Annotated in this window: 49 protein-coding genes and 4 pseudogenes; 23 read left to right on the forward strand and 30 right to left on the reverse strand. The window is 60.4% G+C overall.

Annotated elements, in window-relative coordinates; all coding sequences use genetic code 11:
* Positions 1–90: 90 nt before the first annotated feature.
* Positions 91–405 (forward strand): annotated as a pseudogene (locus tag ABTX60_RS37150) (integrase core domain-containing protein); the annotation flags it as partial.
* A 240-nt stretch (positions 406–645) separates the two neighbouring features.
* Here ABTX60_RS37150 and ABTX60_RS37155 read toward each other — a convergent pair.
* The 4 genes from ABTX60_RS37155 to ABTX60_RS37170 form a co-directional block, all read right to left on the reverse strand.
* Entirely contained in the window at positions 646–1,152 is a 507-nt protein-coding gene (locus ABTX60_RS37155) for a hypothetical protein (protein ID WP_003943781.1), read from the reverse strand.
* 1,988 nt (positions 1,153–3,140) lie between these two features.
* Entirely contained in the window at positions 3,141–3,890 is a 750-nt protein-coding gene (locus ABTX60_RS37160; protein WP_003943770.1) for a pyrimidine reductase family protein, read from the reverse strand.
* A complete protein-coding gene (locus ABTX60_RS37165; RefSeq protein ID WP_003943772.1) occupies positions 3,887–4,357 on the reverse strand; it encodes a flavin reductase family protein in 471 nt (156 codons plus the stop codon). Before ABTX60_RS37165 ends, ABTX60_RS37160 begins: the two co-directional genes overlap by 4 nt.
* A gap of 510 nt (positions 4,358–4,867) precedes the next feature.
* The gene (locus tag ABTX60_RS37170; protein WP_003943765.1) at positions 4,868–5,152 is read right to left on the reverse strand and encodes a DUF2089 family protein; all 285 of its coding nucleotides are present in this window, start codon (positions 5,150–5,152) and stop codon (positions 4,868–4,870) included.
* Between the two features lie 60 nt (positions 5,153–5,212).
* Between ABTX60_RS37170 and ABTX60_RS37175 the strand changes: the two genes are divergently transcribed.
* The 3 genes from ABTX60_RS37175 to ABTX60_RS37185 all read left to right on the forward strand — a co-directional run bounded on the left by ABTX60_RS37175 (position 5,213) and on the right by ABTX60_RS37185 (position 8,730).
* Complete coding sequence (locus ABTX60_RS37175) at positions 5,213–5,767, forward strand: GNAT family N-acetyltransferase (protein ID WP_157770421.1); 555 nt, start codon at positions 5,213–5,215, stop codon at positions 5,765–5,767.
* A 1,306-nt stretch (positions 5,768–7,073) separates the two neighbouring features.
* On the forward strand, positions 7,074–7,550 hold the full coding sequence (locus ABTX60_RS37180; protein ID WP_037131094.1) for a cation:proton antiporter regulatory subunit: 477 nt from the start codon (positions 7,074–7,076) through the stop codon (positions 7,548–7,550).
* 7 nt (positions 7,551–7,557) lie between these two features.
* The gene (locus ABTX60_RS37185; RefSeq protein WP_166502234.1) at positions 7,558–8,730 is read left to right on the forward strand and encodes a cation:proton antiporter; all 1,173 of its coding nucleotides are present in this window, start codon (positions 7,558–7,560) and stop codon (positions 8,728–8,730) included.
* 1,018 nt (positions 8,731–9,748) lie between these two features.
* Here the strand turns inward: ABTX60_RS37185 and ABTX60_RS43350 are convergent.
* Positions 9,749–10,153 (reverse strand): hypothetical protein, encoded by a 405-nt coding sequence (locus ABTX60_RS43350; protein WP_003943784.1) that lies wholly within the window; start codon positions 10,151–10,153, stop codon positions 9,749–9,751.
* A 981-nt stretch (positions 10,154–11,134) separates the two neighbouring features.
* Here ABTX60_RS43350 and ABTX60_RS37195 point away from each other — a divergent pair.
* The 3 genes and pseudogenes from ABTX60_RS37195 (at position 11,135) to ABTX60_RS37205 (ending at position 15,056) form a co-directional block, all read left to right on the forward strand.
* Complete coding sequence (locus ABTX60_RS37195) at positions 11,135–12,379, forward strand: thiolase family protein (RefSeq protein ID WP_003943767.1); 1,245 nt, start codon at positions 11,135–11,137, stop codon at positions 12,377–12,379.
* Between the two features lie 413 nt (positions 12,380–12,792).
* Positions 12,793–14,076: an ergothioneine biosynthesis protein EgtB gene (gene egtB / locus ABTX60_RS37200; protein ID WP_350835200.1), complete on the forward strand. Its 1,284-nt coding sequence runs from the start codon at positions 12,793–12,795 to the stop codon at positions 14,074–14,076.
* A gap of 168 nt (positions 14,077–14,244) precedes the next feature.
* Positions 14,245–15,056 (forward strand): annotated as a pseudogene (locus ABTX60_RS37205) (L-histidine N(alpha)-methyltransferase).
* Positions 15,057–15,734: 678 nt separating this feature from the next.
* Here the strand turns inward: ABTX60_RS37205 and cysS are convergent.
* From cysS to ABTX60_RS37230, 5 genes are all read right to left on the reverse strand, one after another.
* On the reverse strand, positions 15,735–17,135 hold the full coding sequence (cysS, locus tag ABTX60_RS37210) for a cysteine--tRNA ligase (RefSeq protein ID WP_298782163.1): 1,401 nt from the start codon (positions 17,133–17,135) through the stop codon (positions 15,735–15,737).
* 49 nt (positions 17,136–17,184) lie between these two features.
* Positions 17,185–17,505: a DUF6510 family protein gene (locus ABTX60_RS37215; RefSeq protein WP_352101408.1), complete on the reverse strand. Its 321-nt coding sequence runs from the start codon at positions 17,503–17,505 to the stop codon at positions 17,185–17,187.
* A complete protein-coding gene (locus tag ABTX60_RS37220) occupies positions 17,439–18,173 on the reverse strand; it encodes an FAD-binding oxidoreductase (RefSeq protein ID WP_003943782.1) in 735 nt (244 codons plus the stop codon). The genes ABTX60_RS37215 and ABTX60_RS37220 overlap by 67 nt, the downstream gene beginning before the upstream one ends.
* Positions 18,170–18,763: a molybdopterin-dependent oxidoreductase gene (locus ABTX60_RS37225; RefSeq protein WP_003943768.1), complete on the reverse strand. Its 594-nt coding sequence runs from the start codon at positions 18,761–18,763 to the stop codon at positions 18,170–18,172. The genes ABTX60_RS37220 and ABTX60_RS37225 overlap by 4 nt, the downstream gene beginning before the upstream one ends.
* Before the next feature lie 305 nt (positions 18,764–19,068).
* Positions 19,069–19,563, reverse strand: a complete 495-nt coding sequence (locus ABTX60_RS37230) for a carboxymuconolactone decarboxylase family protein (RefSeq protein ID WP_198402566.1) — start codon at positions 19,561–19,563, stop codon at positions 19,069–19,071.
* A 659-nt stretch (positions 19,564–20,222) separates the two neighbouring features.
* On the opposite strand from ABTX60_RS37230, the gene ABTX60_RS37235 reads away from it, so the two are divergent.
* The 4 genes from ABTX60_RS37235 (at position 20,223) to ABTX60_RS37250 (ending at position 23,439) form a co-directional block, all read left to right on the forward strand.
* Positions 20,223–21,254 carry a bifunctional methionine sulfoxide reductase B/A protein gene (locus tag ABTX60_RS37235; protein WP_003943754.1) on the forward strand — a complete coding sequence of 344 codons (1,032 nt, stop codon included), beginning with the start codon at positions 20,223–20,225 and terminating at the stop codon, positions 21,252–21,254.
* Between the two features lie 196 nt (positions 21,255–21,450).
* Positions 21,451–21,909, forward strand: a complete 459-nt coding sequence (locus ABTX60_RS37240; RefSeq protein ID WP_352101409.1) for a hypothetical protein — start codon at positions 21,451–21,453, stop codon at positions 21,907–21,909.
* A gap of 4 nt (positions 21,910–21,913) precedes the next feature.
* A complete protein-coding gene (locus tag ABTX60_RS37245; RefSeq protein WP_352101410.1) occupies positions 21,914–22,510 on the forward strand; it encodes a hypothetical protein in 597 nt (198 codons plus the stop codon).
* Positions 22,511–22,797: 287 nt separating this feature from the next.
* Positions 22,798–23,439, forward strand: a complete 642-nt coding sequence (locus tag ABTX60_RS37250; protein ID WP_037131084.1) for a TetR/AcrR family transcriptional regulator — start codon at positions 22,798–22,800, stop codon at positions 23,437–23,439.
* A 199-nt stretch (positions 23,440–23,638) separates the two neighbouring features.
* On the opposite strand, the gene ABTX60_RS37255 is transcribed toward ABTX60_RS37250, so the two are convergent.
* The 3 genes from ABTX60_RS37255 to ABTX60_RS37265 all read right to left on the reverse strand — a co-directional run bounded on the left by ABTX60_RS37255 (position 23,639) and on the right by ABTX60_RS37265 (position 27,364).
* On the reverse strand, positions 23,639–24,997 hold the full coding sequence (locus ABTX60_RS37255) for a mycothione reductase (protein WP_351646395.1): 1,359 nt from the start codon (positions 24,995–24,997) through the stop codon (positions 23,639–23,641).
* Entirely contained in the window at positions 24,981–25,535 is a 555-nt protein-coding gene (locus ABTX60_RS37260; RefSeq protein ID WP_352101411.1) for a DUF1003 domain-containing protein, read from the reverse strand. Before ABTX60_RS37260 ends, ABTX60_RS37255 begins: the two co-directional genes overlap by 17 nt.
* Positions 25,536–26,011: 476 nt before the next feature.
* Positions 26,012–27,364: an aldehyde dehydrogenase family protein gene (locus tag ABTX60_RS37265; RefSeq protein ID WP_003943779.1), complete on the reverse strand. Its 1,353-nt coding sequence runs from the start codon at positions 27,362–27,364 to the stop codon at positions 26,012–26,014.
* Between the two features lie 955 nt (positions 27,365–28,319).
* On the opposite strand from ABTX60_RS37265, the gene ABTX60_RS37270 reads away from it, so the two are divergent.
* A complete protein-coding gene (locus ABTX60_RS37270) occupies positions 28,320–29,009 on the forward strand; it encodes a hypothetical protein (RefSeq protein ID WP_157770418.1) in 690 nt (229 codons plus the stop codon).
* A 416-nt stretch (positions 29,010–29,425) separates the two neighbouring features.
* Here the strand turns inward: ABTX60_RS37270 and ABTX60_RS37275 are convergent, their stop codons facing one another.
* The gene (locus ABTX60_RS37275) at positions 29,426–30,454 is read right to left on the reverse strand and encodes a DUF4331 family protein (protein ID WP_218680901.1); all 1,029 of its coding nucleotides are present in this window, start codon (positions 30,452–30,454) and stop codon (positions 29,426–29,428) included.
* Between the two features lie 564 nt (positions 30,455–31,018).
* Between ABTX60_RS37275 and ABTX60_RS37280 the strand changes: the two genes are divergently transcribed.
* The 5 genes from ABTX60_RS37280 (at position 31,019) to metH (ending at position 38,291) form a co-directional block, all read left to right on the forward strand.
* Positions 31,019–31,621, forward strand: coding sequence for a molybdopterin-dependent oxidoreductase (locus tag ABTX60_RS37280; RefSeq protein ID WP_037129279.1), 603 nt, complete (start codon positions 31,019–31,021; stop codon positions 31,619–31,621).
* Positions 31,608–32,402 (forward strand): ferredoxin reductase, encoded by a 795-nt coding sequence (locus ABTX60_RS37285; RefSeq protein WP_003941068.1) that lies wholly within the window; start codon positions 31,608–31,610, stop codon positions 32,400–32,402. The genes ABTX60_RS37280 and ABTX60_RS37285 overlap by 14 nt, the downstream gene beginning before the upstream one ends.
* Before the next feature lie 325 nt (positions 32,403–32,727).
* Positions 32,728–33,225 (forward strand): peroxiredoxin family protein, encoded by a 498-nt coding sequence (locus ABTX60_RS37290; protein WP_003941067.1) that lies wholly within the window; start codon positions 32,728–32,730, stop codon positions 33,223–33,225.
* 146 nt (positions 33,226–33,371) lie between these two features.
* Complete coding sequence (locus ABTX60_RS37295; RefSeq protein WP_003941070.1) at positions 33,372–34,130, forward strand: ZIP family metal transporter; 759 nt, start codon at positions 33,372–33,374, stop codon at positions 34,128–34,130.
* A gap of 591 nt (positions 34,131–34,721) precedes the next feature.
* Positions 34,722–38,291: a methionine synthase gene (metH, locus tag ABTX60_RS37300; protein ID WP_020907816.1), complete on the forward strand. Its 3,570-nt coding sequence runs from the start codon at positions 34,722–34,724 to the stop codon at positions 38,289–38,291.
* Positions 38,292–38,321: 30 nt separating this feature from the next.
* Here the strand turns inward: metH and ABTX60_RS37305 are convergent.
* Positions 38,322–39,470: pseudogene (locus ABTX60_RS37305) on the reverse strand (PucR family transcriptional regulator); the annotation flags it as partial.
* Between the two features lie 164 nt (positions 39,471–39,634).
* Here ABTX60_RS37305 and ABTX60_RS37310 point away from each other — a divergent pair.
* Positions 39,635–40,570 carry a 5-oxoprolinase subunit B family protein gene (locus tag ABTX60_RS37310; RefSeq protein WP_050794075.1) on the forward strand — a complete coding sequence of 312 codons (936 nt, stop codon included), beginning with the start codon at positions 39,635–39,637 and terminating at the stop codon, positions 40,568–40,570.
* A 107-nt stretch (positions 40,571–40,677) separates the two neighbouring features.
* The gene (locus tag ABTX60_RS37315; protein WP_232509034.1) at positions 40,678–40,806 is read left to right on the forward strand and encodes a hypothetical protein; all 129 of its coding nucleotides are present in this window, start codon (positions 40,678–40,680) and stop codon (positions 40,804–40,806) included.
* Positions 40,807–41,447: 641 nt separating this feature from the next.
* Here ABTX60_RS37315 and ABTX60_RS43355 read toward each other — a convergent pair.
* Positions 41,448–41,879 (reverse strand): annotated as a pseudogene (locus ABTX60_RS43355) (NB-ARC domain-containing protein); the annotation flags it as partial.
* 1,190 nt (positions 41,880–43,069) lie between these two features.
* On the opposite strand from ABTX60_RS43355, the gene ABTX60_RS37325 reads away from it, so the two are divergent.
* The gene (locus ABTX60_RS37325; protein ID WP_080552827.1) at positions 43,070–43,354 is read left to right on the forward strand and encodes a DUF427 domain-containing protein; all 285 of its coding nucleotides are present in this window, start codon (positions 43,070–43,072) and stop codon (positions 43,352–43,354) included.
* A gap of 1,157 nt (positions 43,355–44,511) precedes the next feature.
* Entirely contained in the window at positions 44,512–45,399 is an 888-nt protein-coding gene (locus tag ABTX60_RS37330; protein ID WP_003945285.1) for a VPGUxxT family thioredoxin-like (seleno)protein, type 2, read from the forward strand.
* Between the two features lie 913 nt (positions 45,400–46,312).
* On the opposite strand, the gene ABTX60_RS37335 is transcribed toward ABTX60_RS37330, so the two are convergent.
* Positions 46,313–46,573, reverse strand: coding sequence for a WhiB family transcriptional regulator (locus ABTX60_RS37335; RefSeq protein WP_003945293.1), 261 nt, complete (start codon positions 46,571–46,573; stop codon positions 46,313–46,315).
* Between the two features lie 309 nt (positions 46,574–46,882).
* Here ABTX60_RS37335 and ABTX60_RS37340 point away from each other — a divergent pair, with 309 nt between their 5' ends.
* Entirely contained in the window at positions 46,883–47,524 is a 642-nt protein-coding gene (locus ABTX60_RS37340) for a DUF6615 family protein (RefSeq protein ID WP_003945292.1), read from the forward strand.
* 233 nt (positions 47,525–47,757) lie between these two features.
* Here the strand turns inward: ABTX60_RS37340 and ABTX60_RS37345 are convergent, their stop codons facing one another.
* The 5 genes from ABTX60_RS37345 to ABTX60_RS37365 all read right to left on the reverse strand — a co-directional run bounded on the left by ABTX60_RS37345 (position 47,758) and on the right by ABTX60_RS37365 (position 50,740).
* A complete protein-coding gene (locus ABTX60_RS37345) occupies positions 47,758–47,886 on the reverse strand; it encodes a hypothetical protein (protein ID WP_351640235.1) in 129 nt (42 codons plus the stop codon).
* 160 nt (positions 47,887–48,046) lie between these two features.
* A complete protein-coding gene (locus ABTX60_RS37350; RefSeq protein WP_298785391.1) occupies positions 48,047–48,775 on the reverse strand; it encodes a hypothetical protein in 729 nt (242 codons plus the stop codon).
* Positions 48,772–49,644 carry an RAMP superfamily CRISPR-associated protein gene (locus tag ABTX60_RS37355; RefSeq protein WP_298785399.1) on the reverse strand — a complete coding sequence of 291 codons (873 nt, stop codon included), beginning with the start codon at positions 49,642–49,644 and terminating at the stop codon, positions 48,772–48,774. The genes ABTX60_RS37350 and ABTX60_RS37355 overlap by 4 nt, the downstream gene beginning before the upstream one ends.
* The gene (locus tag ABTX60_RS37360; protein WP_298785405.1) at positions 49,644–50,057 is read right to left on the reverse strand and encodes a hypothetical protein; all 414 of its coding nucleotides are present in this window, start codon (positions 50,055–50,057) and stop codon (positions 49,644–49,646) included. Before ABTX60_RS37360 ends, ABTX60_RS37355 begins: the two co-directional genes overlap by 1 nt.
* The gene (locus tag ABTX60_RS37365) at positions 50,054–50,740 is read right to left on the reverse strand and encodes a hypothetical protein (RefSeq protein WP_351646039.1); all 687 of its coding nucleotides are present in this window, start codon (positions 50,738–50,740) and stop codon (positions 50,054–50,056) included. Before ABTX60_RS37365 ends, ABTX60_RS37360 begins: the two co-directional genes overlap by 4 nt.
* A gap of 135 nt (positions 50,741–50,875) precedes the next feature.
* Between ABTX60_RS37365 and ABTX60_RS37370 the strand changes: the two genes are divergently transcribed.
* Positions 50,876–51,730: a phosphoadenosine phosphosulfate reductase domain-containing protein gene (locus ABTX60_RS37370; RefSeq protein ID WP_003941564.1), complete on the forward strand. Its 855-nt coding sequence runs from the start codon at positions 50,876–50,878 to the stop codon at positions 51,728–51,730.
* Positions 51,731–51,836: 106 nt separating this feature from the next.
* Here ABTX60_RS37370 and ABTX60_RS37375 read toward each other — a convergent pair whose 3' ends face one another.
* The 8 genes from ABTX60_RS37375 to ABTX60_RS37410 all read right to left on the reverse strand — a co-directional run bounded on the left by ABTX60_RS37375 (position 51,837) and on the right by ABTX60_RS37410 (position 57,304).
* Positions 51,837–52,004, reverse strand: a complete 168-nt coding sequence (locus ABTX60_RS37375) for a hypothetical protein (RefSeq protein ID WP_003941561.1) — start codon at positions 52,002–52,004, stop codon at positions 51,837–51,839.
* Between the two features lie 363 nt (positions 52,005–52,367).
* A complete protein-coding gene (locus tag ABTX60_RS37380) occupies positions 52,368–52,739 on the reverse strand; it encodes a hypothetical protein (protein WP_229757323.1) in 372 nt (123 codons plus the stop codon).
* Positions 52,740–53,043: 304 nt separating this feature from the next.
* A complete protein-coding gene (locus ABTX60_RS37385) occupies positions 53,044–53,991 on the reverse strand; it encodes a C40 family peptidase (RefSeq protein WP_011331664.1) in 948 nt (315 codons plus the stop codon).
* A gap of 187 nt (positions 53,992–54,178) precedes the next feature.
* The gene (locus tag ABTX60_RS37390; protein ID WP_011331666.1) at positions 54,179–54,553 is read right to left on the reverse strand and encodes a hypothetical protein; all 375 of its coding nucleotides are present in this window, start codon (positions 54,551–54,553) and stop codon (positions 54,179–54,181) included.
* A 193-nt stretch (positions 54,554–54,746) separates the two neighbouring features.
* A complete protein-coding gene (locus ABTX60_RS37395; RefSeq protein WP_041814180.1) occupies positions 54,747–55,253 on the reverse strand; it encodes a hypothetical protein in 507 nt (168 codons plus the stop codon).
* On the reverse strand, positions 55,234–56,157 hold the full coding sequence (locus ABTX60_RS37400; protein ID WP_003941825.1) for a hypothetical protein: 924 nt from the start codon (positions 56,155–56,157) through the stop codon (positions 55,234–55,236). The genes ABTX60_RS37395 and ABTX60_RS37400 overlap by 20 nt, the downstream gene beginning before the upstream one ends.
* Positions 56,154–56,537 carry a hypothetical protein gene (locus ABTX60_RS37405; RefSeq protein ID WP_003941821.1) on the reverse strand — a complete coding sequence of 128 codons (384 nt, stop codon included), beginning with the start codon at positions 56,535–56,537 and terminating at the stop codon, positions 56,154–56,156. Before ABTX60_RS37405 ends, ABTX60_RS37400 begins: the two co-directional genes overlap by 4 nt.
* Before the next feature lie 455 nt (positions 56,538–56,992).
* Complete coding sequence (locus tag ABTX60_RS37410) at positions 56,993–57,304, reverse strand: hypothetical protein (RefSeq protein ID WP_003941809.1); 312 nt, start codon at positions 57,302–57,304, stop codon at positions 56,993–56,995.
* Positions 57,305–57,671: the final 367 nt, after the last annotated feature.

Here is a 57,671-nt window from a genome sequence, read left to right on the forward strand (position 1 = left end):
GGAGCCCTGCCCGTTACTTCCCGCACCCAATCCGATGGACGACCCACAACACCCTCCTGACCTCGAATGTTGCGTCCACCGATTGAGCCCAATCAATACACGTCAATTACGTTCACCGACAGACTCATTGAGGCTGGTATCGATACCTCGATCGGGGCCACCGGGTCGAGCTACGACAACGCTCTCGCCGAAACGATCAACGGTCTCTACAAAACCGAGTTGATCAAACCCCGCGGGCCATGGCGAACAGTCGAACATGTGGAAATCGCCACCTTGGAATGGGTGGACTGGTTCAACCACCGACGCCTCTACGAGCACTGCAGCGATGTTCCACCGGCCGAACTCGAGGCGTTCCACTACGGTGAACACAGAACTACGCGAATCGCGGAGTTCTCAAATCAGTAAGTCTCCCGACTCGCCGGAGCGATTCAGTCTTACCCCCGGCAGTACTCGATCGGGATAGCAACCAAGCACTCGAAATATTCGTCAGGCGCGCGAACCGGAACATGTTGCCGGAGAGGCAGACTCACCGTCGACGAATGCAATGCCATCGACGACGGTGCCAGTAGCTGCCGTAACCGCCGCGCCGTGCCTGCGGTGCGAGCGCCGAGGACCTCGATCATACGGGACTGAGTTTGAGAACTGCTACTTCGACTTCGTGTAACTGCCCTCAATATCTTCGAGGGCATCGACAAGGCGGTGAGGTAGATGGAACTCCATATGCCCTGTGCGGAGGTAGGATTCGGATGACAGCACTCCCTGCATGATTTCGTTACCAGGTCGCAATTCATGTGCTCGTTGCAGTTCCGTGACAGCTGTCTTTATTACCTGAATTTCGGATCCGTCACTCATCAGTAAAGTGATTCCGATCCACGAGGGGTTGATGCCGGTGAGCTTGAGTAGGGATACGGGAGTTCCGTTGACTTCGATGTACCTATAGTCCCCGGCTGCAAGCAAAGCTAACCTCACTGCATTGGCACTTTGCGTGTAAGTGTGGGAATCAGAGTCAGTTTGATTGATCTCGAACTGTTTCCGTGCCTCGACGAGTTGGATGGTCTTTGTATCGAGGTCTGCGATGTCGCCTGGGTTGAAATATCGGTCGAGGCAGCGAATGCGCTGGTTGAGATGAATCCGGGTGCGCTTGGTCGCCACAGGGGTAACTCCGTTCGTGTAGTCGTCAATTCCATTGTATTGCAATAATTCGGGAGCAGCGCGCCGTAGCAACGTCAACGTGACGCCCCGAGGACACGGAGTTGGAGCATTGTTAGAGCTTGTGGTCGACGGACGGATCGGCAAGCGGAAGGTCGCGGTTCCGCCAATGAACGTCGCGCCAGATCAGTCAGGGTGGGAGATACGCCGCTCAGCCGCGGTGAACCCTGCCCGCAGATTGCTCAGCCACGTTCGAATGTATAGGGCCTCGTTGGAGATTTCCGGTGTTTACGGCGCTGCCATAAAAGTTGTCTGATTCTTGCTTGTCGAAAGCTCGGAAACCGTTGCAAGCTCGACAACTGCTGCCAAGCGACTGAGCTCCAACTGTGTTGCGGTTTCTCGCCATGATTAGGAAATGTCGTGGTCATCGACCCATTCGAGTTGTTCGAAGTCACCAGTTTCGAGTTGAGCATAAGCACCCAGCCGAATTCTCGCGGTCTGCGTTCGAGTCACTATTGCAACTCAATTCTTCGCGCGAGCCGCTTAGGGCTGTTTTTCTACTTCTCGGCGCTGGCATTGGTGGTCGTAGAGGTCGGCGTACACCGACCCGAGTTCGGCGCTTCGGGGAAGTCCTCGCTTGGCTCTTCCGCAGTTCCTTCGAGTCGGGCGGTGGCCGTTTCGACTTGCCAGGCTCGCGTGTCAAGCACAGCGGACACTTCGTTGACCAGGCGTTCGACACCGCTCACGATGGCGCCGGTGAAATACCCGAACGCTCCCTCCCATCCTTGTTTCGCTTCGTCCCGCGCTGATGTACAAGTACTTTTGCGCAGTCATAGAGAAACCGGAATACTGCGGGCTCCATATCGAACCCTTACGTGGTTTGACCTCCTCGTAGTAGCTGGCGATCTCGAACGGGCGGCCCCAGTTTCGTGCCGTATTGCGCATTGCGGGTCCGACTTCCGCTTGTCCGGCATGTGATGATCTCTGCGAGTACATCGCCAGCGTGAGAGGGATTGCGATCAACGATCATCGTCCAGCATCTGCCGATGTCGCATTGACGGTCGCGTCGGCCACGGTTCTCGGTGTCACTGTCGGCGTTCTGCTTGCCGAGATGGTTGTCGGTGTCGTGGTCGGAGGCGGGTACCGCAGTGGTGTTCCGCTTCGTGCTGCGCTCGATCATCGCCCGGAAATGATCGACTGCGCTGATCAGGCGGTGCGGAATAGCTCTTATTATAGTGGCTGTCGGCGCTGACGTTCTTTGCCCCGGGTGCCGCCCGAAGAAATGCCGCTTCGACGGCCACATGCAGAGAGATACAAGGCTGGTACCGACCCTGTGAAATCGTTGAACATCCTCTTGGTGCCAGCAGCTTCGTCATGAAACGGAAAAGTTGGCAATGCCCGCCGGGCGGCTCTATGTCGCTTACCCTTCGGTGGTCTCGACTATTGCTTCGTGAGCGTCTCCACGGTTTCGACTCGCCGCTACTCCGCCCGGCGTGCGTTCCATACTGCACCCTCGATGCACCGACGAAGACTTGCAGCAACGCCTTGTCGAACTCGGTGAACCCGTGATCGTCTGGAGCTTCACCGCTCTTCAAGGCCCGCAGCGAACAACAACTGATCTCTCGATCCCAGCCTTCTGAATGTACCCATCCTCAATATTTGGCGTGCGTGATGGAATCTGTCAGGGCGTCCCGTACCCCGTGTTGACGCACGGAGAAGAATGGATGCGGTAGGACGAGAATGTCCCAGGCTAATTCTGCGAGTGCAATTCCGAACGTCGGGCTGGTCTCTCCAAGTCGCGCGTGTCGACGTTAGAAACCGATTTCGTCCTCGAGTGCCCCAGACCGGCCGATGGAAGACCAAAATTCTGCGCGTCGCACCATGTGGGCCCAACTCCGGTCCTCGAACCAGAACTTGTCGCAAACCACTCGCTCCGATGAATTCGTTCACAGCGATCTCGCAGTACACCAGGTAGACGCTGCTGACAGCGTTCAACCTGCCGGACGAATTCGTTGATAACGCATGTACAGGTATTCAGCTTCGAGCAGTACGTGCCGTAGCCGCAACGTCTGTGGAACCGCTAGTGCCGGAGCCGAAACCAGTCCAGAGGCCGGTTGTGGCCCAGCCAGTATGGGGGAAAGCGTGAAGCACATGTCATCGACTAGATCGTGGGCGACGAGCGTGGACAGAAGAGCGGGGCCTCCTTCGCAGAGCACTCTTTTCAGTCCTCGATCACGGAGTCCTTGGATCATCGCGATCGGGTCAACGTCGACGTCTCCAGCCACCATGATGTCGGCCCGACACTGCACGTCGGGTTGGCATCGAGTCGCTCCCAGTGCGCTGGTGACAATGATGGGGCGGGATCCTCCGGTGAACAGCGGGGAGTTCCAGGGAAGATTGCCGCTGTGCGTCACCACCGCCACGGAGGGCAACGCGGCTTGCCTGCCTTCGTCACGGCGGTATCGACGAAGCTCAGCATCGAGCATCGCCGGCCCATATCGTTCCGCGCGTATTGTGCCGGCACCGACGAGGAGCACGTCGCAGTACGCCCTTAGGGACCTCAATAACTGATGGTCGGCAGTATTGGAGATAGGGCGTACCCGTCCGCCGAATGCTGCGGCGCCGTCGAGGCTGGCGACCATGTTCACGCGAACCCCTTCGGGGGCATCGGCATAGAAGTCGTGAACGGTGTGACCTCGGGCACCGAATGGAAACAACGATCGCCACTGATGCGCCGTCATGCGTCATACCCGGGGTCGAGCCCCCGAACGTCGGCGAAGGTGACGATCTCACCTGGAGCACGACTGGTTTCGGGTTCGTGGAGAACGGCAACATGATCATCCATCTCCACCTTTTCGTCGAGCACGCGACCAACAAACCACGCTGCCGCGCCTTTGAGAATCGGAAGCCCGAAAAAGCCGAGCCTCCATTCACCGGGGAGGAACTTGTCGATGTCGTCACCTGTCGACTTCTCGGACGACCGGGCAGTGTATTCGTGTCTGCGAGGGACAAGACAGCTGCGATTCCTGCTCGAAAGCCCGACGAGAAAACATGGCGGCGAGATACTGATCTGCGGTGCGAACCCGACGAGGCGGCCGGCACGTTGGTTGCCTGCGTGAGCCGTCGCGACGCACATCGGGTAAGTGAGAAACCCCACGATCTCCTCGAAAGCTCTGTTTGATGGCGGGTTTTCGTTCGAGGCCCGCATAGTCGCTCCTCTGTTTCACTCAGTTTGTTTGACGCTCTCACCGGAGCGTCGCATGCCGATCCTCTATGTGCGGCAAGCTTTCACATCATCGGAAGCTGAGCTATTTTTCCTGCTTCTACTTCATTGAGGGCCATCGACGCAGGCAGATGCCGTCGCTACGATGCTCACGTTTCTGATCGTGGTTTGTTTCGGGAAACGCTCGAATGACGGTACGGAAAAGTTGAACGCCATCGCAGACGGAGTGGCAGATCGGATGAGTCCGCTGGTCGCTCCAGCGGACATATACTCAAGGTGGAGGCCAGGTTCCCACGGGTCCGCTTGCGGCGCGAAGCCAATATCGAGCATCGATTCTGGCGATGTACGAGTCCGTTGCTCGTCGCGTGCTGACATCGCCGGCACACGAGACCCGACCGGTACGAGCAAGCCCGCGACGCCGCGACTGGCCGGTAAGTCAGAGCTTCTCCCTCAGCACGAGGACCGCCCCGACGAGGATCGGCGGATGGAATGCGGTCATGTGATTTCAATTGGTCGGCTCTCCAGATAGAGTGCGGCAATCTGGGTCACTGCGTCAGCCGGGAGGTTCCGGTCTGATGCGAGAACGCGTAGAGCACGGAGGAAATGGTCGTCGTTGGATTCCAAAACCTGGACCTTCTCGATAATGCGGTCCAGCCGAGTTCGGATCGTCGGATAGCTGACCTGATATTCATGGGCGAGCGCCTTGAGACTGCCCGATTTCAACACGAAGAGCCGCACGAAGGTCAGATCTGCTCCCGTGAGCTCGTCCGTCCATGCCATGCTCGACCACTTTCACATAGTAAAGCAATTTCTCAATAATGTTGCACTAGGCTATCAGGCATGACCGCACCCAAAGTAACTATCACTCGGAAGTCTGAACTTACCTACCGTCGGATTACCGCACTCAACGTAGAGGATATCTGCGAGCTCAGCGAGACGCTGAGCGATGTTCAGCGGGAGATGGTCGCTGACAATGGAACCTCGATTGCCGAAGGCTTCTGTTCGGACGTGGCCTGGTTCCGCGGCGTATACGCAGGGGAAACCCCGATTGGCTTTGTGATGACTCATACCGGCTCCGACTGGGATGACGGCATCGAATGCCACGGCGAATTCCTCTGGCGACTCATGATCGCCAGCCCTTTCCAGAGCTTCGGATTCGGGCGACGCGTCGTTCAGGAAATCGCCCGAAGGGTCGTCGCCTCCGGGCGCACTCGGCTGTACACAAGCTACAGCCTTGGCTTCGGCAGCCCCGAAGGTTTCTATCGAAGACTCGGCTTCGAGCCCACCGGTGACAGCTTTGGCGAAGAACCCGAAGCGCTCCTCGACCTCAGCATGAGCAACATCCTCGGTGAGGACTTCACAAATTCGACATCCGGTGGACTTCTACGTGACTGATCCGCCGTACCTGATCAGCGTTACTGAAGTGCCGAACACGTCGGAGGTGTAGTTCGGCGCCCCAGTCGACGTCGGCTACCCCGCCCCGTCGACGTCGTAGGTGCGTGGGGCGTGCACATCTCAGTCGAGATCAACACGATCTTCTCGATCATCGCCGGAGTGTGCCGGAACCAATCGAGTACGACATGCGCCATGTGAGGAACTCGGGCAATCCATGGATGCCGCTGGCATCGTCGGTGCGGACCGACAGTTTCCGTTCGACTCCCGCTACTCGGGATCGGACGGAAACTGCGCCAGCGTGCCCCTCGACGACGGTGACGTGGTCGGTTGTAGTGCTGAAGTCGGCGTTACCCATTAGGAGCAGCAACGCGACGGGCGACCAGGGACATGCTCTCTTCAGTAAATGCAGCGCACACCGAAATGAAATGCGCTGTGGTAGTTCAGCGTTGCCTCTACTAGCCGGAGTACGCAGCGGTGAGCGACATCGAGATGCGTGGGACCGTGTTGTCGGCGTCTAAGTGGCGGCCGGGGGCGGCAGTACAGGTGCGCCTCAGTGGCACATAAGTGTTTCCTTCGTCACTGCCCCGGCGCCCGCCCAGTAACCGGCATAAATCCATGCGGTGACGCAATCATCCCACGCTTACCGCCTACGCTTTCGCTCCTGTCGCCATATCATCAACACCCACAACAGATGACTCGCGATAGCTATCGCAAACAATGTCAGGTGTATCCGATCGGCGGTTGGCTCCCGGAAAATGCGACGGCTCATGCGTTGGGCCTCAATCTCGGCGTGGACGAACGAAATGTGTGGGCCAGTTTAGCGTCCGGCCGTGAATAAGTATGTAGCTGAGCCATTTCGATGCGTTGACGGTGCATTCACCCCGATTTATCGAGCCCGCTATTTTGGATGGAGGTGCCTCTAAGTGCATCCAATTCGCCGCCAGCCAGGCGCTGGCCCATTCGGACGACTCCCACACCGAGACATCTTCGAGTTCGTCGTGAGGTCATTATTCTTCGACGCTCAACCGTCAGGGCAATCGGGATGAGCTGACGGTCGGCCATCTTCGGAGCGCGGTCAGGAGATGCCGATTGCTGTGCGATCGCCAACGGCGGTGCATCGGGTCTGGGCCGGGTGGCGACGTTCGACCCTGTCGGCCCGTTCTAGAGGCTGAACACCTTGAGTGTCAGGACTGCCTGTTGCCTGGCCGAATGGCTTCAGGTCCAAACTGTTCGGTGGATCGCTGGTTCGCCCGTCGTGAACTGCGTCCAGCGGATTACGCCCTCTCGCGATACCGTTGGTATATGAATAGAAGTCACCCCACTACCGGGGATCGGGACGCGCAAGGATTTTGTTCTGTCTTCCGGTCGTCGCGTGGGTGTCGTCACCCATCGGGACGGTCATACCGACCTCATCGTTTCCAAGGCAGACGACCCTGACGCGTGTGCTGCCTCGCTGCCTCTGACCACCGAGGAAGCGGCAGCGCTCAGCAATCTCCTGGGTGCCCCACAGCTCGTTGCTCAGCTCGAAGAAGAGCACCGTGACCTTCCGGGCATTCGAACCAAACAACTCTACATCAAGGACGGTTCTCGCTACGACGGACAGACCCTCGGGGACACCGGCATGCGCACGCGCACCGGAGTGTCCATCGTCGCCGTCATGCGCGCAGGACAGGTCAGCCCGTCCCCGAACCCCGACTTCACCTTCACCGGGGGAGACCTTCTCGTAGCAGTCGGAACGCCGGACGGTTTGGCCGCAGCGGCAAAAATCTTGGCCAACGGCTGACTGGCGCGTGGACACAACCACCCTCGCACTGATCGAACTCGGCGCGGTCTTCTTCGCGCTCGGACTGCTCGGACGACTCGCTGCTCGCGTCGGCATGTCGCCGATCCCGTTCTACCTGATCGGCGGCCTGTGCTTCGGACAGGGCGGTTTCATCCAACTCGGAGACATCGGCGAGTTCTCCCATCTGGCAAGTGAGATCGGGATCGTCCTGCTCTTGCTGCTCTTGGGGCTCGAATACACTGCCGCCGAGCTCGTCACCGGTCTCAAACGCTCGCGGGTAGCCGGCATCGTCGACATCGTCCTCAACGCCACCCCTGGCGCGGTGGTCGGCTTGATGCTCGGCTGGGGCGTCGTGGGGGCGACGGTCATGGCCGGCGTCACCTACATCTCGTCTTCGGGAATCATCGCCAAGGTGCTCAGCGACCTGGGGCGCCTCGGTAACCGCGAGACACCGGTCGTGCTGTCGATTCTGGTGTTCGAAGACCTGGCGATGGCGCTGTATCTGCCGATTCTGACCGCGATGCTTGCGGGCGTCAGCTTCATGGGCGGGCTCGAAGCGGTCGGGATCTCGTTGTTGGTCATCACCGTGGTTCTTGTTGTGGCCCTGCGATACGGGCGGTACGTCTCCGCGCTCCTCGACAGTCCCGACAGTGAGACGCTCCTGCTCAAGCTGCTCGGTGCCGCACTGCTGGTTGCCGGCATCAGTTCGGCGATGCAGGTGTCGGCGGCTGTGGGCGCGTTCCTCCTCGGGATCGCGATCTCGGGGTCGACGGCGCACAATGCCAGTCGCGTACTCGAGCCCCTTCGAGATCTGTTCGCTGCAATGTTCTTCGTGGTCTTCGGTCTAAACACCGATCCCAGTTCCATTCCGCCCGTCCTCGGGTGGGCTGCGATCCTGGCCGTCGTCACCGCGATCACGAAGCTGATCACCGGCGCCTGGGCGGCCAGACGTCAGGGTGTCGCGCGAATGGGTCAAGCGCGCGCCGGTGCCGCCCTGATCGCCCGCGGTGAGTTCTCCATCATCATCGCCGGGCTGGCGGTGTCCGCGGGTGCGGTCGACGCCGAACTGGCGGCATTGGCAACGGCTTACGTGCTCCTGATGGCGGTCATCGGTCCAGTGGCGGCAAGAGTTATCGAACCGGTTGCCTCGTTGTACATCAAGGTTCGTACGAAGTCCTGATTGCGGCCCTATTCTGTCCGGATGTCGAACAGAATCGCCCGTCCCGCCGCGACTCGGTATCGGTCAAACGTTGAACCTGTTGAAGGGCAAGCCAACTACCCGAAACGCTCACAAATGCTTTCAGCGCCTCGGAAATTTCGGTTCCGCTGAACCAGCTCTTTAGCGAATCTCCAAGTGCACCTTCACACAATTGGGCGTGGCAGGGGCAAGTCGGGTCCGCAAGGGTAGGTCGATGACCACTTTGCCCACAGCCCCGACGATCGAACCGACTACCGGATCGTGATCAGCCGCGCCTAACCCCGACCGCATTGCTCGATCACAGACACGGCCATGACCTCATCCCGTACTGGTACGAACCATCCCCCCTGATTTTCCTCACGTTCGTAACGGATGCCACCATCGCCGGTTTCTGCTGCTGTCAGGAGTTTCCACGACCTCGGCCGCGATCGAAGCAACTCGATGTTGCGGCGCGGTGCACAGTTTCGTCGCGAGTCATGATGGCCCCGTCCCGCAGGCACCATCCTGCGCGCACTCGAAGGTGGCGGCGCCGGCTTCAAACACGCCACCGATGGAGACATGCACGAGGACGTGTGCAGTGGTGACGGATTTCGTATGTGCCAACGAACTGCTCGGTTCGGAACCGACCAGCTGCGCCTCTCGAACTGCCAACACTCCACCCCACTGGACGCCTCACGCGGCAATGATCGTCAGTCGCACTCGACTTTGACACGACAACAGTGTGATGGCTCGTCGGACTCAATCCCAGCGGATCGATCAACGTACGCACCTCACTGTGTGGGCCGGGTTGCCGATCGTCGCCAGCCATGCGACGCAACGGATCTCCATCTGAGATCGATTTCTTGGGACCACGTAGGGGCGGAGATTAGCTTCGGCCAGCTCACCTGCGAGGCCAGTGACGAACTAGTGGGAGATATCTGTCCGGCGTGAGTCTTCGTCCTGTCACCTGAGCGGGTGAGTCCTCGCTCTTCATCTGTTCCGCTTGACGCTGGTGACATGATCACACAAGGAGCACTGGAGACTCCGGCATCACCACGAACCTTGGGGCCATGTGATTGTGACCGTGTTTCGTCAGCGGACTCGAGAGGGCGTAGCGGAGGGGTACGGGAAACTCGGTGCGGACGTCATCGCGGCGGCCCACGAGATACCAGGGCTTATCTCTTTCAAGCGCTTTCAAGCGGACGATGGCGAGAATTGCACAATCGTCGAGTTCGACGACGAAGCATCCCACAACCGGTGGCTGGCGCACCCAGTACATCGTGAAGCGATGCGACGCGGTCGCCACGACTACTTCGTCGACTACACGATTACCGTCTGTCAAGCCCTCAGGATTCTCCGGCAGGCCCCTCTCCCACACGTGGAAGTGCTCGATGCCTGACGGGATCGAGCCGAACGACTGGACCATCGATGTTCCCTGGCACGACTTTCGGGTGGAGGTAGATCGCTACGCTGTGGACCCAGCGCGCCGACTGGTCGTGGAGCCGGACGGAGTCATTTCTGTGCGAGACTTCGGAAGCACGCTCGCAGTGGCCCGAGTTGAGTCCGGATCGCTGACCTGTTTTTCGGAGGTGAACGACCGAGCGTACACATGGACTGAAGGCTCGGTCCACCCTGTGTCCGGACGTTGCTGGTGGCGAAACGACTCCGGGGAGAGGGCGGTGCTGTTGCTCGATCGAGCTGACACGGCACATTCATGACCTCCACCCGCGAGCGGCGGTTTCTCAACTCCCCACTGCGGCAACGGTTTCAAAGACGACAACGATGATGAACGGCTTCCAGCAGTCCGAGGGCTCTGATAGGGATAGGCTGTCCTGTCCCGTTGCACGAGGAATTATGCCAAATTCACGCTATCCCGCCGAAGACCGCACCCCGGTACGAACTCTGATCAACTTCTAAATCTCCTTGACCGCGACTGATCGGTGACGACGATGGGAACGGTGAGTTGGCGCCCGCCCGTGCCACTTCGAACTCGTCGGCGGACGGAATGGAGGCGGGCCGGAAACGACGCCGATGTAGATGCCCCGGTTGATAATTCATTCCATTACTGGGTACAAACGCCGACCCTGTGCCATCCTGCTGCGTTATGCGGCGCCGGATATGCCCGGTGAATGGCCGACTTCGGCGTATTGCTGCAGTTCAACGGTCACGTCGACCCTTCCTGCATTTGTCGACCCTTCCTGCGTTTATAGGCCCAGCACATCCGAACGGACTCTTCAGTCCAACTACTCGGGTGGGACTCAAGGTAGGTTTGAATCCGCAAATTTCGGTCACCCGACAAGTCACAGAGAAGGATTGCACCGAGGACACCGGCGCAATCGCACGACACACCGTATGTTTCCCTTCCGCTCCGAATGGACCCAAAGGTCCAACCTGCTAACGTGCACGCATGGACAACGATGCCTTTGTCATTGGTGGGGTACGAACTGCCGTCGCAAAATACGGCGGCGCGCTGTCGCATATCCGTCTCGACGATCTACTCGGCCAAACTATGGCCGCAGCGTGTAGTCGCGTCGAGGTTCCTCTGGAACGGGTGGAGGAGATCGTGGCAGGGTGCGTGAATCCTGCTCATGAAGGGATGGGAAATCTGGGCCGGTGGGCCGCCTTGGCGGCCGGATTTCCGGATTCGGTTCCAGCGATTACTGTCAACCGCTACTGCGCGTCGTCTCTGAGTGCGGCGGTCACGATCTCGCACGCAATCCGCTCAGGCGAGATGGATATCGGGCTCGCCGCAGGTGCCGAGTCGATGTCCCGATCGGGTTGGGCGTTCATGAAGGGAGATGCCGCCTTCGCTCCACGGGGACCGCAAATCATGCTGGACACCATGTGGACAGGGGCCGGCGGACCACCACATCCAGGTCTGGCGACCCGAAACGCCTACATCTCGATGATCGAGACTGCGCAGAACGTAGCCGACCGCTATGGGTTGACTCGCGAGGAAATCGACGCCTTTGCACTGCGCTCCCATCGTCATGCGGCAGCCGCCCGTGACCGCGGGCGCTTTGCCAAAGAAATTCATCCGATATCCCTTGCTGCAACACGCACGACGCCGGCACGGCAGTTTGACACCGACGAGCTCATCCGTGGAGACACGACCGCAGAAAAATTGGCTGCACTGCGGCCACAGCCCAATACGACGCAGATGACAGCAGGAAACTCCAGCGGACTGTCCGACGGGGCTAGCGCGGTCGTTCTAGCCTCACGCCGTGCCGCGTCCAAACTCGGACTGACGCCACTTGCGCGTGTGGTCTCATCAGCGACGTACGCGATGGATCCGGCTTATATGGGTATCGCTCCAGCCTGGGCAATGGCACACGCGCTGTCGCGCGCTGGCGTCGCTCCAGAGGAGGTCGATGTATGGGAAGTTCATGAGGCGTTCGCCGCGCAAGCCCTCGGGGTACTACGTGAGTTAACGGTGCAGCTCGACGGATTTCAGGTTCCCGACGACAAACTGAATCCGAACGGGGGTGCGGTGGCAATCGGACACCCGTTCGGCTCGTCAGGAAGCCGCTATGTCCTATCCCTGGCTACGGAGTTGGCCGAACGCAACTTGCGATATGGTCTGGTCGGGGTGTGTGTCGGATCTGGACAGGGTGTCGCCCTGATGCTGGAGAACGCACGCGAGTCGGGATGAACTAGTCGTAGAAGCTGAATTATCGACCCCCTTGCAAGTGTTTACGGGGAACGCGGATGATCGTCTTCCCCGTGTGCCGTTCGATCCGGTGAGGTAATCAATTGGCCTCGACGCGTGTGATCTGACCGATGTTTACGATCGGATCCGAGATGTGGCCTCGGCACGTTGCGAAACACGCCAAAGAGACACTTCTGCCGCCCGAGAGATGCTAGTTGCTTGATCGCGGCGTTCCATCCAGATGGAGCTGTCCGCATTCGGCGCCACATTATAGCGGCGCAACGGACCGTCGGCAAGTGACCCAGCGTCATGGTATCAATTCCGCGCATGTTATTAACTCGTTTCGATATAGGCTTTCGCCAATTTGTACCGGACCTGCACCGATGTGGGTTGGGAATCTCGATAAGGAGCACGATGTGATCGCAGTGCCCCCCGAGTCGGTGTCCGGGTCAGAGGTTGCGTTGAGTGTCCACTATGAACGGATCCGCAATTACACCGAGCTGCTCGCTGCCCCTCTGTCACCTGAAGATCAAACCGTACAGTCGATGCCAGACGTATCGCCGACGAAATGGCATCGCGCACACGTAACCTGGTTTTTCGAAACCTTCGTGCTCAGCGCACACGAGAAAAATTTTAAGCCCTACCAGGAGCGGTACTGGTTTTTGTTCAACAGCTACTACGAGCAAGTTGGACCTCGATTCTCGCGCCCCCTGCGAGGCGTCATCTCTCGACCCGGGGCACATGACGTAGGGGTCTACCGCGAGTGCGTCGATAGGCGAGTCCAGGAGCTGCTTCGATCCCCAGATCTGGACCATATTGGGGACATTTCCAGCTTCGTGAAACTCGGGCTTCACCACGAACAGCAACATCAAGAGTTGCTGCTGATGGACATCAAGCATGTCCTGTCTCTCAATCCCCTGCGCCCCGCTTATGGCGGGGTATGGACGAACGAGCTGACGAGCGGCGCCCTCGGCTGGCTTGATTACACCGGCGGCCTGATCGAGATCGGCAACGCACAGGGATTCGCCTTCGATAGCGAGTTACCTCGTCATCGACAGTTCCTAGAGCTGTATCGGCTTGCAGACCGTCTAACTACTAACGGCGCGTGGATGGCTTTCATCGATGACGGGGGTTACGGTCGTTCCGAATTATGGTTGTCCGACGGCTGGGCGCGGGTCAACTCGGAGGGATGGCAGGCGCCGTTGTACTGGACCCGACAAGACGGGATCTGGCTCGAGCACTCTCTTCATGGAACTCATCCCGTCGACCCCGAACGGCCGGTCGTGCACGTCAGCCACTATGAAGCCGACGCTTTTGCGACCTGGGCAGACAAACGACTACCCACCGAAGCCGAATGGGAGCATGCCGCATCACTTCAAGGCCTCGAGTCCTCCATCTCAAGCGGCGGCAAATCCTTACATCCGACAGCCGCGGGACTCACGACGGGAGGGTCGAGACAACTTTACGACAGCGCCTGGCAATGGACTCGCTCGGCTTATCTGCCGTACCCGGGGTTTGCTCCGGCGCCCGGAGCGATCGGGGAGTACAACGGCAAATTCATGTCCAATCAGATGGTGCTGCGAGGTGGATCGGCGTTCACATCGCCCGGACACACCCGGGCCTCCTACCGAAATTTCTTTCCTCCGAGCGCTCGCTGGCCCCTTACCGGCGTCCGACTCGCTGACAATGGAGACTCATAGTGACCGACTACACCAGCCCTCGTGTCCGCATCCAACGAATCGCCGATCCGGAGTCGATGTCTTCGACCCTCAAGTCGGACGCTAGAGACGGACTGACCGCGAAACCGAAATGGCTAACCTAAACACCTGTACGACGCAGCCGGCAGTGAACTGTTCGATCTCATCACCGTGCAACCGGAGTACTACCCGACGCGAGCGGAGCGCGCTCTACTCGACCAATACGGTGAGCAGATTATCCAAAGATCTGGCGCAACGACTTTGGTCGAACTCGGTTCAGGCTCGTCGGAGAAAACGCCGGCGCTTCTGGACCCGTTGACTGCAACTGCCGGCGGAGCAGCAGTTTATGTGCCGGTCGACGTTAGCGTCAGCGCCCTAATCGCCGCTGTCGGCAAACTCGAGCAAGAGTATCCGGACCTCACTATTCATGGCCTCAAGGCCGACATTGACCAGCACCTTGACCTGATCCCTAACTATGGGACACGACTTGTGGGGTTTCTCGGCGGTACGATCGACAACTATCGACCCGCCGAACGGCACACCTTCCTCTCCGAACTCGCGAAGAACTCGAATAGCGGAGACACGGTTCTAATCGGAGTCGACCTGATTAAGGATCCCCAGCGACCAATACGGGCTTATGACGACGCGGCGTCACCGCCGAGTTCAATATCAATGTGCTGCGGGTTCTCAACCGGGGACTTGGAGCTAACTTCTCGCTACCCAGGTTTCAGAACGTTGCGGCGTGGAATGACGAAGAGCACTGGATCGAGATGCGACTGCAGGCTAAAGAAAGACACGTGGTGGACCTAGGTGTACTGGATATAGACGTCGAATTCGCCAAGGACGAAGTGATACGCACCGAGGTCTCGACAAAATTCACCCGCGAGTTGATCGAGTCGGAATTCGTGCTTGCCGGTCTGACCCCTGCTGACTGGTGGAGCGACGGGGACTACGCGCTTGCCTTAGCAAGGAAGGACGCGTGACGGCATTGCGCTGACATTGGGTGTGTGGAGAGTTTTTTACGGGTCAACAAAGGGGGCGATGTCGGTGCTGACCTTACGACCACCGCGGCGCCTCGGACTCGCTAGCACCCGTTCCACAACGAAATATGGACCTGGTCGACTCCGAAACCGACCACAAACGGCGCACGGCGTGAGCTACCTCAACCCTGACGGTATCTGAGGCGCGGCGCCGGGGAGGAGTCGTTCCAGGCCAAAGCAGTTGGGTTTTAAACAATGAACACGTCGATTCCAGGAGACCCAAAGAAAGCGCCCGCTAACGGCCCTTTGGTGGAGTCCCCCAGCACACGCCGCGGAAATTCGACCTGCCTCGGTAGTTCGAATGTGAGTCACAGCTCAGCAAGTCTGGCTGCGTTGCTCAAGCGAATCCCCGAAGGCTGGACTCTCGCCAGATACGCGGGGCGTCCGTACGGATTGACACGAACCACGCGGGTCGATGGCCGAAGTATCAGCATTTCCGCCGAGGAGTTGGGCGGGTCCGATCTGATCAGCGCCAATGTGTATCGCACGGTCGAAGCAGACCACCTACGTCCTTGCGAAATGCCGGAAGCCAAGGTGCTGGCTTTCTTGCGAGGGTGGGTGCCCGCTTGACCCGATCACAATCAGTCGGCTGTCAGCGTAGCCGGCCTCCACGAACTTCAGTTATGCCTGTGTCCACGTGGTTCCTGAGGAGTGGTCCTCGATGACGATCCCGCTGCGAGCGAGATCGCCGCGGATGCGGTCAGCCGTGACAAAATCTCCTTCGCCGCGGGCACACGATCGATTCGCGAGGAGTACCTCAACGAGAGCAGTGACCGTGCTGCTGTGCTGGCCGTCGCGTGGCGCCGTCGGTGATGATTCCGTCTCGATCCCAAGCACGCTGGTCATCGCTGTTATCGATTGGTATGCCGCCGCGGCTGCTGCGGTCTCGCCGTTGTCGACGGCAATGTTGCCGGCGCGCACATGGTCGTGAAGGACGCCGAGTGCAGCTAGGACATTGAGATCGTCGTCGAGTGCCGCCGCGAATGCACCCGGTAGCGTTGGGCCACCAACTGTTGCGTCCTCGAGGTGTGTACGTGCACGGTGTTGGAAGTTCGCGATCCGCGCAACAGTTGCATGAGTGTAGGTGAGCGCTTCTTCCCGATAGTCCAAGGCACTGCGGTAGTGCGCGCTGAGCAGGTAGTAGCGCAGCGTAGCTGGTCCGACCCGTCGAAGGAGTTCATCGGCAGACAGATAGTTGTCGAGCGACTTGGCCATCTTCTGTCCGCTGATGGCGACAAGGCCGTTATGGACCCAGTACCTGGCGAATTCGTCTCCGGCAGCTGTGGACTGGGCCAGTTCATTTTCATGGTGGGGGAATCGCAAGTCGATGCCACCTCCGTGGATGTCGAAGGCAGGTCCGAGGTAACGGCGAGACATCGCCGAGCACTGGATGTGCCATCCCGGCCTGCCGGTACCCCAAGGTGACGGCCAACGCGCAGATTTCGGTTCGCTGGGATTCGTTCCCTTCCATAGGGCGAAATCCTGAGGGTTCTGCTTGGCCTGTCGGTGTCCGTCGTCGGATTGCAATAGGGCATCGGGGTTCTGGCGAGTGAGCGTGCCGTATGTCTGCCAGCTGCTGACGTCGAAGTAGACATCGCCGGATCCATCGCTCGCGACGTAGGCATGCCCGCGTCGCAGGAGACGGTCGATCAGCGCCAGCGCCTCCGTAATGTGGCCGGAGGTGCGTGGCTCATATGTCGGGGGAAGGATACCCAGTGCGGTGTAGGCGCGAGTGAATTCCGTCTCGACGCGGTAGGCACGGGCCCACCACGGTTCCGACTCCGTAGCGAGAGCGAGGATTTTGTCGTCGATGTCGGTGACGTTCCGGACGAGCGTGACGGTGTATCCACGGTGGGTGAGCCAACGTCGCCAAAGGTCATAGACGAGGGCACTGCGTAGATGTCCGATGTGTGGTGCGGATTGGACGGTCGGCCCGCACACATAGATGCTAACCCTGGCTGGGCGCAGCGGGACGAACTCCCGTAGTGCCTGGTGACCGCTGTCGTAGATGCGGATCACCATCCTGGACGGTCCTCCGCGGATGTCGCTGCGGCCATGGATTGGAGAGCGGTCATCGTCGAGGAACAGTGATGTAAGACAGTCCTGACAAGTTCACTACTGTCGCTCGCGGGTTCTGGACGATAACCGCTAGCACTGCATCACAGTCCTTGCACCGCATGACGGCTCCCATGGCCGTAATGAAGGCGCGTGTCCGAGCAAGGCCGTAGACACTGCCACAGTGGCGGCATCTGCCGATCGCTTCTGTGATCTCGATACCGAGAATCTCTACGAATGTCCCTGCAAGTGCATTTCCGTCAACGTGAGTCAATTGCTGCCTCCGAATCGTTCCGTGCGGATGCGCGCGGGGTCGTGACCGAGTTCGAGAAGCCACTCGACGATCGTCTCGACGAACGCGGTAGGTCCGCAGATGTAAGTGCGCGGCGATGCCGACGCTGAGAAGGAAACCGCTGCGACCCCGTCACGGGTCAATCTGCCGGGCGGACGAACCGATCTCGGAGGCGACTCACGCGTATGCACGATGTCGACGGTCGTTCGCGACAGTGCACCCAATTCATCGGCGAACAAAACATCTCGAGGAGTCCGGACCGAATACAGCAGTCGAAAGTCTGCGCTTTCCTCAACGCCTTCTCGCGCCGAAGCCATCGAGAACAAGGGCACTACGCCTGAACCCCCAGCGATGAGCTGGACCGGCGATCGATCCGGATCCGCCGGATTCCAGATGAAGTACCGCCCGAGTGGTCCCTGTATCTCCACTTCGTCGCCCTCAGCGAGTTGATGCACCAGGAAAGGCGATACTTCCCCGTCGGGTACCTCATGGACCACCAAGACCACTCGAGTGGACTCACCCGAGGATGCGAGCGAGTATGAACGGGACGCCTGGTAACCATCCGGAGCCGTCAGCCGGAGGTCGAGGTGCGATCCAGCGTCGTTTCCGGGCCAGGTCGGAACATCGAGTTCGAGGCGAACAGCCGAGTCGGCTTCGTAGCGTCGACCGATTACCCGCCCGACGTGCCAGCGGACCAGGGTTGGGTTGGTCATTGGTAACGTTCCTCCCGCCACGGGTCGCCCCGGAGGTGGTAGCCGTTCTGTTCCCAGAAGCCCGGATCATCCGATGGCATCATATCCATTCCGCGTACCCACTTCGCGCTCTTCCAGAAGTAAAGGTGGGGTACGAGCAACCGTGCCGGCCCTCCATGTTCTGCTGAGAGCGGCGAGCCCTGAGCCTCGGTGGCTATCCAAGCCTGCCCGTCGAGGAGGTCTTCGAGAGGAAGGTTGGTGGTGTAACCCCCGAAACTCCGGACCATCGCGTAGTCGTGACTAGTCTCGACGTCTTCGAACAGCCGGTCCAATGACACCCCACGCCACGCCATGCTCAGCTTCGACCAGTGGGTGACGCAGTGAATATCAGTGACGATGTCCTCGACGCCGACACTCAGAAGCTCTGTCCAGTTCCACCGGTGCTTGGTCCCGTCCTCCGTCCTGATCGTAAAACTCCAGTCGTTCTCCTCGACAGCCGGCGTGGGCCCGGCAGTGAGCACCGGCCAGTCATCGACGAGCGTCTGCCCCGGAGGCAGATTCGGGTTACTGGAACCTCGCCGCCCTCCGAAGCCACTATTGATAACTCCCATAATGTGCGCTCCTCAACCTTTCTACGATGTTCGTCGCTGGGATGTTCGCTGGCATGTTGCTTGGACACTATCAACGGCCGGATTCAACCGTTGCGAAACCAGCCTTCGGCTTCGAGGAATCTTGAGACCGTGCACATTACAGAGAACCTCTCCGCCCGCGCCGTGCACGTCGCAATGATTCGCTCGCCGACAGCAATTTTCGCCTCGGGACGAGGTGAACGCTTCCCTCGGCAGCACCGAATTTTCGGTTGGGAAGAAGCTCCGCCCCGCGCGGTTGGTTCGGAGGTAGTTGAATCGAATCGCTCTCACGTGACCGGGACAGCTCCTTGAGCAAGTTTCAGCCGGGTCCACACATTCATGTTAATGATCACCGCCGCGATCTCCGCGACCTCGAGTTCCGTGAAGTGGAGCCGCAACTCGTCGTGAACAGCAGAGAACTGCTGGTGACGAAACAATGTGAGGCCTTCGCAATACGCGAGAGCCGCTCTCTGTGCAGATGAGAACATCGTGCTCTCACGCCAGGAGATGAGATGCGCGGCCAGTGCAGATGAAATGCCAATCTCTGCCGCAATTCGGGTGTGCAGAATAAGGCAGTAGGAGCATGGGTTCAGTTGCGCCACACGCAAACGGAGGAGTTGCAACAGTTTCCGATCCACCGACAATTCAGCCGAGTACCCGAACTGTACTGCCATTTCTTTGGCCAGCTCGTGAAAGGGTGTGAGGTCAGGGTCGAACCGCGTGTTGTCGAACCGGACATTTTCGGACCCTGACATCCAGCCCTCCGCGCTGACCTCAGACACAACGACGCCAATCATTCGTGGCCAGGCCGTTGATCGCTACGGCGCACTGAGATGCCTTCGATGAACGAACCTCGATACCTCGGCGTCGCTTACTTTCCCTCCATAATGGCGATGTCCAACCTGTCTGCGGTTTCGGCCATCCTGACTTCGGCCAGGCGGTACGCCTACGCACATGAGTTGCGAAAAATGTCACCTGGCCCCTGCTCTGCGAACGAAGTTGCGCGGGACTCCACATCATCCCGTCGTGAGAGATGGATGGCTGCCTGATCGTCCATCATGGTCGAAGGTCCCCGCGTCTCTGGAGTTCTATCGACTGCGGCCCGTCGCGGTTGTTCGGGCCAGCCGGTCAGATCTCGTATGGACTCGTAGGTCCATGTCGAAGTCTCCTCCGTGGGTCTAAGTTAACCATGTCGACGCACTCCGCACTCGCTGTCGAATCTCCGTTGCCGGAAAACCATATGCTAACTACACTAGGGAAAGTCAGATGATCACTGCACCGTCGTGCGAACATGTGTTTCCATTCGCGACACTCGCCTCGATCACAGCATCATCTCAGAACAGATCCGGAATAGTTGGACCCAGAAGACCGTTCTAGAACAAGTGGCAGCTATGACGGATCCCTGCAGGAGTAGCCACTTACGTCACAGAAGAGGAGTCCAGTGACCAACGACTACCGTAAGACCTCTGAGGCATTGAGCCGTCTAACCGACATTCAGCGCCGAGTAACACAGGAGGACGGCACCGAGCCTGCGTTCGGCAACCCGTACTGGGACAACCATGAGGCCGGCATCTATGTCGACGTTGTTTCGGGTCAGCCGTTGTTCTCCTCCACGGACAAGTACGACAGCCGGACAGGATGGCCCAGCTTCACCGCCCCTATCGACAATGAGGCCGTCACGACCAAAACGGATCAGAAACTGAGCAGGGCTCGCACCGAGGTGCGTTCCTCAGGTGCCGACAGCCATCTCGGGCACGTATTCAGCGACGGCCCTGAGGCTACCGGCGGCCAGCGTTACTGCATGAACTCGGCCGCTCTGCGCTTCGTCCCAGTCTCACAGCTTGCCAAGGAGGGGTACGGCGAGTTCAGTTCACTGTTCGAGACCGACCACGAGGGGAGACACAGTATGCCAGGCGATATCAAGGACGCTGGAACGATCACACGCGTCTCCGGCATAGAGACGGCCGTTCTAGCCGGCGGCTGCTTCTGGGGTATGCAGGATCTGCTCCGCCGTCAGCCCGGCGTGCTCGCCAGTCGCGTGGGGTACGCCGGTGGGCAGAACGACTACCCGACTTACCGTAATCACCCAGGCCACGCGGAGGCCGTCGAGATCCTCTTCGACCCGGCGCAGACCACCTATCGGAACATCTTGGCCTTTTTCTTCCAGGTCCATGACCCCTCGACACTGGATCGACAAGGCAACGATACTGGCTCCAGCTACCGTTCAGCAATTTTTCCGTTGACACCTGAGCAGGAGCAGATAGCTCGCGACACGATTGCCGACGTGAACGCCTCAGGCTTGTGGCCGGGGAAGGCTGTCACCGCGATCGAGCCTGCGGACTCGTTCTGGGCTGCCGAGCCCGAGCACCAGGATTACCTGGAGAAATACCCGAATGGTTACACATGCCACTTCCCACGTGATGGTTGGATACTGCCCGAGCGTGCCCCTTCGGACGTTAGGCGTAGCGGCTAATTCAGCCACAACGGAGACCGCGGACTTGTCAGGTCCGCGGTATTCGTTGTGTCGCCGGGCCAGCTGAGCAACCCTTAATTACTCGTCGAGAAGCCTCACAGTCGGTAATTCTTCCTCGACTACCGTCCAGCAAAGAGCACGCGTCCGAGCAATGGCCCGGCGTGACAAGGACACCTCTGCGACGGGAGTACACCAGATGCGTGATGGGTTCAGGTTGCCGGGGTACGGCGGCGCCGCGATCTTCCTTCGCAGTCATGCGGTTCCTGCCGCTGTCTTCGAATCCGACGTACCCACACTCGTTTTCGACGTAGGCCTGCTCAGCCCCGATCGATTCAATCAGTATCTCAGCAGACACACCGACGAAGGATTTGTCGAACGGCTGGCGGCGTTCTTCTTTCACGCGGCCGCAGACTTTCATCCCGAGAAATCGCTTCCGGCGCTCACCGACGAACGACTCGGGCTGATGATATCGGTCTGTTCCAGCACCGATCGAGAGGTGGAACTCGACTTCTCACTCGCCGAGGATCCCGAATCGGAGGACACCGAACGCGACGAGATGACCTTCGAGACAAGCCGAGTCGTCCTCGCGACCTCGGCGCAAACAGTTTCTCGACTCACCGGTGGAGTAACCACCCACTTCGACGGAGAGTGGTGACGACATGGGTTTCCTCTTCGAGGTTCTCGATTTTCCCGACGGCAGTCGGATGACCGACCTGTGGAACAACACGTGGGCCGAGCCGGCGATCGGAGAGGAGATCGCTTCCGGTCACTTCATTCACCTGGGAGACGATCAGCACGTCGACGTGGAGACCGATTTTCTCAGTAGCCACCTCCCCTTCAACGTGGCAGGCTTCGGCGGAGTCTTTCCCGACGGCAAACCCTGGATGTTCGTCATGCAGAAGGCACCGGCCGACCTCGCGACCAGGCTGCGCGGTGAGGACGATCCACACTCGCTTCTGCGCGGATCACTCGACCGCGCCATGTCTTTCAACCGCGATGCACTGGTGGCCGAGGAATTGTCCTGGAGGCATGGCGATCTGGTGAAGGTATACGAGGAAGAGGGCATCCCAGCAGCATCCATCGCCGGCTGGTCGGCCGCGGACCTCCTGCGCGGCCTCTTGGCGCAGTGTTGCAATGCCGAACTTGCCGCCGTCGTCGCCGGATACCCCGAATGTGCCTACCCCGAATCGGCGCATGCGTGCGAAACCGACGTGTTCTCCGACGTGTTCGCCGGTTGGGTCAGCGGACAGCGGTGACGCGGTACAGGAGACTCCTGTCGCAACCTATTTCGACACGTGATCTATGCGTGACAGCGATGGTAGTCGGGCTTGTACCCAGGAACGCCGTCCGGCACAGTGATCATCCGAGGTAAGGATTGACACCTCCGACGAGCGAAATGCATGAGCAGTGATGACTGCGATCTACAGTTGCAGCGGACTCGACTCGTGTCCCAGCTGATGGCCACCGGGGTTATAACCCGGTGGTCATCAGGGCGCGGAGGCCGCTGCATCGCTCGATCACACGATCAGGCTAATCTCGGTCTGTGAGTGAGGATGATAGTGAGCTACGTGCGCGGCGCTTGACCGCACGCGGTGCCGCGACCCGAACGCGGATTGTCGAGGCTGCCGATCAGCTGATGTACGAGCGAGGTGTGGCCTCCACAACCTTTGCTGACGTCCGCGCTGCAAGTGCCACGTCGAAGTCACAGCTTTATCATCATTTCGCCGACAAAGATGCACTTGTCAGGGCGGTCATCGAGGCTCGTGGCGACGCCGTACTCACTCACCAGCGCCGACGCCTAGCCAGGGTGAAGTCTTTGCATGGTCTCGAAATGTGGCGTGACGAGCTGGTCAAACGCAACGCGCTTCGGAACGGAGCGTATGGTTGTCCACTCGGGTCCCTGGCCAATGAGATTGCAGATCACGACGAGGACTCACGCCGAGCGATTGCCGCCCACTTCGAGGCATGGACCCAACTGCTGGTCGATGCGATGGACGAGTTGAAGAGACGCGACGTCCTGCGACCGGATGCGGATTCCCGGGCGATGGCGAGCGGGCTTCTGGCTGCCGTACAGGGAGGATATCTTCTCGCCAAGACAGCCCGCAACGTTCGTCCTATGCAGGCAGCGCTCGAGATGGCGATCGCGCTGGTGCGCGCGCACACGACCGAGAACGGTCTTGCCTAGCTCTGTCAGTCTCGGCGGGTGCACAGAGCTGGCCGATCCTCCAATTCCGTTACCGTCACCACCGCTTTGCGGAACACCGACCCCGGGATATATCGGGCTGTCCCCGCGCATACAACTTGATGTCGCGCGAACTAGACGACGCCGGGCGGGGTATCTGGCTCGCGGCCCGTCAGCCGCAGGCTGACGGGCCGCGGATGTCTCATAGCTGCAGTAACGCCTGCTCCACGACCTCCGTGAGCGCCGGGTGGATGTACATCACCTCGCGGGAGATCTGATCAACCGTCTGACCGGTCATCATCGCCTGAATCAGCGGCTGAATCAGAACCGCCGCATCCGGACCGATGATGTGCGCACCCAGCAGCGTCCGCCCACGAGGATCGGCAAGCAGCTTCACGAAACCTGTGGTGTCCTCGAGCGCCCACCCGTAGGCAGCGTCGGCATACGCCCGAACAGTGACGACGTACTCGATCCCAGCTTCCTCGAGCTGTTGCTGGGTCGCGCCGATACTCGCGACCTGGGGATCAGCAAAGACCGCGTGCGGCACCAAACCGGTCGGCAGCGGCTTCGGATCGTACGCGTGGAGAAGATTGTGCACCATCGTGCGCGCTTCGGCGTTGGCCAAGTGCTTGAGCTGGAAATGATTCGCCAGATCGCCCAGTGACCACACACCGGGCGCCGTGGTCGCCCCGGCCGCATCGGTGACCACATGACCATGCTCATCGAGTTCGATACCGGCGGCCGACAGATCCAGAAGGTCGGAGTTGGGTCGCCGGCCCGCTGCCACCAGCAGCATCTCGGCGGAGACCTCGCGCTGCCCCTGCGCGGTCTCCACAGTAGCGACCACACCCGAAGCACTCGGCTCCACGCGCACCACCTCCGCGTCCAGATGCACCGTCATCTCCTGCACAGCCAACTCGGTGAACCTGTCGGCGATCTGTTGATCCTCACCATTGAGCAAACGCGGACCGCGGTGAACGATGGTGACCTCGACACCGAAAGCGGAGAACACGTGCCCCATCTCGGCAGCGATGAAGCCGCCGCCGATGATCAACAACGACGAGGGCAGATTGTCGATGCGCATGATGGTGTCCGACGTGTGATATTCGACCTCGTCCAGGCCACGGATGGCAGGCACGATCGGCCGGGAGCCTGCTGCCAGCACAACCTTCTCAGCGGAGAGCTCCACCTCCCCGACCTGCAGCCGTCCCGGGGCGACGAAACGGGCCTGATCGGTGTACACGTCGACGCCGTTCTTACGCCGATAATCCACCGCTTGGGCGTGCAGTGGATCGATGCGCCCAAAGATCCGATCGCGGATCTCGGACCAATCGACCGACTCGACCCGCGCATGCACTCCCAGCCTTCCAGCACGTTGTGCCGACCGGACAGCATCGGCCGCCACCACGAACATCTTCGTCGGGATGCAACCACGATTGAGGCACGTACCACCGAAGCGCGAAGGTTCCACGATCGCCCTCCGCAGCCCATCGAACTCCGGGGTGAACAGGTAGTTACCGGTCCCGGCACCAATCACGATCAAATCATGCGTCGTCGCCATATTGCGTTCCTTTCCTTGACTGTGCCGCTGAATCGGACACCGAAATCGAACTGTCAGAGCCCACGGGAACTTCCAGACGTACGAGCACTCCACGAATAGCGTGCAGGTCGGCCTCCGTGTTGGTGGCAACCCGCAACGCCTCCCGAGCACGGCCGCGATCACGAGCCGCAGCCCGGCGCTGGGACAGCAGGATCAAAGGCCCCTGCAACGCAGCCACCGTCGCCAAAATGGCGCCGAGCCCTGTGAGCATGGTCGCCGGATGCGGCTCGAACGGGCGCAGGACAAAATTGACCGCCAACCAGCTGACGATCACCGTCACCAAGCCCGCCAGAAACCACCAGGTCCCCACCATATCGGCGATCTTGGCAGCCCATCGCTCACCACGACCCGGACAAGGCTCATCGAAGACACCAAGGCGGTGACCACAATGCGGACACACCAAATCATCCACCCACGTCAAGCCTTCATCACCGGTAGAAGACGACACCATTCCATGTCCTCGCTCTGGTTGTTCAACTGACGCGATGAGCTCATACACACGGAAGGATCGCTGGGATTCCTCGAAGAGGATGAGATACAACAAGAACTGGCCGACCGGGCTGCAATCAGCTTGTCTGGGCCGAGTAGCGGCACTCTCGAGAGTTCCGCAGAGCACAGACCTACAGAAACCAGCCTTCGCGCTGAGCGAAGTTGGGTCCGGCTGAGCGTCCCCCCCGAAAGCCTAGTACATAGCTAACATTCAGCGCCTGGGCCGTGATTGAAGCAGTCGCGGATTCGTTCCGTCGTCGGCTCCCCTTATCGCCATCTGCCGCACCACACCCCCAGCTCCCCGCTCGTTCATCTCTGGTACTTCAATCGAAGTCGTGATCCAGGACGCATCGCTGACACAAGATTTCCGCTCACTGGAGTGCGCCCCGTAGATGTGCAGAGGACTCGCTTCAGGGCGCGTCCCAACTTCGAGGATCCCGTGACTGGAAAAATCGCTTTCTGTTCGAGGGCGGAAAACTCGAATGGTCAGGAAACCACCCGGACAAGCTTCTTGTTGACGAACTCCTCAACCCCGTAACGGCCGAGCTCGCGACCGAACCCAGAGCGTTTGATCCCACCGAACGGCAACTCAGGAGCATCGACACCCACCCCGTTGACGAAAACCATGCCCACCTCGAGCTGGTCAGCCACCCGCTGCGCCTGGACTGGATCAGTCGTGAACACGTACGAGCCGAGCCCAAACGGAGAATCATTTGCCAGCCGTACCGCTTCCTCCTCCGATCCGACCTTGAAGACCATGGCCACCGGCCCGAACAACTCCTGGCTGTAGACCGGATTGTCAGGCGCGACGTCAGTGAGGATCCCCGCCGGATGAAACGCACCATCGACGCCCCCCGCATCTGCTGCGGTGTACGTCGCGCCGGCAGCGACCGCCTGCGCCACCTGATCCGCAAGGATCTCGGCAGCCTGGACAGAAACCAGCGGCGTGGATCTAGAAGTCGCGTAAAGCTTGTCGGAAAAGGCCGGAACAAATTCGTCGTACAACCCCTCAGCGACGATGAAGCGCTTACCCGCGTTGCAGATCTGGCCGGTATTGGTTGCCCGCGCCCCGGCCGCCGCCCCAGCTGCAGCATCCATGTCATCGGTACTGAGCAGGATAAACGGATCCGACCCACCCAACTCGAGAACAACCTTCTTCAAATTACGCCCGGCGATCTCGGCGACCGCAGAGCCTGCACGCTCAGACCCCGTCACCGACACCCCCTGGTTGCGTGGGTCCGCAATGATCTGTGCCACCTGCTCGTTGGTCGCATACAGGTTCACATAAGCACCCACCGGGAACCCGGCATCGACGAACAACTCTGCAAGAGCCGCCGAGGACTCAGGGCATTGCGGCGCATGCTTGAGGATGATCGTGTTACCCAAAACCAAGTTCGGTCCCGCAAAGCGGGCCACCTGGTAAAACGGCAAATTCCACGGCATGATCCCCAGCAACGACCCCACAGCCGACCTCCGAATACAGGCCGACCCCTCACCATCCCGAATCTCGATCTCTTCATCAGCCAGAAAACGCTCCGCATTGCTGGCGTAGTAGTCACAGATCCAAGCCGACAGCTCGCATTCCTCAACCGCCTCCACCAGAGACTTTCCCATCTCCCTGACCACAATCGCAGCAAGCTCATCCTTGCGTTCGATGAACAGATTCGCCACATTCCACATCAACGCCGCGCGCTCGGCCACCGTCGACGACTTCGACCATCCGCGATACGCGGCACTCGTCGCAGCGAGAGCATTCTCCACATCCTCCGCAGTAGCAGTGGGATACGTCGAAACAACATCCCCGGTACGCGGATTGGTAACTGCATAGCTAACAGTCATACGATCAACTCCTGATCTCGAAAGTGCCCCCGGCGCAACCGAAAGCAGGACGACTACACGTGCGGCAAACCAGAAGCTACGCTGAGCCGACGCATTCAACTGGAAAGATTTCGTCGATCGACTCCCAGCTACCGTCGCAGCTGAAACGCTGACCGAGTGCGTGACGTAAAAAACATGCCGCCACGTGGATCTGACGCTTTGATTGATTCTGAACATCCCGGCATAAGGGGGTACTGCTGATGCGCGATCCAGCCCCAGCGTTGCAAGTATAGGTGACCACAGCCGTCAGGGTGCGGCGTAGGTATGGAGACGAGCGAGTCTGCAAAGACAGCAACCGCGCGGCACCCGAGTTCGACCGAAACCGAAGCGCACCAATTCGATCGAGACCCTCACAGCGTGCATAGTTACTCACGGGGAGGCGTGAACGAGCTCCGCATTGCCTTGAACACAGATCGAGAAGAAGGGGACCGATATGGCCCGTCAAGCCATGGGGCAACTTCCTTCTACCGATTCACCTTGACTGCGAATTTGTCTACTTGCCTGAACGATTGCCGTACGGCCGCCGCCAGCCTCAGCGGGCTCGACTGTGTCGAAGAAACGGCGAGCCATCTAGGCTCTACAGTATATAATTACGTTTGCAGGGGCGATAACGGTGAACCAAAGCATACCTCTGTGCGAGTCGATCTCAACGAGCGATTTCATCGCATTATCTCAAACTCCAGGTTCGAAATGACCAGAAAAATCCCGACCGCCATGTAAAGAATACGTGCCGCCCGCGGATTTTCCTCGATGCTTAGCGCAATAATCTTTGTCAGCCCAGATTGGGACACTCTCGGCTAACTCGACTCTTCCAACCCGATTTGGGAGTCTGTGCAGCCGTAAAAACGACATCCATCTAGACTGGACGGAACTAATGAATAACCACCAACGAAACTGGCGGACGACCGTCGTCGTCGTGACGATCGGAGCACTACTTGCGATCGTCGTCCCCCTGTCACTCCTCCCAGTACTTCCTTTCGAATACTTGAAGGAATACGGAACGGTTGGCGACACGATCGGTGGAATTTCGAATCCCATTACAGGATTGGCAGGAATCATTCTGTTATTCCTTGCTTTGACTGCGCAATTGCGCGCCAACGCACTTACGCAAAAACAGGTGGACGCCGATGCCGAAAAAGAGGTAAGGCAACGTGTCGCGACACACTTACATCAACTCTATGCATTCATGGACGAAAATATTAAGCAGTTCAACTACCAGAAAATTAGTACCCAAGAGTTGAGCTCTGAGCAGTTACATGGACGTCGAGCTATTCGGCAGTTCATTGATGACATTGAAAGCATGAATATCGACCTCCACGACTCGGAACGGCTTCTCCAGCAGGATGGCGTCAGGGAAATACTCGGCGTTTTAGAGATCGCGAAGCAAGCATTCGTCAAGATTGCGAGCTCCGATATCGATCCTATAAACAAGGATTTTTACGCAGCACTTGTCAAGCACGTACTTCTCTACAGCGTTTTCCCTTACACAGATCTTGACACCTCCGATGGCCTGACCCTTGCGGTATGCAACCAGTGTGGCCAACCACACGGCAACTACCCACCAGCCATTTTCGACCGACTACAGGATCTCAAGCGCTACTTCTAGCAACGCCGTCACCGGCAACGTGTCCGGTTCGTCGTTGCCAATACATGCCCAGCAGTTTTTCACCGAACCCGGGAAACTTCTTTGGGGTGGGTCACGGTCTCGGAGGCTGGCCAACTCTCTCGAAGCCAAGCCCTCCTCTCGAAGCCGCCGATCCTTACAGATGTGATCCATTTCCCTGAACGACGGACTCTCCATTTTGCGGCTGAATACGTATCTGGCCCCACACGTAACATCAAGAATGGCGCGGATCGACAAGCATTTCGAATCCGTGCGGGTTGCCGCTGATCCGTCAGCGGCGCAACGGCAGTCGGCATCCCCTCGTCGGCGAGACGTGAAGGGACCCCAACGGGCTTTTGCACCTCCGAATCACCTGCGAATAGCCATGCGGTACACCGACGTGAGTGGATCCGTATCTACTACTGGCTGGGCATTGGGAGCGAAAAGAAGGGGAAGTCCGCCAAGATCTGGGTGCGATCGGGCTTGATGCCGGTGCCCAGCGGAGAGTTGGTCAGCAGAGACAACATATTGTCCATGACGTTGTCGGCGAGCGCGCGACCGTTAAAGCCTGTGTAGTCGAACGACGCGGTGCTGCCGACAACGAAGGGAAGCACCATCGGACCGAACATCTCTGTGACTCGGCGGGCGTACGCTTGAGGGTCGGCCGATGTACCGGCGAGTTCGACGTACTTCGCCACGGTGGCTTGCGCGCTGGCCACGAATGCCGAGTCATCTGCCGAGGTGGCGCTTCGGTTGAAAGCCTCACGTAACTCATCATCGCTGAGAAAAAGGTGGCTGAACAACGGCAAGCCCCAGCGCGCCACCTGTTGTTCGGGTGCGTGACCTATCAGGGAGACGGTGGGCCATGCATGCAGCAAGCCTGACGTTCTCAGCATGGAATTGGGCACCTCCAGGACAATCGCCCCCACCGTTCTGCCGGCGAAAAAGTTCACCTGGCTGTCGAACGCCTCGGGTTCATAGGTGCCACGAGCGAATGCGGCTTGGAACTTCGCGAGCGCGGCAGCGTCGCCACCGAAGACGTCCTGGACGACGCCGGCGAATACCCGAACGCCGTCGCTGCCCAGGATCGTCGAACCCGTCGTACCGACTGCGATGACCTCACCGCCTGCCCCGCTGGTGGCGTCTTCCCCTGTGGCGTAGCGAACTTCGATGCGCTGTGCGTGAGCCTCACCCTTATCGGTGGAGACGTGGACGACTTCGCCGGCGCGAAATTTGATCGCGACGTCCTCGCGTCGATCGCCATCGGTGTCGATTCGGAAGACATAGAGAGCTTCGTCTCGAAACGGTGCGACCGTGTCCGCGTCGGCAGTGGGATTGATGGTCATCGCCATCACCGTCGTGTCCTCGGTGCCGGCGAAAAGGTAGAAGTCACACAGGTCGAGGCGGGGGTCTTCTCGGGCAGTGGGGGTGTCGAAGTGGTGGGACATAGGGAGGGCCTCCTTGCCGGGCGTTACGTAGTCGTGGCATGTAGCCAGCGGTTTCAAATGGACGAGTCGATCAACAGCGGCAGCTTGCGGTAACAGGAGCCGGATGCAGCGAATCGGGTAAAAAGCGAGCCCAGCTGCGTACCAACCGGTACAATGGGGATGGCGGGCTGTCGTGGATAGCTCTGAGGATTGATCAGTGATGATACCTACACCGCACGGACCATCACCGTCCAGGCACCCGAAGCAACGGCAGCATTCCCAGAAACCGTAGACGTGGCCGGCAACGACGTAAGACGCTCTCGCGGATGCAATTTCGAGCGGTCCTCCCTCAGATTGCCGGTGGCCACCCCCAACGCGACCCTCAAGGAATGGACTCAGGGGTCCAAAGTGCAGTAATCTTCGACTCTCCACAATCGAATATGGTCGCGCCTTGCGGGAGGAGGTTACGCAGATTGAGTCACGTTTCGTCATGTGGTCTGTACGAGGTTTCCTCTGAGAGTTGCTCGACCAGCTCGGAGAGGTTCTCCCACGATCCACCAAGCAAACGAGATCCGAGGAGCGGATATGAGCGTGATCAGCAGGGGGTTCGGCGCCGGGCACAGCAACGGTGGCGGCGGGCGCCTCCCGCCGGGGCAACACGAGACGCACGACTTCCCGGTGTTGTCTACAGGGCCGACACCTCAGGTCGATCGATCTACGTGGGCGTTGAATATTACCGATCTCGAAGGTTCGGTGACCCGCTGGAACTGGCCGGACCTCATGCGCGCGCCCAGCGAAGATTTCACGGTCGACATTCATTGCGTGACCAAGTGGAGCAGGCTTGATACAACGTGGCGTGGGGTCAGAGTGAACGCGCTGCTCGGCAAGTTGGCGGACGAAGCCGAGTACGCACTCATCCGATGTTACGGCGGCTATACGACGAACCTACCCATGGGTGACCTCGTCGACCGCGACGCGTGGATCGCCTACAAATACGAAGGTACTGACCTTAAACCTCCCCACGGCGGCCCTGCCCGCCTCGTGGTGCCGCACCTGTACTTGTGGAAGTCAGCCAAATGGATCAACGGCATCGAACTTCGACGCGACGACCAGCCCGGATTCTGGGAAACCCACGGGTACCACGCGTACGGCGACCCGTGGCTAGAGCAGCGCTATGCCGGCGACTGAGCGCTCGAGGGACGCAGCAGAGGTCCATGCGGACACCGGCCCCGCGCTTCGCCGCCGGCCGATCCGGTGGCTCCCAGCGCAACTACAGGCCACCCGGATGGAAACACATCTCGCCCGCACGCTCGTTTTCGAGGTACCTGGGTGGTCGGGACACGCAGCGGGCCAGCACGTCGATGTCCGGCTCACTGCCGAAGACGGTTATACCGCGCAGCGTAGCTACTCGGTCGCCTCCCGCTCCGGCCCGGACCAGTTCGAGCTCACTGTGCAACGCGTTTCGGGCGGCGAGGTATCGACGTACCTCACCGAGACGATGCTGCCCGGCGACCGACTCGAGGTTCGGGGTCCTCTCGGCGGATGGTTCCAGTGGACAGCGCGGCTTCGGGGCCCCGTGTTGCTGCTCGGAGGTGGTTCAGGAGTGGTCCCACTCATGGCGATGCTGCGCGAGCGCACGCACTCTGACTCGGACTCGCCGTTCCGCTTGATCTACTCCGCGCGAACTCCCGACCACGTTATCTACACCGGCGAATTGCACCAACTGGCGCAAGCGCACCCTGATATCCCCATCACACGCCTCTATACCCGCGCCGGGCTGCCTGATGACACAAGGGAACCAGGCCGGCTCCGCATCGAGGACTTGCCGACTCCCGCCCATGGAGGCACCGTAGGAGCGACCCGCGTGTACGTGTGTGGTCCCACTGGGTTCGTCGAACACGCCGCACAGTTGCTCGTCGACCGCGGGTTCACCCCATCCGACATCCGTACCGAGCGCTTTGGCAGTTGAGGAGACGCGCATGCAACAACAACGCGGCCGCCTGAGGTCGACGGCGAGGTGGCCACTGGAATCCTCACCGCGAAGTCTTCACCTGATGTCCCCGCGACTGACGTGGTCTACGGACACTGCACATCGAGGACCTCGTGTCGCAGAGCCTAGGACGAACCTCACCTGCTCCGACTCAATCCTGCGCTGTCTACCGGGCCACGGCGCGAGTGTTCACAATTCACCAAGATCCGGCACATCCGTGTAGCTCGACTGCCTGGATCCGCGTGCTGACAAATCCGAACCGCTTGATAACTCACAACACACCATCGATCTCAAGGAGCTCCCTGTGCATTCGGGCCTACTACACCATCAGGCTGCTGACCTCAGGGTCGCGGACTGGATAGACTCCGCGGGCACGCCGCTGGCCACACCACTTCGCCTCGCCGACCTGGGAACGGGCTACCGGGTGATCTTCTGCTTCCAGGACTGGTGCCCAGGATGTCATTCACAAGGCTTCCCAACTCTCCAGGTCCTCCACGACAATCTCGCCCGCCGAGGGGTTGGTTTCGCAGCCATTCAAACCGTGTTCGAGGGTGCGGACGTCAACACCTTCGACAAGCTGCGGATCAACCAAGAAAAGTACTCGCTGGCAATACCCTTCGGACACGATCTGCCCGCGCCGGGGCAGAGAAACCCCACATTCATGGAAGATTACCGATCAGGGGGTACGCCGTGGTTCACCGTCATAGACCCCAACGACAAAGTCGTCTATGCAGATTTTCATTTCGACCCACGCTACCTTATTGATGCCCTTAAGGAAGAGCCTGGCGACCCTCGTGAATGAGGACAGCTTCGCCAGCGCGCAGCCCTCAGCTGCGCGCTGGACCTACTCGGGACAGGAAGCACGGATGGTGAGGCAGATGGTGATCGGTGCCCCGGTCCAGACACCATGGCCCGGGACCCAGACGCGGTCTCGCGGTGGTGATGGTGGTGAGTGACTACGGCTCGGTAATCGGCTGGGCGGCGCTCAGCGTGAGTGGTTTGCTCATCGGCGCAATGCTCGGCATGTCCGGCCGGTTCGGTCACGGAACGATAGCTAGAGTCACTGCCTTGGGAGCGGGGTTAATACTGGCGGCCGCTGCAGTGGAGCTCGCCGCAGAGGCCGTTGCAACCCACCCCTGGAGTGGAGTCACGGCTCTCTTGGGCGGCGCAGCAACCTTCAGCGCCATCAACGCATGGTTGGCCACGCGCGGAGCCCGCGACCGCAAGCGCTGCGGAGAATGCCTAACGAAATTGAAGACCACTGCGACGGTGGGCCCCGCCACTGGCGCGCCCATCGCCATCGGGACCGCTCTCGACGCCGTGCCCGAGGCATTAGTACTCGGTGTGACACTACACAGCAGGGGCGTGGAACTCGCGCTGATCGCAGCCATTGCCATCGGCAATCTGCCCGAGGCGATGTCGGCTTCGAATGGGATGTCGAGAGCCGGTCGGTCTCGACATTGGATCCTCGCGCTGTGGAGTAGCGTCGCCGTTGCCACCATCTGTCTAACCGCCGCCGGATACGCTGCGTCATCGCTGCTCACAGACGACGCTGTCCTCCTTCTGCAAGCATTTGGAGCTGGAACACTACTGTCCTTGGTTGCGGAGACCATGCTGCCCGAGGCCGCCGAGAACAACCCCAAGTTCGGCGGGCTGATCGCAGCTGCGGGATTCGGTCTGCTGCTGTTGATCTCGGGCTTGGGGTGAGCACACAAAGGGGCATCTCACCGATAGATCCTGCTCGAAATCTCCCCACTCCCCTGGTTCTGGTGACGCTGCGGCCTTCCAGCGGTCCTTCAACCGGTGCAGCGACCAGTCGCAGATCCACATCTCTTGCATCGTGCGCCGTTGATTGCAAACCCCTGTCCATACTGCCGAGTCTCCCAGCGGTGGTTTCGGATGTGCATGGGGGCACATTGCACCAAGTCGGTGTTCTAGAGAACGGATTCAATCCAGTTGTCTTTCGATCATTGTGTTCGGCCGGACCCTCGTTCATCCCGGTTGCTCGACATTCTCTCGAAGCACTGGGGTCCTCGTGTGTGTTGCCGAGCAATGCCAATGCAATCCGCGCTATCGACCAGGCGTTCTGCTTCGGACACTGATTCCCGACCGCCGTTCTTTCTCCTTTCGTCATGCGACCACGATCTAATTGCCGAACTGCGCCTTGAGCTTTCGATGAGTGCAGTCTGCGGCACTATCTCGTGTCGACGACAACCAACCCGTGAGGTAAGTGCATTGAACCGATTCGAGGCCAGAAATCCCATCGCCGCTGTTTCCTCGAAGGCCACGGCAGGCGGCATGTCTGCCCCATTTAACTCTGCCCTGCTTGATGCGCTGAAACAGCGCGTTGTCATCGGCGACGGAGCGATGGGCACCATGTTGCAGGCCGCGGACCTCACCCTGGACGACTTCCTCGGCCTCGAGGGGTGCAATGAGATCCTCAACGACACCCGTCCCGACGTGCTCAAAGACATCCACCGTGCGTACTTCGCCGCTGGTGCCGATGCCGTCGAGACCAACACCTTCGGTTGCAACCTGCCCAACCTCGCCGACTACGACATCTCTCACCGGATCCGCGAACTCGCGGAAAAAGGCACTGCTCTCGCCCGTGAAGTAGCGGACGAGATGGGACCAGGCCGCGACGGCATGGCCCGATTCGTACTCGGCTCGATGGGACCGGGAACCAAGCTCCCCAGCCTCGGACACGCACCGTACGCAGTCCTTCGTGACGCGTACACCGAAGCTGCGCTCGGCATGATCGACGGTGGCGCCGACGCCATCCTCGTCGAAACCTGCCAGGACCTGCTTCAGGTGAAGGCGGCCATTCTCGGCAGTCAGCGCGCGATGGAGCAACTCGGACTGCGGTTGCCGATCATCACGCACGTGACGGTAGAGACAACTGGAACGATGCTCCTGGGCAGTGAGATCGGTGCGGCGCTGACGGCACTCGAGCCACTCGGTATCGACATGATCGGCCTGAACTGTGCCACCGGGCCGGCCGAGATGAGCGAACATCTCCGTCATCTGTCCAAGTACTCGACGCTGCCGGTGTCGGTCATGCCCAATGCCGGTCTGCCGCAGCTCGGCCCCAAGGGCGCCGAGTATCCGCTGACTGCCGACGAATTGGCCGAAGCCCTCAGTGGTTTCGTCTCCGAGTTCGGACTCGGCCTCGTCGGTGGCTGCTGCGGTACGACACCCGAGCACATCAGCGCGGTCGCCGACGCGGTCCGTCAGGTCGAGAAGGCCCAGCGCACCCCGATCCACGAGCCGAGCACCTCTTCGCTGTACTCGGCGGTGCCGTTCGAGCAGGACGCCAGCATCCTGATGATCGGTGAACGCACGAACTCCAACGGCTCCAAGGCTTTCCGCGAGGCGATGCTCTCCGCGGACTACCAGAAGTGCCTGGACATCGCCAAGGACCAGACCCGCGACGGCGCACACATGCTCGACCTCAACGTCGACTACGTGGGCCGCGACGGTGCCGCCGACATGTCGGAACTGGCCAGCCGTCTGGCGACGTCCTCGACGCTGCCGATCATGCTCGACTCCACCGAGCCTGCCGTGCTGCAGGCCGGTCTCGAACACCTCGGTGGCCGCTGCGCTGTCAACTCCGTCAACTACGAGGACGGCGCCGGCCCCGAATCGCGTTTTCACAAGATCATGACGTTGGTCAAGGAGCACGGCGCGGCGGTCGTCGCCCTGACCATCGACGAAGAGGGCCAGGCTCGCACCGCCGAGACCAAGGTCGCCATCGCCAAGCGTCTGATCGAGGACATCAAGGGAAACTGGGGACTCGCCGAGTCCGACATCATCGTCGACGCCTTGACCTTCCCCATCTCCACCGGTCAGGAAGAGGTGCGACGCGACGGCATCGAGACCATCGAAGCGATCCGTCAGCTCAAGGCTGCGTACCCGGAACTGCACTTCACCCTGGGTATCTCGAACATTTCGTTCGGTTTGAACCCGGCGGCACGGCAGGTCCTCAACTCGGTGTTCCTGCACGAGTGCACCGAGGCCGGTCTGGACACGGCGATCGTTCACGCGTCCAAGATTCTGCCGATGGCGCGAATTCCGGACGAGCAGCGTGAAACCGCACTCGACCTGGTCTACGACCGTCGTAGCGAGGGCTACGACCCGCTGCAGAAGCTGATGGCTCTGTTCGAGGGTGTCTCGGCTGCGTCGGCGCGCGAGTCCCGTGCGCAGGAACTCGCCGGACTTCCGTTGTTCGACCGGCTCGAGCGTCGCATCGTCGACGGCGAGCGCAACGGCCTCGACGACGATCTCACCGAAGCGATGACGGTCAAGTCCCCGATCGAAATCATCAACGAGACACTGCTTTCGGGCATGAAGACCGTCGGTGAACTGTTCGGTTCCGGACAGATGCAGTTGCCGTTCGTTCTGCAGTCCGCCGAGGTCATGAAGGCAGCAGTTGCGTTCCTCGAGCCGCACATGGAAGCGACGGACGACGACGGCAAGGGTCGCCTCGTCATTGCGACGGTCAAGGGCGACGTCCACGATATCGGCAAGAACCTTGTCGACATCATCTTGAGTAACAACGGTTACGACGTCGTGAACCTCGGCATCAAGCAGCCCATCGCGACCATTCTCGATGCTGCGATCGAGCACAAGGCCGATGTCATCGGCATGTCCGGACTGCTCGTGAAGTCGACAGTGGTCATGAAGGACAACCTCAAGGAACTGAACTCTCGCGGTGTCTCGGAACAGTTCCCGGTTTTGCTGGGTGGTGCCGCGCTGACGCGTTCGTACGTCGAGAACGATCTGCAGGAGGTGTACGAGGGCGACGTCAGCTATGCCCGCGATGCTTTCGAGGGTCTGAACTTGATGGACCAGATCATGACGACCAAGCGCGGCGGCGGCCCGGCGCCGGACAGCCCGGAGGCCATCGCTGCTCGCGAGAAGGCTGCCGAGCGTAAGGCTCGTCACGAGCGTTCCAAGCGCATCGCCGAAAAGCGTAAAGCTGCAGCGGTTCCCGTCGTCCTGCCGGAGCGTTCCGATGTCGCTACCGACATTGCGGTGCCGACACCGCCGTTCTGGGGCTCGCGCATCGTCAAGGGAATCTCTCTGTCCGAGTACTCGGGGCTGCTCGACGAGCGCGCTCTCTTCCTCGGCCAGTGGGGCCTTCGCGGTCAGCGCAAGGGCGACGGTCCGACGTACGAGGAACTGGTCGAGTCGGAAGGCCGTCCGCGGCTCCGGTACTGGCTCGATCGGCTGACGTCCGAGGGCATCCTCGCGCACGCCGCGGTTGTGTACGGCTACTTCCCGGCGATCTCGGAGGGCGACGACGTCATCGTGCTCACCGAACCGAAACCGGATGCACCTGAACGGTTCCGGTTCACCTACCCGCGTCAGCACCGCGACCGTTTCCTGTGCATCGCTGACTTCGTGCGCTCGCGTAAGGAAGCAGAAGCGACCGGCCAGGTGGACGTTCTTCCGTTCCAGTTGGTGACGATGGGTCAGCCGATCGCGGACTTCGCCAACGAGTTGTTCGCGTCGAACTCGTACCGTGATTACCTCGAAGTTCACGGAATCGGCGTCCAACTCACGGAATCTCTGGCCGAGTACTGGCATCGACGCGTTCGTGAAGAGCTTGTGCTTCCCGAGGGGCATACCGTCGCGGAGCAGGACCCGACCGAGGTTGCCGGCTACTTCGATCTCGAGTACCGCGGCGCTCGTTACTCGTTCGGATACGGCGCGTGCCCGGACCTCGAGGATCGTGCCAAGTTGGTGGCGTTGCTCGAACCCGAGCGAATCGGCGTCGAATTGTCCGAGGAACTGCAGCTGCATCCAGAGCAGTCCACGGACGCTTTTGTCCTGCACCACCCGGAAGCAAAGTATTTCAATGTCTGAACTGTCATCTGGATACAGTTGAAGTGCGAACCAGAGTTCAGCTCGAACCTTTGGATCATCCAGATCACATCCGAGTGCGTTGGCAACTCGACTCATTCTGTAGCGCAGTGTATGCCGATGAATCCCTAACATCCCGGCCGAAGCGTCGGCTTGCCCGTTTTTCGCAAGGTAGACACGAAGCGTTCGAGTGAAATCTACTTTCGAGCTTTGATCGAGTTTCCTTACCGGCGCCAGGGTCTCCCGCGCCCATACTCGGACTTGATATCCGCGAAGATGCCTGAGCAGCCCTGCCTCCGAAATATCCCTTGCCTCGTGCAGCTTCCCCGGAACATCGGGTGCAGCACGAAAGACTCGCTGAACCTGTCGCCATGACTCAGGTAAATGGTCGACGTCGACGGGCTCACTAACTGATCCTCTGCCATAGGGAACCTGTCGAAGAACCGCCTGAAGGGTGCGCAGGTCACCCTCAGCACTTGGAAGGATGATTCCGACTTGCCCTGAATCCCGCTGGGCCGTCACGGTATCGACCCGGCGTAACGCCGGATCCTCTTCTGCTATTTCGAGTAATTCGACCTCAAAACGGCGTGGTGCGCCCAGTAGCGCCACTCGGACGTGCCCCTCGGGAATCGGCACCCGAAGAATGCTGCTCATCTGACGAGCAATCCCTGAATGCCCACTCAACATCAGTTCTAAGATCGCGCGTCGGTTGTTCCGCAATTCTTGACGTTCTTCGTCTGTCCGCCTGAGATGTTCGCTCAGCAGGAGCACGGCCGTATCGACGAGGGAGGTTTCAATGGCGGCCAGAGTGGTGGACCTACCCAGTGTCAGGTAGCCGCGAGTCTGCCCCGGAATTCGCAGTGACCGAATAGATACCGATTGGTCCGGCATGTTGATCGACATCGCCGCGTTTCGAGTGAGTCGGGCTAAGCGAGGTAACTCCGCCTGAACGAGTCCCAGATGGGCACGGGCAGCTTCCGGACTGGCAGCACGGAGATCGCCTGTCTCGCTCAGAAGCAAGACCCACCCACCTATCGATCCGACGAGGGATTCGAGGATGTGCCGAGCACCCAGTGTCGCAACGGAGGCTTGAACGAGATCTCGGTGAGCACGCGCGGTAGCTTCGACGGAGTCAGCGATTTGTCCCGCCGCTCGTGATGCTCGAACCAGTCGTTCCGGCATCGAACCTCTCTACCTGCATGTTTCCGCGCGACCAAGAAGTGCTATTGCACTATCTTCGCGCCGGAGCAGTATGGAGTAAAGATATCCGAGCATCATCTGGAAGAACAATGGCCCACTCTCACGCTCTCCTGCGGGCGCAGACGTCGAACTCTGCCAGGCCTGCTATGCAGATCCTGCAGGCCGGAGACCATCAAGTACTGATGCAGTACGGCGCCAACGAGATGGATATAAAACTGAACTTTAGAGCACAAGCACTGCAACAAGCGCTATCGGGTGAACCTGTCGCCGGAATCCGTGAAACCGCAGTCGGCTTCCGGTCAGTGCTGATCACCTTCGACCCATCCAGTATCTCCCGAACCAGCCTTCTCGACGAACTCGTCGAACGTGAAGAATCAGTGCCGAATCTTGATTCGCTCGTACTTCAAAGTCGAACGGTCACTATGCCAATCGCTTTCGACGACGCGATGACCCGTGCAGCAGTGGAGCGCTATCGCATCAGCGTCCGTAGTGACGCGCCGAATGTTCGCGACGGCGACAACATCGACTACATCGTCCACTGCAATGGACTACTCAGCAGAGAGGACTTTTACGACACGTTCACGGAAGCTACCTGGTGGACGGCATTTATTGGCTACTTTCCTGGCCTGCCATTCCTATATTCACTCGATCCATGCACACAGCTGTCGGCTCCGAAATACAACCCGGCGAGAATGTGGACTGCCGAAGGATGCCTCGCCCTTGGAGGTCCGTGTGTGGCGATCTATCCCATGTCTGTCCCCGGCAGCTACCAATTGTTCGGACGCACACTGCCAGTTTGGAATCGCGTATTCTCCGCCGATCCCGCCGACGACGTACCGGCACCCGCTGCCGCCAGATCGAACGTCCTTCGGACCGCCGACCGAGTGAATTTTTCCCGAGTTAGCGAGCCGGAGCTGTTGGCCATGCGATTGGAAGTCTTCGAAGGTACGTACTCCTACCCCGCGGCGCACGACAACTTCGTAGTCTCCGAATACCTGAAAGGTATTGCACCACTGACTTCCGTTGCAGAATCGATCGCGGGCAAACGGCACATTGCGGCGAGTCGAGCCGAGATCCCGTGAGCCCTCATCCCGCACTAGAGATCATTGAACCTGGAATGCAGACGACCGTCCAAGCGTGGCCCGGCAGGCAAGGTCTGACCGGCCTCGGGTACTCCGATGCCGGCCCCATGGACCACCTTTCCTTCCGAATCGCGAATATCCTTGTAGGCAACCCTGCCGGCCTACCGGCGTTAGAAGTTCCCCGCGTCGCGATATCGGTGGCGTTTCTCGTCGACACCAGGAACCAATCGCGGTGACGCCGGCTCAGAGAATCCCACGTCTGGTCATCGCCGAAGCGATCCATCACGTATTGCCTCGACGTCTCGCTGAGCCGGTATCGCGCAACCCGCCCTTCGACATCTGGGATCACAATCGATTTCTCGACCAGCCCAGCGATGAGGTCGACCAACTCTTGCTGAAGGACGATTGTGGAGCAGATCGACTCTGCCGCATCGAGATCGAATGATCCCTCGAATATCGCCAGTCTGCTCCACAAAGCTTGCTCAGATGCGAAGCACGGGTCAAAACTCCAGCCAGGACACGTAGAGAGCGTCTGGTGTCGGGCTGGCCCTGCCCTGTTACCTAGCGACATCAGTCTGTACCGACCAGTCAGGCGCTGGAGAATCTGTTCGGCGGTCATCACCCGCAACCGACCGGCCGCTGATTCGATAGCGAGAGGTAGCCCCTCCAATGTGTTGCAAATCTGCGCGACGGCAGATTGATTGCTCGCGGTAATTTCGAAGTCCGGCATCACAGTTGCGGCCCGCTCCACGAACAATCTCACCGCGTCGTACTGGAACAGTCCCCTCAGTACCGTTCCGTGATCCTCTCGCGGCGTCGGCAAGGGCAGAATGGCAAGTACACCCTCGCCCACAATTCCGAGCGTCTGGCGACTCGTCGTCAGAATGCGTAGGTGCGGACAACGCTTGAGCAAGACTACGCATAATTCCGAGATGGCAACCACTGAAGCTTCACAACAATCGAAAACGAGTAGGACGCGGCGATCAAATAGATGGTCGATGAGTTCTGCCTCTGCGGTGTCCGCGGCCAGGACGAGCCCGAAAATATCCGCGACGGCCAAGACAATGGCCGATTTTTCACGGTGGCCGCTGAGTTCTACCAGCCATACCCCGTCATCGAATGCGCGCGCTACCTGACCAGCCACTTGCTGCGCGATACGAGACTTTCCCACCCCGCCTTCTCCTGTAAGCGTCGTCAATCGACTGAGTGACAGCAGTCTCTTGGTTTCGGAGACCTCGACGCGCCGCCCCACGAAGCTGGTGATTTCATTGGGCAGATTTCCCAGTCTGGACTCGGTAGTCGTCGACATTCGAAGGCCATCTCACTTCTCAAATTCAGGCAAGTTCGTCCACGCGTCGGACGTCGCATTGCAGAACTTACGTGCTTGGCTGATGACAGTGCCATCTAGCGAGCCGCGCCCGATACTCTCCCGATGGCGCAATTCCGACAGGCTCATTGGCCAAACTGCGCAGCAGCCCAGTAACTTGCGGGGATGGGTCACTCGATAACGTGGCTATCGGTGACAGAATGAGACTCCACTGTCCAACCTCGGCAACGTGCGTGCTAATTGGGCACCTCGCGTACGCCGAATGAAATGCTCTGGTTACATGGACGACTTCGTGATCCTTCCAGATCCCTGCTGTGGCAACGGGCTTCGATCTCGGCGCGGCTGCTCTGGACTCCCGCGACGAGTTTAGACACTCACTGTGCGTTCGGCGCCGCGGGATTTCCGACCCCGCCCGCCCCGTCAGCAACGGAGCGGGCGGGCGCGGCGGTGACGGGACCGGGCCGGAAGGGACAGCAAAATCCGACGACGAGGCAGTAATGCGCATGACGAATCAAACCTTTCCTGGAAAAGCTCTCTGAACTGGCTATTTACCTACTTCCGGCCGGTGCCGGCGTTATTCCTCTGCGCCTGCTATGAGTACGTTCAACGGCACTTCGCGGGCGGGAAGGGCCGGGCGTCTGCCCCGTCGAAAGCCAGGACCGCCGACTTCGGTAGAGCCGCCAGTACCGGCCACCAGCACGCATCGTGTGCGGTGACACCGCCCCGGCATCAATGCCCGCGCCGCCGCATCCTCGCCGGTACGGGCGACCACGCTCGCCACCCGGTCCGGCGCGGGAGAAGTTCCGGTCAACACCTACTGCGCGTACCGCAACAGGTCACCGCTCACCGCGTTCACGCGCCACCGACCGGGATCTGCACACGCGACGCCCGCTCCGGGTTCCGCGCCAGCGCACCGTCGTTACCGATCCCGCGCACACCGGATGCGCCCGCGCCGGCCGATCCGGCCGCAGCGTATCCCCGTCCGTCAACACGACCACCATGTGCGGGGCAGGACGGGCCGCGTTCGCGGACCCACAGATCCGTACCGCCGCCGCCCACCAGCGCCAATCGGCCACCGACCGCACCGCCTGCGCTCATCGCAGGTGAGATCCATGCGGTACGGCCCTATGTATGCTTTATTCAAACCCTGAACATTTGCACGAGAGGAAAAAATGCCAAGAGCGATACTTGATGGCACAGTGCTCGCTGAGTCTCCCAACACGGTTGTGATCGAGGGGAACCACTACTTCCCAGACGAATCGGTCAACCACGAGCATCTAACTGGCACCGCCACCGAAACCGTTTGCTACTGGAAAGGAACTGCGAGATACTACTCCGCAGTAGTTTCCGAAACCGTATTCCGAGATATTGCCTGGTATTATCCTGACCCATCCCAGGAAGCTGCTTCGATTAAGAATTACGTTGCATTCGGGCGTCCTGTTCAGGTTGAATTGTAGCTCTCGAATTTCTCGCCGATCGAGTCGATTTACCGGGCGGTCCCTATAATTCCTGTATAACAGCCGCGGTGGCGCAGGTCCAGTAAGCTCCCCGTGAATGAGCACCGCGTGGAGGACGCCTCAGCAGCATCGGTAGACCATTGCGTCGTTGTTTCTTGCCTTTGACTCGTTTGCGGTTGCAGTAAGCACGGCTAGCCGGGCGTGCAACGCCGGCAACGCGGAGAGGAATATCGCGCGTATGATCCTACGTTTGTCGGAACAGACGGGGGTGTTCCCCGCCGACCCTGATACTCGCACCGTCATCATCGATGCAATGCCGGCATAAGCCGTGAGGTGTCCTCGGTAGGGCGGAGCCATCGCCGACTTCGAGGATCCAGCCGATTGAAAGCGTTCATCAAGATCGATGCCCAGATCAGTGCTGCGGTCTGCTCAGTGTCGACTGCGTGGATGCTTTGCGGAGGTGGTTTCGGGGCGCTGTCCCGAGTACCGGGCACCGGGCGAAACCATCAGAGCGAACGATCAGGCGGGCGGTGCCGTGTCGGAGGGGACCGCGTCTGGGGCGACACGGCCGCCCCCACGAGCAAGATGGTGCAATTCGGAAGTGATTGTTGCAAGCGGTGTTGAAATAGCCGCGCGGACAACGATCGATGTGGTTAAGCGCGGTGAGCAACTTACGTCGATGCAGTTCCCGTCTTGTCAGGGCTTCCGTTACGGGCATGGCATTTCTCCTACTTGTGGATTCGGTGTCCGTGGCTCGGAGTGACTGAACTACTGCCTCGCATCACGGTTGCCGTACTGGCCGGGGGCCGTCGGGTCCGGCCGCACCCGCGAGATGGAACCTATCGTCAGCGGGAATTGGTGTGGCATCGAAAACGCCGGAGTCACCCGCTAATCTGCGGGGCGATGAAAAAGCCGAGGAATCATAGCGTCCAATGAACGCGGGACGCCTCTTAGTTCGGGGCGCTGGATCTGCTGGACGGCGCCGAGGCAGTCACCATCGTGGTGCGCGAACCACGCCGCACGGCCGAGGTTCGCACAGCGCGCAGCAGTTGAAGCAGGGTTCGCCAGTGAGTCGCCCGGCGCGCGGCGCCATTGGAATACGCAGCGAACTGCCTCCGTTCTACTCTTTGGGAAACCACAGACCAAAGGCGGCGACGATGACAGCAGTTCCCCGTTTCACGACCGATGCGCACGGCGGCAACGATTACAGCTATCTCGAGCATGCCGAGCTTGGCGATGTGCGGTGGCACCGTGACTTCGGTGCGGCCCTGACCGAGGCGAGGGAACGGAACTTGCCGGTGTTCCTCCTTTTCCAGGAGATTCCCGGATGCCCTACCTGTGTGAACTTCGGGCAGCATGTGCTGGCGCAGGCACTCATGGTCGAAATGATCGAGTCGCACTTCGTTCCGCTTGCTATCTACAACAACCGGGCTGGTCCGGATGCCGAGATTCTCCGACAATTCAACGAGCCAGCGTGGAACAACCCAGTGGTGCACTTCCTATCCCCCGACGGGGAAAGTCTGGTACCCAAGTTGACCAATCGCTACGACCTGATTTCGCTGCACGACAAGATCACCGGCACACTGGAGCAAGCGGGAATATCCGTTCCAAAGTGGTTTACGCTGTTCCGTGGCGATCTGCTCATCGAGTCCGGAATCGCGGAGCAACTGCGATATGAAACTCCCTGTTTCTGGTCTGGCGAGACCAGTCTGGCTCAGTTTCCCGGCGTGATCTCAACAGACGCCGGGTGGGTTGGGGGTGAGGAAGTCGTCGAAATCTACTTCGACCCCGCTCAGACCAGCACCGAGGAGCTCAACCGCCTGTCCCTGCCTGAGGTGTTCCGGCGTACGGATAAGCGGCCGTTCCGGCTGGATGACCAGCCACAGTTTTATCTCGCGAAGACCCAATGGCGGTCCGTTCCGATGACTAGAGCGCAGCGCACAAAGATCAATCTCGAGGTGGCTTACGCTCGAGATCCGTCACCATACTTGAGCCCGCGACAGCTCCAGGCGCTGGATGAGTCTATGCCGGACCGCCGACCGTGACCTTATCGGCTATCGGCGACCTCGTAAGGCGTTGCGATGGACACGGAAGCATCGGGGGAAGAGCCTGCAGGCGACAAGAACGCGGTTCTTGTGCAGACCGGTGAGCTGCTCGCGCAGTGCGATCGGGGCGGTGACGATTAGGGCGTTGACGACCTTGGCGCGGCCCGGACGGCTCCGGTTCGGTGGCACACAGAATGTGGAGGCTTCGATGTCGGCGTCCTCGGTTTCGGTTCTCTGAGGTCGTCGCGGGCGAGGACCAATGCCGCGGCTCCTGCCGCGTCGGCGGCGTCAGTTTGCCGTGCCGGGGCGCGGCGTTGCCGGTTGGAACAATCCCACGGTGCGGTCTACATCGCCGGGATCATGCGCTCTGACCACTCGCGAAGGGCAACAACTTCGCGCAGTTCGATGTCGAAAAGCGTGAGCTGCGAGTCGTTCATCGCATTTCCTGGATCAACTCTGCTGCAGGCCCGAGCGCTTCGTCTTCGTCGGTCGCATTCTTTGCCCCTCGAAGGGCAACGGTGAGGCCCGCAACACCCAACAGGCATGTCATCGAGGCACCTGCCATGAACAGAAGATCACCCACGCGAGGTACCGATTTCGCTTGCTGGACGGATCCACGAAATCCACGCCTCATGCTCGTCTGCGTGCAGCGGAACAGAACCCGGATCATCCGGGTGAGCGTCCGCCCACGCTGATTGTTCGGCCACAAGATCCGCCACCGTCGCCCACCTTTTCGAGGTACAAGGCGGATTCACAACAGCCGCTTTGGCGAGCGCTCGGCGGGTAGCCCCACTGAGACTGAGCAGCTCAGTGCCGCAAATCCCTCGATCCCAGATGTACCGAGCGAGTTTGATGGAATCGGCATACCTCGCGGCCTCCGCGTACGAGGTATGGGTGAAGTCCACGTGGGTGGTCACTGTTGCACCCGCGAATAGCGACGGCGCCGCTCCGAGGCGGTCAACCCACCCCAGACACCGAAACGCTCGTCGTTCGCCAATGCGAATGCCAAGCAGTCGACACGAACGTCGCATCCTGCGCAGACTCGCTTCGCCGGACGGACCGCTTCTCCCGGTTCAGGAAAGAATGCTTCGGGATCAGTGCGTTGGCACACTGCCCGCTCCTGCCAATCGACATTCCCAGCGGTATCGCTTGGGTGAATCTCGGTGATGGTCATCGAAACCACGACTCCTCTACACATCGGCCTCTCGGATTGATGGGCGAACGGTAGCGAGGGACCTGGACTGCTTGAACCGAAGCAGAGGGGCCACCCTGCCTTTTCGAAACTTCACACGGTGGAAGCGAAGCGCAGTTCTACCCGATCAGTGCATTTCTGGGCACTTCTAGCGACTGCACAACCACCGGTAGATTCCTAAGCTCGCCTACAGACATGCGATCCTCTGACGCCGGCAACCCTTGTCCGGCGGCCCAACCAACCGACGGGATACACGTGCCAATTCCAACTTCTTCCACGCCTGGCCCAGTCATGACGCAACTCGCAACAGCGCTGTTCAAAAATGCACACCGCGCCGGCCAAAACTTCACGGATGGAGAGCTCCACAACATCCGCCAAGGTGAAGAAGGAACCACGGAACGGATCTTGCTGGACTTCGCGAAAACCCTTCCCGACCTCCACGTCGGAGCCTTCACCCGCAGAGAGGAATCCCGCTACGGTGCGGACTGGAAATGGTGGATCTCGGACGGCTCGAACAAATGGTTTCACCTCGTCATCCAAGCCAAGAAGCTTCAAACACCCAAAGCGCACGCGGCCGGGAAATACAAGATCAAACACACCGTTCGATCCACTGGCATGCAGCAGATCGACCTACTCGACCTCTACGCCCGAAAGAGCGGAGCGCATAGCCTCTATGCGCTCTACAACCTCGCCGCTCGCGGCGTCCGGTACAGCGACCACACATGCTGCCTCGGCCCCTCCGGCGACCGAATCACTGCTGTCAGCGCAGATGTATTTCTCAAGCGGTTCCCACGTACCAAGGGTCTAGTCGATGATGTCTCCCTAGCCGCGATCCGCGAATACGCAATTCCCTGGTCATGTTTGGCAGACGGTCGGGTCCCCACAGACCCCCGGCCCCCAAAGACCCTTGGGACGGAGGGCCTAACCCGTTGACTCCCACACAATTTGCACAGTGGGTGACAACCCGCCTCAACCACGGCGCCCTGAGCGCATTCAACTCGGACAGCGCGGCATATTCGATGCTCGTCAACTCCGCAACACTGAAAACCCTTGCGCACGGCCGCGAGTGGGTTCAGCGAACCTATCGCGGCTACCTCAACGCGTGGACGAGCACAGCGGACGAGATGGCACCCGACGAGCGGAAGGACGCTTGGATGACCAGTTTCCTATCTGAACTCGAATATTCCGACGTATTTTTCGCCCATCAGCCCATCAGGATCTTCGACCGCGCCGACCTCCCTCCCTACGTTTCCGCCGTCCTCAGCAACGAACCGATCCCCGAAGACGTCCGGCACCCCTCCTCCCGATTGGGTGCGGCTCCCAAACACGTCCTCACACTCATCGCACCACCCCCAGACCAGCCGGCCGAGCCTCGCCCAGTGAGTCGCAAAATTCGACCAATACCACCTGTGACCCGTTTCGAGTAACAAACCACCAGCCCGCCTTCGAACACCGCTACCGCGGCAGGTGAAGTTCGCGCATCCGCGCCGGGTGCATGTACGGCGGACGAACACCAGCCAACCCGAACCCCGAGGTGACCGGCATGTCTCGCGAGGCCGCCACACATGCGGCCGGTGTCGTGCGTCCCAGCGTCCCGTCGGCGTGCTCATGCGAGAACTCCCACGGATCCTCGCCTGCGCGGTTCTCGAACTCCCACCGCAGAACACGCCCCTCCCCGTGCGCACGCTTCTTCCCGATCACATCGAGACCGGACAATATCGCCGCGACAGCCGTCAGATCACCCACACCGCGCCAGGTGACAGTTCGCGAGTTGGTGATCATCAACGGCATGTACCTCGCCCGGTAGCGGCCCTGCCGATCCGAGATCACTGCCGGCACGCTCGACGCGAGTTCCTCGAGCCCTCGGTGATCAGTTCTGCTCGCCCAGTACCGCACCACCGGATCCCCGGCCGGGTCTTCGGGGAACGAACACGTCGCGCACCAATGCCAGTCCGCACCCGCCAGAGTGCAGCGCGCGAGCGGCAATTCGAGATCCGGCGGGGTCGCCTCCGGTGAGAGCGCCGGCACGTATTCGCCGCGGTCGAGGGCGCCTGCTTTGTGGTCGGCCCACAGTTCCGCGGCGAGGATGCCGTCCAAGGCGATCCCCCAGGGGCTTGCATGTGCCAACCCGGACGAGAGATGGGCCCTGACCAGGAAGGGAGCGAAAGCGGTGTCTGCGTTCATGTCAGCCACCCCAATGCCTCGATCACGTCTTCTCGTAGCGGTTCCAGTTCCGCTCGCCAGTCCGCGACCTGCGGGCCGGGGCCCGTCAAGACGGTCAGCTCCGACTCGGCGCGGACTCGCCCGTGCCCGATCGCGCTGCGCCCACCCAGGAAGCCGTCTCGCGAGAATCGTTCCCACACGTCACTGAAGAAGGCGATGTCGCGGTCGGTTGCCCGGTCCACCCTCAGAAATGTTTCGAAATGTGTTCCTGCGGGCAATGTCTCGACCTCGAAGCGCATCAACATCGACGTCTGGTGCACCGAAGTTCCCGAACCGGCGCCCGCGTCGAGGGGTTCGGGGAAGAATTTGGTGCCGGCGTCGTCGAAGCGGCTGTAACTTTCCAGGGACATGAGCTCGAACTGCGACATCAGCACTCCCGGGTAGGGCCTGCTCATGATCGATTCTGTTTCTTTCACTCGGGGAACGACTTTGCCGACTTTGAGACATCCGTCGATCGGCGGCGCACCGCCTCCGTTTCCTCCGAACAGACTGATCGGCGGGACCAACTCGCGCAGGCGCTGACGCCTGCGGCCGGTCAGTGAGTCGCCGGCGACTTTGCTCAGGTTGCCGCCGTTGCGCAGTGCGTGCGCCGCGGAGAGAGGTATCTGTCTTTCGTAGCCGATCACATCGCGGAACAACTCCTCGGCGGTGCGTCGCAATGCTCCCCGCAGCGAGTTCCCCGACACGACCGGTACCAGCACTTTCCTCCCGTCGGGCTGCAGGATCGGTTCGCGGCGAAACAGTGTCGTCGTCGTTTCCGACTCCTCGCCTTTCTGCGAGATCGACGACAGGGCAGTCAGTTCGACATCCCATCTCACGGTAGAGCGCATCAGCTGACCTTCCTCGCGGCGCGGGCAGCGGCAACTGATTCGGCCACGATGCGGGTCCGCAGGACATAGGCCGTGGGACGCTCCCGCAGCAGTGTCAGGACCGGCTCCGATTCGGCGCGCAGAAGAGCGGCCAACTCCAGCCGTTCGTCGGTTGTTCGCGGCTCGGATTCGAGCGAACGTGAGACAACCGACCACCAACGATCGAGGTCGGCTCCTCCGACATAAGTGGCGACGCGGACTCGGTTCGGCAAATGCTGCGTCCAGTACGTCGCCCGGCGCCGGCCCACCCACGAATCCCAGTCCACGCCGTAGTGCAACAGCAACAGCAGTCGCTCGGCCACGTTCTCCACACCGTGCAGCTGTGGGAGGCCTGCGGGAGCGGCAGCGAGCCAGCGGTCGGTCGGCGTGCTCATGCGTGCGCCTTGCTGCGAGGCGGTGTGGTGGCCAACAGCGCCAACGCCCACCATCGGTCGACGTGGCGGTACGGGGACAGGTGATCCCAGTCCTCGAAGATCGCCGGCCACCGACGCGCCGGCACTGTGCGTAGCACTGCATACGGGGCTGCGCTCTCGCCGAGCATGCGTTCGCCGAAGCCGTGAGAGCGCAGTCGGCGCATCGCGGCAGCTGCTGCGACATCGCGATCCGACCACGGCAAGCAGGTGTCTTCGACAGCAACGGCACCCCATCGGGCGTGCGGCAGGATGTGTTTGCGGGCCGGGCGACGCAACGGCACCACCAGCGCGATCTCCGACGTCAACGGTGCCGACAAGGTCCGGGCCAGGCGCGGCTGCGTCAGTTCGGTCATCGCCGGCGCGGTGGTGATCAGATGCATTCGGGTTCGCAGCTCCGAGGTCTGATACGCCCACCGGCACGGTGTGCAGAGACCTTTCTCTGCCGGAGCCTTCCACGAGTCGAATGCGGTGAAGGTCCGTGAGATCGCCGACCGCGCGGGCTCGATCGGTGTGTCGGCCTTCGCGCAGCGCGCACACCGTCCCCTCTGCAGTGAGTCCTTCTCAGATGAACGATTCGTCGATGCGAACGCCGCCTCTACGACCTCCACGCACGAGGTCACCTCCTGTAGTTTTTCTTTCATCACGCTCGTCCTCCTGTGCAGGTGCCCCGAGTCGGATCGGCTTCGAGGCCTTACATACACAGGAAGATCCGCCCGACGGGCCGCGTGTGACAACAACGCCAGAAATACTCATCGAGCACCCAGGGAAGCGGCAGAGATATGAGTGGCACCCCTCGCGCGGACGGGCTCGATCTGACCACACTGCGCGCACTGCGGCGCCCGCGCCCGAACCTGGCCGCGATCAAAGAGCGCATCGAGGAACACCTCGACAATCACGACGGATATCTCGCCTTCTCCGGCGGCAAAGATTCACTCGTCGCCCTGCACCTGACCACAGCGGTCGAGCCGAACATTCCTGTCGTCTTCTTCGATTCAGGGCTCGAATACCCACAGACCTACGAGTACATCGCCGACCTCGCCGACGCATGGAACCTCAATCTCGAAGTGCACCGAGCCGACCCACCCCTGCTGACCGTCCTCGCGGACTCCGGCGAATGGGATCACCACCTGCCCACACGAGCGACGACGCGAGCGCTCCGCGACATTCTCATCGGAGCACCCTCACGCGCGGCACATCAGACTCACGGATCGGGCGAGATCTGGGGTGTACGTGCCGACGAATCAGCGAAAGGGACCGGACGCTGGTCGATGTACTACAACGCTCTCCGCGTCCGAGTTACCGAAGAATGCGTCGACTGCTGCACCACAGCAGCGCAGCAGCGACTCACACATGGCGGCGCCCTCGACCGAGCCGATGGCACACACGTTTTCGGGCCGGTCTGGGACTGGAGTAGCGAGGACATCTGGTCGCACATCGCCGCGCACGACCTTCCCGTCAACCCCGTCTACGACAAGCTCCGCCGCCTCGGCACGCCCGAGCAGCATCTACGGGTCTCACACATCCTTGACGGAGCGTTCCTCGAGCGCGGCCGCATCACCAGACTCAGACGCGGATGGCCGGCGCTTTTCGAAGAGCTAGCACGAGTCCTCCCTCGGATCCGTGAATTCGTCTGACCTCGAACCACATACGATCGAAGACAGGCCTGTCTTCAGCAGTATTGGGCTGCGCCCAAACAGTTTTCACCTGTCGAGAGGGAAGCTCCACGAATCCCTCAGCGATTTAGTTGTAATGGACCTCGACACCGGAGGCCGCCAGCGTCGCATAAACCAGGGCGTGCGTCGCAAAAACATTCGCTCGATCCACGTCCTTTTCGATCGCGTTGTCCGATAGTTCGGAGTAGTGCAAAGCTCGGATAGCCCACGTCGTCGAATCCTTGACTGTAGCCATGAGATTGCGCTCCTAAAATTGGTGGGTTCGTGTTGACCCGCTAAACCTTTCACACATGTGCAGCCGTCCGCGACCCCAGTTTGCAACTAGGCGTTGCCCTCTCACTACGGAGACAAAAACAGCAGCAGGTCGCCACCTCGACCAATCTCGTGGGGAATCTTCCCTCACAAGATCAGGACCGCCGATTGTGCTGCGGTCTAGGTCGGTGTGGCGACCTGCTGCTCGTCGCACATTCGAGATTAGCCGAGGGCTACGACACACCGATCAGAAAGGGTGCGACGGCGGGCTGCTTTCTCACGCTTTTGCGGCGCAGCGACGAGTCCCGATGTAGACGGACCCGGGGGTACACGTGGTGTGCGTTTTTTAGGCCGAGCTGTCGTGCGCGGGATTCTGTTCGGACGTTTGGGGTGCATTCGCGGCGGCCGTGTTTTCTGCCGGCGCCGACGAGGATCGCTTACTCGACGCTGCGGCCTTCTTCTTTTTCGGTGCGCTGTATCCCATAGCGGCGAGTTCCTTGACGGTCCACCCGCCCGCGAGCGCGCGTTCATGGGCGAGGCGGATCGTGTCCTCTGCCTCAACCCGTGCCGCGTCGATGGCAGCAAGCTCAGCTTCCGCCTCGCCGATGGCACCGACGAGAGCGACTCTCGTTGCAATCGCCTCCTGCGCCAACGATTCTGCGGCCTTGCGTGCTGTCTCCAGCGCCTTCTTGTGGCTTGACGGCGTTGTCGCGGTCATGGCAGTGGTATCTCCTTCACTCGAGGTTGTGCTCGCATCAATCTCAGCGGTGCTCTGTTGAGGTTCTCCGCTGTCGTTACGCAAATCGTAGTGGCCTGCGGCTGTGCTGTCGGGTGCGCCGTCCGTCACTGTCATCCCCTCCCACTGTGAGTGAGCGCAGACGCCGCTGCAGGCCCCCACTGAATCAATAGCGTCGTCAGCGCCGCCGGGATCAGGGCGGCGGCCCCGACACCACTGAGCGTCGAAACACTGCGACCTGGCCGCTCGGCCCGGCAGTTACTCACAGTGGAAGATAGGTCCGTCATCAGAGGAACCTGGCCGGGATCATGTCCGAACGGACTGCGCTGATCTGCACCAATTGACCGGTCTGAGGTGCCTCGATCATCTTGCCCTCGCCGAGATAGATCGCGACATGATTGGCGCCGTCAGCCTGCCAATTCCCGAACAGCAGGTCACCCGGCTGTGCCTGGCTCATCGGAATCTGGTGTCCGGCGCGGAACTGCTCCTGCGACGTCCGAGGCAGCACCTTGGTTCCGCCGCTTCCGATGAAGTACGCGAAGCGGCTCAGTCCGGAGCAGTCGTAACCGGCGATCGGGCCGCCCGTTCCATCACCCATCGACGGACCGGTCAACAAACCGCCGCCCCACTGGTAGGGAAGCCCGAGTGCCCGCATCGCAGCTTCGATGACAGCGCGAGCGAACTCAACATTGCGAGGAAGGTTGGGATCGAACTTCAGATCCGGCACCGCCGACGGTGCGAACAGGCCTGTGAGCGAGGGTATCCCGGCAGCGTTAGATGGTTGTGCGCTGAACACGGAGGGCAGAAGCGCAGGCCCTCCGGCAGGTGTCGTGTCATTTGCCGATGCGTCTTCGACAGCGGATCCGTTCGGCGCCGAGCCGGCCGGCGGAACCGAGTCCGGTCCGGGAGCAGGAAGGGCGACGTCGGGGATCAGAGCCTGTGCCTGCGGCGGGAGGATCTCTTGTATCTGCGCCGCAGCGTCTTTCAGTTCCGGGGGTAGCGCACTTTCCGCCTCGGACTGCCACGCAGGAGGAATCTGCTCCTGCAGCTGCGTCAGGGCAGTTGTTGCCTGGTCCAGGTACGGCTGCGGATCTGGAATGAACTGGGAGGCAGCCGGTGCCTGTTCCTCGACTACCGAGGTGATGGTGTCGGTGATGACTGGCTCTACGCCAGCTCCCTGCGCTGCCGATGCGCCGGCTACTGCGACGCCGACGATGAGTGATGCGATGTCCATGATGTCTTCCTTTGCCGGATGTTGGTGCGGCCGAGGGGAACAACTGTCTCGATGACCGCGGGGACTTTCAGTGCGATCCGGACAGTAGAGACGGACCTGGACAGCTCAGGTGCCTGCAAGCAATCGACGAACATAAGACCAAGGTCAACGACCTTCCCTGGCGAGCGCTCCGACGGCTCTTTTTCTTTCACCCGAGTAACTCGTACCCGAGCCGGAGGTCCTCGTCGGAGACAACGATGAGGTCATCGTCGTGTGTGCGCACCAGCCATTGCCCACACGAGAGCGGTATCCAGTGCCCCTCGGAATAGACGGCAGCGAATGCACCGACGTCGACGAATCGCGCGTAAGTGAGAGAGCCGAGTTGCTCCCACACATCAGGGTCATCGGCGAGAGACACCAACCGGTATGCACCAATCGCCTTGTCGGGAGTCGAGAGATCCTTCCACGCGAATTCCGTGAGTTCGTCGAGCGTGGTGTTACCGGGAATCGCATGAATCGAGTGAGACACAGGAGCCTTCACCCCATCAACGGCACCTAGTGGCCGAATTTCAGTGATGCTCATGGAGTCCCTCCCTCGGATTCTCGAGGCCACGTCTGCGCCCTCACTGCAGCGCAATTCGAGCAGTAGTTCTCGTCGACGGAATGTGTCCACCCTGGCTCGATCGCGGATCTCACGACACTGCACGATGACAAGTAGTTCGCCGGAACTTCTCGAGTAGTTCCACACGCATCACAGTTCACGGTGATCGACATCGTCAATTGTCAACTCCCGGATTCACCAGATCTCCGCCAGTTGCCCCCACTGTCATGGTCTCTGGCTCCGGAGCAATGATGGTGACAGGAACTGCGCCGCGGATCCGCTCCTCAAATCTCAGGCAGAGCCGCGCGTACACCACCAACCCTGTTTCCGAGTTCGTCATAGTGCCACTGATCCACCGTTCGTCGATCCCGTCGATGATCTGTCTCAACGTCGGCCGACGTTCCCATTCTGCTTCGCGGGCGTACCGGTTGATCGCCGCGGCAATACGTTTAGGTTCGACGCCATGTCCGTAGATGCACACCGGTATCGCTGGATGAAAGTCGGGTGGAACGAGGAACCACTCTCTGAAAAGCCCGCGCAGCCTGCCCAGTGGGGTAATGGTGATTCGCACTCCGTAGTAGTGCTCACTGAAATTCTCGGGGCCGACTGGACTGAGGACATGCGTGCCCAGTTTCGCCTGACTCGTAGCGTGTCTTCCATGCTTAGCGATTTTCTCGACCACTTTCCCTCACTTCCGTTCTCTCACTTGCCTCGAAGCGGCCGGCGCAGTCTTCGAGGTCTGCAATCGTCTGCCACGCGTGCTCCCAATCCCCACCTTCGTGAGGGTCCAGTACTTCCACGGCGTTTCGTAGGGCTAGTGCAGCGACACTGAACGCTGACACTGCGGTACGGGCAACCGGCGAGTTGACGAGATCCCTGTACGGGATGTTCTGTCGCAGACGGCACCGGCGGCACAGGCGTCCGGCGATATCCGAGTCCAGCCCATCGTGGTACCAGTCCGGCGTGACGCACCGGCAGTGCGTCTTCACTTCTTCTGTAACGGCTGGCAGGGAGTTCGGGCAGGGTTTGTTGGTTCCGCCGCCGCCGGCCGGGTAGCGCTCGTGAATCGTGTTGTGAGACCCATTCAGTCCGAAGCAGATCGGGCACCGTGTTACCGCCTTCGCATTCGTCTCCTCTTCCGCAGGTTCGGCAGGGGCGGAACCATCTGAACCGCCGACATTGTCGGCGGTTGCCGTACCGATATCGGGACGCGCCTTGGCGGGTTCGGTTGCCAGGAACCGGGCGAGCAGACTGTGGGCGGCTTCTCGGCTGGCGATGTTGCCGTACTGAAGCGCGCAATTCGACACCTGTCGTATCTCTTCCGCCTCTTCAGTGGTGATGCGCCGGTGACCGTTGAGCTGTAGCCAGTAGAAGACAGCTTTCCCTGCTGCCAGGAAGAACTCGTCGGGCTCTGAGCCGTAGGGGACACCTTCACTGGCTTCGATCGCGACTCTTCCGATGTCGATCGCGAGTTCGTCTGCGGCTGTGAGGTTATCGGCGTCGAAACCTGTTGCCGGTTCCGCTGCGGGGGTGAGGGATCCGTTGCCGTGCTGGTGCGCGGTGGCGTCGGATGGGGTGGCAGTCATCTGTGGTGTCCCCTTTCGATGTGGGCCTTGTTCGTTCGCCTCACGTCAGCGGCAGCTGTCACCTTGTGGGTGTGTGGATGCAGCGACGTCGAGGAGTTCGACACGGCCGTGGTTGTGGTGCTGTGAAGGATCGCGAGCGTGGCACGGATATCGCGGGCTGCGGCGGCGAGGTGGGTGGTGATGTCCTGATTGTCGGCTTCGGCGGCGAGGAACAGTTCCAGCGCTTCTGGGTACGTTCTCGGGCCGGTGTAGAGCCCTCGGAGTTCTTCGCGTGCATCAGCTATCCCGGCGAGGGCATCGTCGAGGGCCGCGAGCATTGCTCGGAGTCGCCGTTCGGCCGGGTCGGGGAAAACTTGTGCGGCGCGGTATGTCTGAGTCATGAGCGGGATTCTCCTGTCGTGTCATGTCGCGTTTCGAGGACCGTTCGTACGTGTCAGGGGGCGGAATCGGTCCCGGGGGGTATGCCGATCGGTGGGCGGGAGGACCGCGACGATGTGGCTCTCTACCGACCGCCGGCGGCTCACTTGGATGTCTCCGGCGATCAGCTCGCGCATCCGATCTGCGATGTCGCTGTCGTCTTCGTAACCGCTGCAGAAGATTCTGTCGTCCGGGCCGCGTACGCCGCGCTCGGTGTCGAGGATCGTGTAGTACGGGACCCTGCGGAGGTTGAAGGGGCTGGTAAGGATCGCGAACCTGCCATCGCCGGATGTTGCTCGCACCCTCCACCATCGCCGGGACTCCGCGAATTGCACGCGGTGCCCCATTTCGAGCGCGGTTGCAGCGACCGAGAGTGATGAGCAGGGTGCGATTCGGTCGCCAACACTCGATTCATTGCTCACGACTGCGCCTCAGAGGACGTAGTGGGTAGGACATCAGGTGGAAGGGCGGCGAGTGCGGCGTGGATCTGTGCGGCGCGTTGGAGGGTGCCGCGGATGCCTTCGGGGTACGCAAATCCACGGGCGTCAAACGGGTCGGGTTGCAACGCAAGGATGGACACGCGCTCGGCGAGCGCGGCGTGCTCACTGCAGGTAAGGGATTTGAAGCGGCCCGGCGCCGGAATATCCCGCAGGGCGGATTCGAGGTGCAGCCAGGTTTCTTGGTTCGAATCCGCGGCGCCCTGTGTGTCTGTGCTGTCGATGCTCGTCATGGCTGAATTCCTTTTTTCCGAGAGGTTGGGATCGTTTCGTGACGGAGATTTCGAGATTGAAGCCGAACAACATCGAGAGTCCGTAAAAGTCGAATGCAGGACACCCGTTGCGCCTTGGGTTCAGGCGATAGGACCGGTGGTGAAGGTCAGGATCTCGGACAAACGGCCGGAGAACACGAGGTAGATGATGATTCCCAGTGCTACCGCACTGACCAGAACCGGGATGAAGGAGCCGAGTCGGATCTCCCCGGTCGACGGCTCCACTGATGCCGTTGCCGACGGCCACGCCGACTGTGATCAACGCGAAGAAGCCGAGAAAGTAGAGCCAGGCGCCGGTCACCACGCCTCCCGTGAGTGCGGCGCCTGC

Origin of the sequence: Streptomyces sp. NPDC126510 (assembly GCF_040302345.1) — a bacterium.
Lineage (GTDB): Bacteria > Actinomycetota > Actinomycetes > Streptomycetales > Streptomycetaceae > Streptomyces.

What these genes read in the sequence shown, in the direction of transcription:
- ABTX60_RS37220 (WP_003943782.1), bottom strand. Translation starts at nt 18,173, where the DNA reads ATGACCAACCCAACCCTGGTCCGCTGGCACGTCGGGCGGGTAATCGGT.
- ABTX60_RS37315 (WP_232509034.1), top strand. Translation starts at nt 40,678, where the DNA reads ATGGACCACCTTTCCTTCCGAATCGCGAATATCCTTGTAGGCAACCCT.
- ABTX60_RS37390 (WP_011331666.1), bottom strand. Translation starts at nt 54,553, where the DNA reads ATGAGCATCACTGAAATTCGGCCACTAGGTGCCGTTGATGGGGTGAAG.
- ABTX60_RS37245 (WP_352101410.1), top strand. Translation starts at nt 21,914, where the DNA reads ATGGGTTTCCTCTTCGAGGTTCTCGATTTTCCCGACGGCAGTCGGATG.
- ABTX60_RS37340 (WP_003945292.1), top strand. Translation starts at nt 46,883, where the DNA reads ATGACGCAACTCGCAACAGCGCTGTTCAAAAATGCACACCGCGCCGGC.
- ABTX60_RS37265 (WP_003943779.1), bottom strand. Translation starts at nt 27,364, where the DNA reads ATGACTGTTAGCTATGCAGTTACCAATCCGCGTACCGGGGATGTTGTT.
- ABTX60_RS37410 (WP_003941809.1), bottom strand. Translation starts at nt 57,304, where the DNA reads ATGACGAGCATCGACAGCACAGACACACAGGGCGCCGCGGATTCGAAC.
- ABTX60_RS37170 (WP_003943765.1), bottom strand. Translation starts at nt 5,152, where the DNA reads ATGGCATGGACGGACGAGCTCACGGGAGCAGATCTGACCTTCGTGCGG.
- ABTX60_RS37400 (WP_003941825.1), bottom strand. Translation starts at nt 56,157, where the DNA reads ATGACTGCCACCCCATCCGACGCCACCGCGCACCAGCACGGCAACGGA.
- ABTX60_RS37225 (WP_003943768.1), bottom strand. Translation starts at nt 18,763, where the DNA reads ATGGGAGTTATCAATAGTGGCTTCGGAGGGCGGCGAGGTTCCAGTAAC.
- ABTX60_RS37385 (WP_011331664.1), bottom strand. Translation starts at nt 53,991, where the DNA reads ATGGACATCGCATCACTCATCGTCGGCGTCGCAGTAGCCGGCGCATCG.
- metH (WP_020907816.1), top strand. Translation starts at nt 34,722, where the DNA reads ATGTCTGCCCCATTTAACTCTGCCCTGCTTGATGCGCTGAAACAGCGC.
- ABTX60_RS37405 (WP_003941821.1), bottom strand. Translation starts at nt 56,537, where the DNA reads ATGACTCAGACATACCGCGCCGCACAAGTTTTCCCCGACCCGGCCGAA.
- ABTX60_RS37285 (WP_003941068.1), top strand. Translation starts at nt 31,608, where the DNA reads ATGCCGGCGACTGAGCGCTCGAGGGACGCAGCAGAGGTCCATGCGGAC.
- ABTX60_RS37375 (WP_003941561.1), bottom strand. Translation starts at nt 52,004, where the DNA reads ATGGCTACAGTCAAGGATTCGACGACGTGGGCTATCCGAGCTTTGCAC.
- ABTX60_RS37240 (WP_352101409.1), top strand. Translation starts at nt 21,451, where the DNA reads ATGCGTGATGGGTTCAGGTTGCCGGGGTACGGCGGCGCCGCGATCTTC.
- ABTX60_RS37330 (WP_003945285.1), top strand. Translation starts at nt 44,512, where the DNA reads ATGACAGCAGTTCCCCGTTTCACGACCGATGCGCACGGCGGCAACGAT.
- ABTX60_RS37350 (WP_298785391.1), bottom strand. Translation starts at nt 48,775, where the DNA reads ATGAACGCAGACACCGCTTTCGCTCCCTTCCTGGTCAGGGCCCATCTC.
- ABTX60_RS37360 (WP_298785405.1), bottom strand. Translation starts at nt 50,057, where the DNA reads ATGAGCACGCCGACCGACCGCTGGCTCGCTGCCGCTCCCGCAGGCCTC.
- ABTX60_RS37160 (WP_003943770.1), bottom strand. Translation starts at nt 3,890, where the DNA reads ATGACGGCGCATCAGTGGCGATCGTTGTTTCCATTCGGTGCCCGAGGT.
- ABTX60_RS37355 (WP_298785399.1), bottom strand. Translation starts at nt 49,644, where the DNA reads ATGCGCTCTACCGTGAGATGGGATGTCGAACTGACTGCCCTGTCGTCG.
- ABTX60_RS37370 (WP_003941564.1), top strand. Translation starts at nt 50,876, where the DNA reads ATGAGTGGCACCCCTCGCGCGGACGGGCTCGATCTGACCACACTGCGC.
- ABTX60_RS37335 (WP_003945293.1), bottom strand. Translation starts at nt 46,573, where the DNA reads ATGACCATCACCGAGATTCACCCAAGCGATACCGCTGGGAATGTCGAT.
- ABTX60_RS43350 (WP_003943784.1), bottom strand. Translation starts at nt 10,153, where the DNA reads ATGGTCCAGTCGTTCGGCTCGATCCCGTCAGGCATCGAGCACTTCCAC.
- ABTX60_RS37195 (WP_003943767.1), top strand. Translation starts at nt 11,135, where the DNA reads ATGGACAACGATGCCTTTGTCATTGGTGGGGTACGAACTGCCGTCGCA.
- ABTX60_RS37255 (WP_351646395.1), bottom strand. Translation starts at nt 24,997, where the DNA reads ATGGCGACGACGCATGATTTGATCGTGATTGGTGCCGGGACCGGTAAC.
- ABTX60_RS37380 (WP_229757323.1), bottom strand. Translation starts at nt 52,739, where the DNA reads ATGACCGCGACAACGCCGTCAAGCCACAAGAAGGCGCTGGAGACAGCA.
- ABTX60_RS37165 (WP_003943772.1), bottom strand. Translation starts at nt 4,357, where the DNA reads ATGCGGGCCTCGAACGAAAACCCGCCATCAAACAGAGCTTTCGAGGAG.
- ABTX60_RS37310 (WP_050794075.1), top strand. Translation starts at nt 39,635, where the DNA reads ATGCAGATCCTGCAGGCCGGAGACCATCAAGTACTGATGCAGTACGGC.
- ABTX60_RS37325 (WP_080552827.1), top strand. Translation starts at nt 43,070, where the DNA reads ATGCCAAGAGCGATACTTGATGGCACAGTGCTCGCTGAGTCTCCCAAC.
- ABTX60_RS37175 (WP_157770421.1), top strand. Translation starts at nt 5,213, where the DNA reads ATGACCGCACCCAAAGTAACTATCACTCGGAAGTCTGAACTTACCTAC.
- ABTX60_RS37275 (WP_218680901.1), bottom strand. Translation starts at nt 30,454, where the DNA reads ATGTCCCACCACTTCGACACCCCCACTGCCCGAGAAGACCCCCGCCTC.
- cysS (WP_298782163.1), bottom strand. Translation starts at nt 17,135, where the DNA reads ATGGTGATCCGCATCTACGACAGCGGTCACCAGGCACTACGGGAGTTC.
- ABTX60_RS37280 (WP_037129279.1), top strand. Translation starts at nt 31,019, where the DNA reads ATGAGCGTGATCAGCAGGGGGTTCGGCGCCGGGCACAGCAACGGTGGC.